Genomic DNA, 57,671 nt, shown 5'->3' with positions numbered 1-57,671 from the left:
TTTCATCTAATTTCCCTGAATACCAATCTCCCGAAGTTGTTCCAACATTATAATGATGGTGAGAATTATCCTGTTGCCACCCCTCTTCCTTTCCGAAAAAACCCTGGCGCTGGATATGTGTATGTGCAGAAAGCGAAAGCGTATTTGGGAAATCCTCTAAAAGTTGAAAAAGCCTATCTCTGTCTTCATCACGAAAAGTATCCCTTCCATCTGGTTCGCTAAGCGGAATATGGAGTGCGATTACTATTAAGTGATCTTTTGGTACGTGTTTTAGGTCATTTTCTATAAACTGAAGTTGATCTTCCCTAAAACCGCCTAAATATCCTTTTCCATCGCGGGGATCTGGATATAAAACATCATCCAAAACCAGGAAATGTACTTTACCATAATTAAATGCATAATTAGCAGGGCCAAAATGTGCTTCATAAGTTTCATCAGAAAGCGTATCATTTTCCACATCAAAATTGATATCGTGATTACCCAGTAAATTATACCAGGAGATGCCGACATTCTTCACCGCTTTTATATACGGATTAAAAAGATCAAGATCATTCCCCACCAAATCACCGAGGCTTAACCCAAAGGGAACATTTTCTATGCCTTCTACTTCGGCTACAATCCCATCAGCAAAATAATCTACCTCTTCTTGGGTATATGGCTGCGGATCTCCAAAAATAAGGGCGGTAAAATCTTCTTTTTCTTCAGAAGGAATAAGGGCAAAATCAACAGATTTGGGTATTTCCCCGGTGGATTTAACACCGGGAAACTTAAGCTTTGGAGAACCTTCAGGTTTGTGGATATAGAAAAATTGCGGCAAATTATCGGTATTTGTTGCTACACGATATCCAGAAGGTTTGATTACCGAAATTATCATATCCTTACTAAGCGGTAATTCATATTTCCCTTTACTGTTAGTTAGTACAACTTCTTTCCCGTTGGTAACGGCTACTTTCTCTATACCTTTTTCCCCTGAATCCATTTCCCCGTTTTGATTGCTATCTTCAAACACGGTACCGACAGCAAGATTTTGTGCTGAAACGGAAAATATTCCCAAAAGGCAAACACCTGAAATTATATGTTTTATCATTTTATTTTTTTATTTTAAAATTTTACTCGATAATCGAGATTTATCCCGATTACTATCGGGAGCTCCGTCCCGAAGCATCGGGATGCCTCGAACGAAAGGATAATTTTTCCACTCATATCTCGTGGGCTTGCCCCGAGGTTCTTGATTACCAACCAGGGTTTTGCTCTAAATTGTTATTTAGCTCCAGATCTTCCATCGGTATTGGGTAATAATAATCTCTAGTTTCATCAAAGCTTCCTCCCTCGAATAAGAGCAAATTTCCTGAAGTACCTTCTGTAAGTTGCCTTTCATTAATATTTATGGTGGTAGTTACTTCATCTGGCGCCCCGGAAGTATCTCCATCATGAACATACACATCAAAATTGCCATCATTATTAAAATCGTGGGCACCTAATTCTGAAAAATATATACCCTTTATTGGTTCTTCAACTTTTTGGCCTTCTTTCCATCTCATAAGATCATCCCAACGCAGTCCTTCATTTACCATCTCGACCCTTCGTTCACGACGAATTTCCAGGATTACCCCTTTGTTTGGTCCTTCAACATTCTCATAAAGGCTTTCCTGATAAGGGTCGGGATCAGCATTCGCTTCGGCCATATTCAAATGTGGCAAACCTACACGATCTCTTAATTTATTAATAGAAATGTCCAGGTCACCCTGAGTTAATGTTCCTAATTCTGCTTTAGCTTCAGCATAAATCAATAAGGCCTCTGCAAAACGGAAAAGTATAACATCGTTAATTGAACCACCCGAACCCCATTGCGGACCTTTGGGAGGTAATCCTTTGATGACTCTGTAGCCTGTTCTGGTTATATCCAAATCTACCGGCTCAGGATCCTGCGAACCATAGGTTGCAAAATCAGGTCCTGCTGTAGTTTGTGTCAGCCTGGGATCCCGATTTTGCATCTCTTCGTAAAACCCCATGGTTTCATACCCAGATTGATCGGTAAACGGTGTTCCGTCAGTCATTAAATAACTATTGACCAATTCTTTTGTAAGCCCCCATCTTCCCTGGGTTGGTGCTGTCATCCTATAAGCCAGATCGTGTGTTCTTAATCCAAATTCATAATCCACAGCTAAAATAGTTTCAGTGGTATTCTGATTTTCCATTGCAAACAGGTCTAAATATGCCTGCTCTTCACCGCCACTGGTATAAAGGGTGTAAGCGCCAGAATCCATCAGTTCCTTTGCTGCAGATGAAGATTCTTCTATAAATCTTTCATGATCATCCAGGCCATGATATTTTCTAAATGTTCCTTCGTGAAGAGCAATCCGGGCTTTTAAAATAAGTGCCGTATATTTTGTTATACGATTTAATTCCTTGTTTGCTGGAATATTTTCAATTGCATAATCAATATCAGCCATAATGGAATCCATTACTAGTTCTCGTGAATCCCTTGCTTTAGTCAATAATTCTTCATCGTTCTGATTGATCACTTCACTATACCAGGGCACAGCTCCAAACCGCTTTACTTTTTCGAAATAAAAATAAGCCCTAAAAAATCGCGCTATTCCGGAGTATTGGGCTGTAGCCGCAGCATCATCTACCCTGTCATAATTCTCAAGAAAATAGTTGATCCTTCGTAGATAGCCCCAGGACCATCCCCCGCTACCCCTGTCTGTAGGCACAATACGTGCCCCTCTTAGTCTTTCGCCAGCACTTACCCCTAAAATATTGTCTGAGTCTGAATCATCTATATATACAGATTTGGTTGGCAAAACATCATATAAGTCATTTGTATAAGCTTCTAAATCAGCACCTGTGTTGAAAAATTCATCTGCAGTTACTGCATCGCCAGGTGGTTGTTCGAGTATATCGGCCTCACAACCTGCAATTATAAAAGGCGTGATCAGTAATACCAATACTTGAATTATCCTTCGTATTTTTTTCATTTTTTTATATTTAGCACTATTAATGGATCTGTTTTTACAATCTTCTAAAATTTATAAAACAAATTATAGGTTGATTTGAATACCTGCAGAATAAGTTTTCCCCATTGGGTATAATTGTGTATTTGTAGCAGACCTTCCACTCACACCATTGGGGTTAGAGTAACTAACATGTGCTCCTACCTCTTCGGGGTCCAGATATTTAGTTAATCCTCCAAAAGTCCAGGTAAATATATTCTCGCCGCTCACAAAAAACCTTAGTCTTTTAATATTGATTCTTTTAGTAAGGGTGGGTGGAATGGTATAACCCAACGTAAGATTTTTAATCCTGAGGTAGCCGATATTGGTTAAAAAATGGTCATTATAGTTATATGACATACGGCCATTACTTAAAGCACTGTACGCTCTTTGTCTCTGAGGAAATATTCTATTAGGATCGTTAGGTTGAGCGGGATCCCATACCTGATTTAAAAGATCTTTTCTTATAAAAGATGTATATGGCCTATGAAATGTAGCCCAATATAAAGGACCGTTTGGATACCAATCCTGTTTGGCGACTCCCTGTCCAATAACATTCAGGTCAAAGTTTTTCCACGAGGCATTTATATTGAACCCGAATGGAAACTGGGGCATTGCATTTCCAATTGGCACTAGATCTCCTGGATCTTCAAGGGTGTTATTCCCATTATCAATACTACCATCCCCATTAGTATCTACATATCTAAGATCTCCACCTCTTAAGCGGTTCCAATCACTATTTGATCCGTAATCAAGTATCCCTCTATAAACTCTGAAGAGATTATCTCTTCCATATTCATTTTGAAAGGCAGCGGCTTCTTCGTCTGATTGAAATTGGCTATCGACACGATAACCCCATATTTCACCTATTTGCTGACCTTCCCAAAAGGTGCTTAATAAACCGTTTGGATTATCAAATTTTGTAATTATAGCTCGGTTGTTTGAAACATTGGCTTGTGCACTAAGGGCTAGTTTAGAACCAAAGACATTGAATTCATCATTATAGCCAAGGGTCACCTCAAATCCCCTGTTCCGCATTGCGGCGTAATTCCTACGAGGTTCTGAGGCTCCAAAAACTGCGGGAAGCGGTTGACCAGGTAGATACATATCACGCGTATTTCGCTCATACAATTCCACAGAGGCAGTTAGTTTATCCTCTAAAAACCCCATATCAACACCTACATTTGTTGATGTGATTTTTTCCCAGCCAATATTAGCCGGTAATGGAGAAGGCACCCGGGCATAATTACCCTGTTCTCCATCAAATAGCCAGGAGGTTCTACCCATTCCTATTAATTGTCTAAAGGAATTTACCCCTACATTCTGATTTCCTAATTTACCATAGGATGCTTTTAGCTTTAATGAGGATATTGCGCTTTCCAGAGGTGTCCAGAAGTTTTCTTTATCAATAATCCAACCAGCCGCTACAGATGGAAAAAGCCCCCATCGATTTTCTTCTGGGAAGCGCGATGAACCATCGTAACGCGCATTAACTTCCAATATATATTTCCCATCATAGTCATAGTTGAAACGCCCAAAATAGCCTTGAATAGCCCATTCTAAAGTAGAACCTTCCATATCCAGCATCCTCGTTCCAAAAGCAATATTAGCCTTATCTTGGGTAAGCAGGTCTTCAATTCTCATTCCCACTCTATCACGATCAAACTCCTCCTGGTTAAAACCGAGCATTAGCTTAAAATTATGCTTGTCTGCAATACTCCTGGTATAGGTTCCATAAATGTTTATAGCGGTATAATTATCCTTCCAGCGATACTCATTATGTCTATTTAGTCCTTGCCCTTCTAACAACTCCAGCTTTTCACCCGATAGATAACTAAATGGTTTATAAGAAAATGTTCGATCTGTCCGATCAATACTATAGTTATAATTCATATTAAGCACTAAGCCTTCTATTGGCTTAAGCTCAGCGCCAAGGGTATTGGTTAGGTTTTCATATTGCCATTGCCGGTGTGCCGCCCCTTCTTTTAGGGCCCCTAAACGACCAACATATCCGTTTCTGGTTCGACCCACACTTACCCCATAGTCGTCTACGAAGGCAGGATGATTAGGAAAAAGATCACGCCATTTACTAACCCCAAATTCATCACCCCAACCATTTTTAGTTCCTGCATATTGTTCATCAAAAATCTACCCTTTCCCTTGCTTGTTATTTGAAAAGAAGAAAAATCTTTTTGTAATCAAAGAAGCCAATGCCCTATATTGTAAGGTTACCAACAAAACCAACATAGAACTAAAGGGAAAAGTTGTGGAAGACGTTTTCCCCGAAAACCCTTCTTTACCAGGTTTAAAAAAAAATTCAGGATTCTTTAAATAGCGCCTATAACCATAAAAATACTCCTATGACAACTCATTAATTTATTTTTATAATTTTTTCTAAAAGGATTGAAATATAGCAAAATTTTACAGGATATAGATATAATTATTCAAAGGAATCGTACTTTAAACTTGGTTATTTCCAACTTATCGATGTCCTTAGATTTAATATGTAGCTAATTTCTTACAGCATAAACATGGTAGAGTGGAATACCTAAAGAGCGACTACTATAAGGTTGAAGAATATACTGGATTTTTTTTCCTGGCGAGGCTAAGATTAATATTAAAATATGCCAGAAATTCGTCGCTGGTGGAATTAATTTGGGATTCGGATCCATTTAGGCTGGGTTGTTGATCTAAAAACCTAACCTTTCCCTAGTGTTTCTTTAATATTCTGCAGAAATAAAAAGCACAAACGGTGGCATGAAGATGAGAATTTTGATTAATTTATTCATAGAAAAGTATATTTAATACCATAGAAGAGAGAAAATAATTAGGATTGGTTAAATCTTATTTTATATTTAATCCATAAAATTTAGTAATCCTATTTTTTAAAAGTTAGTTATTAGAAAAATTTAAAAATAGTAAGCTTCATTTTATTAACTTAATATGATTTTATCATTTCTTGGTAAGATTCTTTCTACCACAAGTCCTATTCCTATGCATAAAGATATACACCGGGAAATCACACCTTTATCACCTGAGGATAGTTTTCTGGTTTTTGACCGAATTAAGAACGATTTTGATTTTCCTATCCATTTTCATCCGGAGTTTGAGCTCAACCTTGTAATTAACGGAAAAGGGATAAGACGAGTAGTGGGAGATAGTATGGAAGAGATAAATAGTAATGAACTAGTGCTGGTAGGACCAAATATACCACACGGATGGCAACTGTACAAGTGTACCAGTAACCAAATACACGAGGTTACCGTTCAGTTTCACGAGGATCTGTTTGATTCAAAGTTACTCAGCAGACGTATTATGAAACCTATCAAAGATATGTTCGAACGATCTGCCCACGGTATTCTATTTTCAGAAAAGATTGCTGCTGAAATAAAACCCAAGTTAATTAGATTATCTAAAATTGATGGTATAGATTATCTTCTGGAGCTTATCTCCATACTACACGATTTGGCAAACTCAAGAAACCAAAGGCTGTTATCTTCTTATACTTCCACCTACAAGGATTTCGAAAACAGTGACAAGATCAAAATAATCTATGATTACGTTCAGGAGAATTACCATAATAAGATCTTACTTTCAGAAATTTCAGAACTCGTAAATATGAGCCAGGTATCTTTTAACCGCTTTATAAAAAAGAGAACCGGAAAAACTTTTATAGAATATATCAATGATACCAGAATTGGGTATGCCTCACGATGGTTAATAGAAAAAGACCTGAGCATCGCTGAGATCGCTTTTAAATGTGGGTTCAATAATATTGCTAATTTTAACCGTGTTTTTAAAAAGTGTAAAAACTGTACCCCAAGCCAATACCGTGAGGAATTTAGTGGAATAAAAAGAGTGCTTTAGATATGATACTTTTAAAAGACATTTCCAGATTAAGAAGATAAAAAAACGCCTGTTTCCAAAGAAACAGACGCTAACTAACAAATCAACTGTAAAACTGCTAACTAATAAAAACTTTACTCTAATTTTTTAATTTTTATATTTCTCCAAAATACTTTAATGCCACCACCATCGTGTATTTGCACGGCTATTTTCCCATTGGCATCACCGATTTTCTCATCAGAAAAATCAACCATTTCCTTCCCGTTGAGCCAGGTTTGCACCTTATCACCCTCAACTCTTATTTTCATCTTATTCCAATCTCCATAATTGAGAACATCTTCCTTACCCTCGGGTTTAATAAGCCATCCTCTCCCGTAGGATTCATAGACACCGCCTGTATGTAATTCCGGTGGTGCAACCTCAACTTGCCAGCCTGAAATCTTTGTGCCTTCAATATCGGAGCGAAAAAACACTCCGCTGTTTCCGTCCGCTTCCTGCAGGAACTCCACTTCCAGTTCAAAGTCCTTATACTCCTTTTCGGTCGCAAGATATCCGTATTGTGCATCCGGGCCGCTTTCGGCAACCAGTAAACCATCTTCCACATACCATTTTTCGGTGCCATATACTTGCCATCCATCAAGGTCTTTTCCATTAAAAAGATCCGATTCCGATTTACAGCCCACTAAAGTCACCAACAAAAGCGTTAATAAAATTCCTATATTCTTCATCTTTTAAAGTTATTTGATTTTTATATTTCTAAACCAGGTAAAGCTGCCATGATCCTGTAGACCAATTAGTCCGGATTTTGCTTTTCCGTAATCCGGGAAATCTTTCCACTTCCCTTCTTCTTTTCTTTTTTGCCAAGCCTCAGACCAGGGTTCAAATTCCAGTGTTTTCTCGCCATTCAACCAGTAGGTGACTTTCTCATTAGTGAATCTAATTCTACTGGAATTCCACTCGCCTATCTCTTTCAGGTCTTCCTCATTATATTCAGGATCATACATTCCATAATCTCCTCCAATAGATTGCCATGACTCCAGTTCCTGCGGAAAACCAAGTTGGTCAATGATCTGGTATTCGGGAGCGGCAAAGTAAGGGGCGTCATATTTTTCATCTTCTATCACGTGGTAAAAGACACCGCTATTTCCTTCTGGAGAAATCTTCCATTCAAGATAAAGTTCAAACTCATCAAATTCTTTCTCTTCGTACACAATATCTCCACCAATATCACCACCTTTTCCGAGAGATTTTAAGGTTTGGTCTTCTATTACCCATCCATCAGGCAAACCTTCTCCTTCTTCACCATTGTATGCCCGCCAGCCATCGGCATTTTTGCCGTCAAAGAGATATTGAAAATCTTCATCCTGACTTGAGAGTTCATTTTTTTCTTCTGCTTTCACTTCCGATTCGCTTTCGGAATTTTCAGAAGAATTTTTACAGGCCATCATTGCCGTGACCGTAAAAACGCTTAGAATAATTTTTTTCATAATTTATTATTTATGGTTTTAATTGCACGCGGTATTAGTGACAAAAGCTATATGCTTACTGTCGCTCGACCAGCTAGGGACATTAATGCTGCCCTGCCCACCGTATATGTAAGCTATAACTTTAGGTTCACCCCCATCTACCGGCATAAGCCTTAATAGGCAACGTTGATAAAACGGGTGGTCTCCTGAATCAATTTCGGGAGGAAAAGAGATGAACGCGATCCACTTGCCATCGGGTGAGACATGTGGGAACCAATCATTATGCTTGGGGTCAAAGGTTAATTGCTCTTGCTCACTTCCATCTGGTTTCATCCTCCAGAGATGCATCTTGCCGTTACGGTTAGAGTTAAAATAAATATATTTCCCGTCTGGGGAATATTCTGAGCCATCGTCAAGATACTCGGTATCTGTTAACTGGGTTTCTTTCTTAGTATCAATATCAATGCTGTAAATATCCATTTTACCCTTTCGATCCCCGGTGAAAATAAGGCGTTTATTATCTGGAGAGATCCCGTGCAAATAAGACGCTCCTACGCCATCTCTTGTTATTTTCTGCGGAAGCGTATCCCCTGCAGGGTCCATAATATAAAGGGATGATGCCCCGTCATCTTCATGGTTATGATGACTTATTCCCAAAATACTTTCATCAAAAGAAAAAACGTGATCATTGTTATTATTGGTTGCAAATCCAGTTTCAATTTGCTCCACTTTTTCAGATTTTAAATCATACCGGTATAAGTAACCATTTGAATTATATATCAGGTCTTTATCCTTGTTTACCCAGTTAGGAGCCTGAATGGAATGAGCGGAGTTATACAAAATTTTCCGTTTCCCGGTTTCCACATTAAGAATTTCCAGGTTGCTGCCAAGATATTCCTGATACTGTTCAAAATCCGGCCCGGCAGGCTTTATGATTCTAACATTACTTACAATAACTTTTCCACTCGCTTCTTTACTTCCAGGCTTAAAGAAAAGACCTGCAAAGACCTCGCTCCGTAAGTTTTCATTTTCAATTTTTACCGTTGTAAAAGGATCTCCCCATTCTGCTGAAGAAAAGTAATAGACATTTCCTCTTCGTTCAAGCTGGAGCACGCTAACCTGCGAAATGGGAACTTCCTCTGATTTTAACCCCTCTATTGTATTGGATCTTAAGGAAGCTGTACCTGAATTTTTTACCTGAGCAATGACCTCAGCGGATTTGGGACCCAGATTATCTCTAATTATCCATCCGGCATTTGATTCGGAACCGGCATCATCTTCAAAGCTTAATTGAGTTCTAAGAATAAAGTTCCCTTGTATGGATTTATACAGATAATGAAAGGGGTTAGATCCCCCTGGTTCTGCATCTTGCGAAAATACAAACGAATATTCCTGCAGATCTGAGTTGTAATCCAGCTCTCCAATAGGATTAGTACCCCCGATAGTGACCTCATTCTCAAAGACACCCAGATCCCATTGGGCAGAATCGAACCCTTTATGAATTTGAGTTTCATAAGGAATACCAGAAATTAAAAAGACCAGCAAAAAGCTTCCAAAGATTAGTTTTTTCATCTGCAGGATTTTAATGAGTTATATCACCTTCATCTTCACCGGGTCCCAACCCATAAATTTGTTCTGCCTGTAGCTTTCATTACAAAGCAAGGCCGGAGCAGCAGCCCTGAATCCAAATACCGGATCTTCTACTACCTGCCCATTAATCCTTATGGCCTGGAAGAAATTAGCGAAATGATCGTAATGAGCTCCTTTATAACCTTTTTCAACCTGGTAAAAGGTTTCTGAAGGCGGAAGGATCTTTTTACGGTCACTCCGTGTTTGACTCTGCTCCCTACCCTTTTCCTCCATGAAAGGATCATCTGAAGCTGCAACGTCATTTTGTTTTAGTGTTACATCATCCCAGGTAACATCCATAGAACCTTTACTGCCTACAATTTTAAGGTAGGTGCTTCCGCTGGTACCATCAACGAAATTGCAACGCAAAGAAAGATTGAAAGCAGGATGACTATCCGTTTTGGGATAATCAAACATTCCGAGTAGTACATCGGGTACTTCCCTGCCATCATGCCAGTACCTAAGTCCCCCGGTAGCTGCAATTTGATTAGGCCCCATGGATCCCGTTATAAAATGAAGGCTGGAAAAAAGATGAACAAATAAATCCCCAGCCATTCCGGTACCATAATCAAGATAATTCCTCCATCGAAAGAACCTTTTTGCATCGAAGGGTCGTTCTTCGGTATTAGCAATAAATTTCTGCCAATCTACGGTTTGAGGGGAAGCATCCGGCGGAATTGGATATTGCCAGGCTCCGAAAGGGGAATTTCTTGCCCAGAAACCTTCGGCATAATTCATATCTCCAATTGCACCCTGGGCGAGTAATTGTTTAGCTTTTTCATTCCCCAGGGAAGATAAGCCCTGGCTCCCTACCATATGAACTTTACCCGACTTTTTCCAGGCATTGATCAGTTCGTGCCCCTCTTCCACAGAGTGTACCATAGGTTTTTCGCAGTAAACGTGTTTGCCTGCTTTTAATGCATCAATGCTTATTTGTTTATGCCAGTGATCTGGTGTCGCGACTATTAACGCATCGATATCCTCTCTTTTCAGGATATCTTTATAATCTTTGGTCAGAAATATATCCTCACCCCATCGGGTTTTAGATTCTTCCAGTCTTCCGTCATACAGATCACAAACCGCAAGCATCTTAATATTATCGTGTTCAAGTGCTGTTTTGGCATCGGCTACGCCCATTCCTCCAGCTCCGATTAAAGCCAGCCCCAGGGGTTTCGAACCGAAGAAATCAGCAGCATTTCTTTCCAAGAGCTTTATTTTTTGGGGTTCATAGGCAAAAGCAGAAGGCATAATGGCTGCGGTAGCTCCCGCAAGCCCAAGATTCTTTAAAAAAGAACGTCTTTGTTTTTTCATTACTATTAAGTTATCCGGGGATAGGTTAATTCCCGGTTATGATTAGGCAAATTTTAAAATTACAGAGAGTGTAAAAAAACACTCTCTGTAAGATAATTATTGGCTATTACAAAGTTTAATATCCGGGATTTTGTTGCAGAACAGGTCCTTCTGCGGTAGTACTTAAATCTATTTGTCTTTGTGGAATCGGGAAATACCCATCATTGCTATTAAAATCTCCACCTCTAACGTCAGTCGTAATCTGACCTTCATATTCAATATAATTGTTAAGAACTTCCTCAGCTACTCCCCATCGCACAAGATCAAAAAATCTATGACCTTCCATTGCTAATTCAATACGTCTTTCATACATGATTACCTCCATGGCCTGTTCTTCGGAAGTAAAGTAACCATCTGGAAATCTTTCAATATTATAATTTGCAGCGTATTGGTCAGAAAAACCATCTAACGGGTTTTCCGGATCAATATAATCTTTAAGCCAATTTCCCGGATTGTCCACCATTCTACCTCTCACCAGATTAACATACTCTAAGGCGGTATTTAAATTTCCTGTTCTTGCTTCTGCTTCTGCTGCCATTAATAGTACATCGGCAAATCTTATCACATTTACGTTAATTGCATTCCCAGGAGCCCAGGCACTTTGATCTGAATACGTATCTGCATGATACTGCCAGTAAATATGTTTTTTAGGAGCATAAGGCCCACCAGAAGACTGCTCTCTAATCCAATCATATCCCGGATGATAACCCCAATCGTGATAAGGTACTTCCCTTCTTCCTACGGTCCAGTCTAAACGAGGATCCAGCGATTGTGTGTCTGGAGAGAATGGTTCATCTGAAAGAATTCCCATATCATTTTTAACCGGATTATTGTTATAATTATCAATATATGGTAGGCCATTTGCCTCATCGGTACGATAAGAATTAACAAGGTCCTGTGTAGGTTGATAAAATCCGCAACATCTAAAAGGACTATTATAGGGATATGCCAACATAAGGGCCTGATTAGAATTACCAATAGTATTGGTCCCGTCATTGGCTACCATTTGAATGGCAAAAACCGATTCTTCATTATTTTCGAATTCGGCATTAAAATTATGGTTAAAATTATCTACCAGGCCATAGCTTAAACCATTAGAGGTAACTCCAGAATTAATAACTTCTGTGAATATATTTTTAGCTTCATTAGATTTTCCTTGGTATAAATAGGTTTTCCCGAGATACGCGCCAGCAGCCCAACTGTTAGCACGACCTACTTCATCTTGTGTAGCTGGTAAATTTTCATATGCAAACTTAAAGTCTGCTTCTATATTTGGCCATATATCTGTATCATTAGGAATATTGGTATTTTCAGTATTTTCATCGATCCAAGGCACCATATTGAACATTTTCTTAAGTTCAAAATAATAATGTCCCCTAAGAAAACGAGCCTGACCGGCAAGATTAGCCCGGGATTCCTCTGTTATGTCTTCGGCTTCACTAAGTAGCCTAAGTACAGCATTTGTACGGGTAACACCTTCATATAAAGCCTTCCATTTGGTATTAAAAAACCCATTACTTGCATCTACACTATAAGTAGCAATTGCATTAATAGGCGGTTGATCTCCCCCGTCACTACCTTTATGAGCATCACCTCCGGTTATATCCCCATAAATCCAGTTAGATGGGGTAGCTTCCCAGCCATTGCCTCCCCCTAAAGCCACTGTACCTCCATTGACTACATCCTGACCATCAAGAGCAGCATAAGCCCCTATTAAAAGTGCTTCAATTCCTTTTTCATCAGCTAAAACCTCATCACTTAAAGCTCCATAGGCAGGTTTATCTAAAAAATCTTCCGAGCAGCTATGGAAGATTCCTACTCCCATCATTAAGCAACCTATTACATATATTATTTTTTTCATATCTAAAATTTTTAATTTATTCTCTTACAATGAAAGATTTATACCTAAGATGATTTGTTTAGGGGTTGGATAAGCTCCTTCATCAATTCCGAAGGCTGTAGCCGAACCTGTTAATTCTGGATCTACTCCTGAGTAATTTGTTATTGTAAATAAATTAGCTCCCTGAACATATAATCTTAACCTATCTAATCCTACCTTATCTAAAATAGTATTAGGCAAACTATATCCTAACTGAATATTTCTAACTCTAAGGTACGACCCATCTTCAACAAAATAGGAATTGGGCACATTCGCTGTACTAAAGCTTCCGCCAGTTTCTTGTATGGGAGCTGTGGCATTTTGATTAGTTGGAGTCCAGGAATCGTATAAAGCGGTGTTACTTTTAGCTCCATTAAAAGAACTATAGAAATCGTGCCACCATTTGACTTGATTCCAAATATCATTTCCATAAACTCCATATAAAAATGTACTAAAATCCCAATTTTTATAGGTGAATTCTATATTTAAACCTCCACTAAAATCGGGGTTAGGATTTCCCAGGAAAGTTCTATCATCACTTGTAATCACACCATCCCCGTTAATATCTTCATAACGAAAACGTCCCACTCCTATATCAGATTGATATTCAGCTTCGGGGTTGTTTAGTGCATTTTGAGCTTCCTGGTTTGCTGCATCAACTTCTTCCTGGCTATCCCAAAATCCAACTATATTATAGCCGTGAAATTGACCTACAGAATGTCCAACAGCGTTTCTAACTATACTACTTCCGTTAAACCGACGTGCTTCCTGATCAAAATAAGAAACCCCGTCTGCTATATTTACAATTTCATTTTCAAAAGTTGTGAGTGTTAGGGTAGTATTCATTTGCAATTCAGATGTAAAATCAAAATAAGCAGTTGCAGAAAGATCTAAACCACTATTCTTCATCTCAGCAATATTAACATAAGGTGCTGTTGACACCCCTGCTGTACCAGTTAGTTCGGGATTATATAAAAGATCAACTACATCCTTGCGATAGTAATCGGCCGAAACCTGAAGTTTACTGTTGAATAAATTCACATCTATTCCAATATTCGCATTAATATTTTTTTCCCAGCTAGCGTTTGGATTTCCTATTCTTGAACGCAGAAATCCTTCTAAAATAGAATTATTAGAGCCGTTTATATCATAATAAGACGAAACCCTACTGGCACCATAAGTAGTAAATGCATTGGCAGGATCAACATTGTTTTGATTACCCATTACACCATAACCTCCTCGAAGTTTTAATTCATCGATCCATGATACATCGTCCATAAAAGCTTCTTCGCTTATTCTCCATCCTGCACTAACTGCGGGGAACCACCCATCCCGAGGATTGGTAAATCTTGAAGTCGCATCCCTCCTAAGAGTCGCTCCTAATAAATATCTTTCGTTAAAGGTATAATCTAACCTTCCAAAGACAGAAAAAAGTGCATCTTCGGTGTAAAACCCAGAGTTTGTTTGTGTTCCGGCACCAGTACTTAAGTTAACGTAATCTGGATCAAAGGAATAATATCCTTGTGTTAAGGCACTAACTTCTTCGTATTGATTATGAAAAGCTTCAGTTCCTACTAAAACTGTCACATCATGTAATTCATTAAAATTATTTTGATACTGAAGAGTATTAGACCATGTCCAATTATATCCAGTAAATGCATTTTCAGTTAACTGATTGTAAGTGGTATTTTCTGCATTTTCGTAAGTAGGATAATTAAACACCTGGCCGTTTGTATTAGAATAGCTCCCTCCAAAACTTGTTCTCGCAGTAAAATTTTCCAGAAAATCTAATTCTGCAAAAATATTACCGAAAACTCGGCTGGTTTTACTAAAATTATTTCTGTTACGCTCTAAAATAGCTGCAGCATTTTGAGAATTACCTAAAGATGGAGCTTGAGTTCCTGCAAAATTCCCGGCAATATCGTATACGGGAATTATAGGTTGAGACCGATATGCGTGGTTAATTGGATTTTCTCCGGTAACCGCTACCCTATTTCCATTTGAAAGAGCGAATGCAATATTCTCACCTACTCTAAAATTATCTGAAATATTAAATTGACTATTGACCCTTGCGGTATACCTTTCAAAAAAAGTATTTTTTAAGGTTCCGTCCTGATCCATATAATTCAGTGAAAAAAGAAAATTTCCTTTTTCTCCTCCCTGGCTTACGGATATATCATGATTCATAATCGGAGCATCATTAAAAATTTCCTGGAACCAGTTAGTTCCCTGCTGATTTGCTCTGATAATCTGGTTAAATCCATTTACAGCACCAGATTCCGTATAATTTGGATCTACAAAATAATTAGACTCATCAACTTCCCCCTGACTTGCCCCTCCTGGCAATATATAGTAAGGAAGCGTTGGTTGGGCACCAGAACCATATTGCCTGTCGGTGATTGGCTCCCCCGGATTTGTATTTTCCATAGCAGCCCATCTTATATCAGCATGTCCTTGAGGCGATAAAATGTCATAAACATTTCCTTTTGGAACCATTTGAGTTCCATAATATCCGTTATAATTAACTTTTAAATCTCCAGATCCTTTTTTAGTAGTAATAATGATAACACCATTTGCGGCACGAGCTCCATATATCGAAGCTGAACCAGCATCTTTAAGCACTTGCATATTGGCAATATCATTTGGATTTAAATAGTTTATGTCTTGAGTAGGAACGCCATCTACAACATAGAGAGGACTACTATCCCCAAAAGTATTTATTCCTCGTATGCGAACTTGAGGAGGTTCTCCCGGTTGACCAGAACTAGTTACGGTAACACCGGAAGCCTGGCCTTGAAGTTGTTCTGAAACTTGAGGGCTTGGTTGTCGGTTCATACTTTCCATATCAACAACCGATACAGCCCCGGTAAGGTCAGCCTTTCTTTGAGTTCCATAACCTACCACAATTACTTCTTGCAATGCAGCAGCTTCAGGTTCAAAAGAAACTTCAATTTCAGTTCGTCCATTTACCTGAACTTCTTTTGTGGCATATCCAATGTAACTAAATACTAATATAGATTCCGCGGGTACTTGAATAGAGAACTCTCCATCAAAGTTCGTTAGTACCCCATTTGAAGTTCCCTTTTCAATAACGTTCGCACTTGGAACCGGCATACCGTTTTCGGCATCTAAAACCACACCCGTAACAAGAATTTCATCCTGGGCGACAATGGTTATTGGAAACATCAACACAATAACAATAAACAATGGTATCTTCATATCAATCTATTTTGGTTAGTAAAATAATTCTATAGTTAAACACTTTCTTTCTTGTATTCATTAATAGCATAGTTTGCAGCTCTGGCCGTAAGAGCCATATAAGTTAGTGATGGGTTTTGAGATGCAGACGAAGACATACAAGCGCCATCCGTAACAAATACATTTGGCACACTATGAATTTGATTATTCTTATTTAAGACAGAAGTTTTGGGGTCCCTCCCCATTCTAGCCGTTCCCATTTCGTGAATTCCATTACCTGGAAAACAATCATCCTCATAGCCTCTCACGTCTTCAAACCCAGCTGCCTCTAACATGGCTATTGCCTGCTCTTTAGCATCCTTCCTCATTTTTTTCTCGTTCTCTTTATATTCACAATCAAAGGTGATTGTTGGTAAACCCCATTCATCCAGCTTTTTATAATTCAGGGTCATCTTATTTTCATGATAAGGTAGACATTCACCAAAACAATTAATTCCTATTTGCCATTTACCAGGTTTAACTATGGCCTCTTTTAACTCTTTACCGTATGTCATTTCACCAATGGCCTGGGTCCAGTCTGTTCTACTGGCACCTCCCTGCATTCCATAACCCCTAACAAAGTCTTTCATGGTAGTATCTTTACTCACATTCCTGAATCTAGGCACAAAAAACCCTGAAGGCTTCCGTCCCTTATAGTAGTCTTCCTGATGATTATTTGAAACACCGGAAGCACCTACCTTAAAATGGTGATCCATTAAATTATGACCTAATTCCCCACTATCGTTTCCTAAGCCCGAGGGAAATCTATCTGATTTTGACTGCATTAAAATTGAAGTGGTGGGTATGGCACCTGCACAACAAAAAATAATATTTGCCTGAAACTCTATTTTTTCCCCAGTTTCAGCATCAATTACCTTAACTCCCGTTGCTTTAGATTGTTGATTATCATAAATAATTTCATGTACAATAGAATTTGGTCTTAAAGTCATATTTCCCGTACGTCCTGCAGCGGGTAATGTCGAAGAATTACTGCTAAAGTAAGCACCATAAGGGCAACCCCTAATACAACGGTTTCTAAACTGACAGTTTGATCTCCCCTCCCGTCCTTCAGGATCAGTTAAGTTTGCTACTCTTGAATTAATAATTTTCCTATCAGAAAAATTATTAGAAACTCCAGTCTTCAATTCCTCTTCAACACAATTCAGAGGCATTTCAGGGGTGAAAATACTATCGGGTAATTGGGGCAAGCCTTCAGCTTTACCGCTAATCCCTACAAATTTTTCTACTTTTTCATACCAGGGCTTAAGATCGCTATATCTTACAGGCCAGTCTACACCATGCCCATCATTCTTATTTGCCTCGAAATCTAAATCGCTCCAGCGGAACGACATCCTGGCCCACATCAGAGATTTGCCACCTACATGATATCCCCTGATCCAGTCGAATCTTTTCTCCTCATTATAGGGATGTTTCAAATCGTTTACAAACCAGTGTTTACTGGCATCATTAATTGTATAACCTGTTCTGGCCTGCTTTTCTTGCTTTTTAAGCTCCTCTCTTGTAACCTGACCTTTAAATTCATAATCCCAGGGATCATCATTCATTGTAGGATAATCCTTCACATGCTCAACCATTCTGCCTCTTTCCAGCACAAGGGTTTTAAGACCTCCTTCTGTCAGTTCCTTTGCAGCCCAGCCACCCGTTATTCCAGTACCTATAACGATTGCATCAAATTTTTCTGAAAAGGTTTTATAGGTGTGTTTTTTATTCATTCATTTTTTAATTATGGAAATTTGGGATTTATTTTTAAGAGAGTAAAAACCAAACCTCAAAAAATTAACATTAATTAAATCTAAAGGTAGTTTTTTTAGCAAATTCTTAAGAACTAAATTATACTATGAGGGATACTCCTAATAATACTATTTATTCACTTTATTGTATTATTCTATCATTCTTGAATTTTTTTGATTTATTATTGGTTCTTTAGTAATAAATTATATTTAGATTAGATAATTGAGTGATTAAAATCCTAATTTTCTAAGCTTTGTAAAAAATTAGTAATCTAAAGATTATAAATATGGTACATAGAAGGAATTTTATCAAACAAACCGGACTGGCATTAGTAGCCTGCTCAATTGCTCCAAGTTTCAGTTTTTCGACTAAGGAAAAGTTGGCTATAGGTATTCAGCTTTATTCATTAAGAGAAACAATTGCCGATAACCCCATGGAGATCTTGAAGAAGTTGGCTAATGTCGGTTTTAATGAAATAGAAACCTATGGATACAACGATGGTAAATTTTGGGGGATAAGCATTGCAGAACTTAAAGAAGAACTCACAAAAAATAACCTGATATCACCTAGCGGCCATTACGACGGTAATTCCCTTATTAAAGGGGACTTTGAAAACTTCAAAGAAATAATTTCAGTAGCAAATCAACTCGGTCAGGAGTATATTATTATTCCCAGTATTGAAGAGAACCTTCGTGAATCCAAATCAGACTATCAAAATATTGCTGAAAAATTTAATCAAGCTGGTGAAATGTGCAAGTCGGCAGGAATCACCCTAGCCTATCATAATCATGCATTTGAATTTGAAAAAATGGATGATACTACCGGGTATGATATTTTATTAAATAATACAGATGAAGACCTGGTTACATTCGAAATGGATATTTACTGGGTTGTTAGAGCAGGAATAAACCCTATTTCATTATTTGAAAAATATCCAGGAAGATTTAAATTATGGCATGTAAAGGATATGCATAAAGAAGATCCAGAGCTGAATACCGAAATTGGCAATGGAAGTATTGATTATAAAGAAATATTCAAAAGTGCAGAAATATCTGGTGTAGAACATTATATCCTGGAACAGGAGAATTTTGAAATGCCAGATTTTAAAAGTTTAAACGAAAGTTATAATTATATAACTCGTCTTCTATAATTTTTTTTTATAAATGGGTTTTTCTAAAAAAGGATTTTCGATTTTTATTATTTTGGTTTTACAAAACTAAATCACTTTGAATAAAAAAAATAAACTTTAGCAAATAACCATTGCTTTAAATTAAACTCTCCGTTGCAAGAAATCACTTCCTCTTGACTAGTGTCGAGGTTATCCACAGATATTGGAAGAACCTGTAAAGCAAACTCAGTGCAGGTGGTCTATTCAAAACTCGCCCACTAGTACAAAGATGTAGAGGATACAGAATTTAAGGCCTTCAAATCTATTGCCAAAACCACAACCTTTAATTACAGGTCCATACTCAATTACTTCATCAGCAGAAGTACAAATGCGTCCCTAGAATCTTTCAGCGCAAAAAATAAAAGCGCATAGCGCTCAGTTAGAAGAGGGAAAAATGAAGAATTCTTCTTACATAGATTAACTACAATTTTTGCTTAAACACAACAATTAGGATTGATCCATAAAAAAATGTTGTCCCTATGTTGTCCCCACTAAAAAAACAAAGCCATTCAATTTCTTGAATGGCTTGTCTTTACTAAGCTCCCCCTCTTGGGCTCGAACCAAGGACCCTCTGATTAACAGTCAGATGCTCTAACCAACTGAGCTAAGGAGGAGTGTTTCGCTCTTTTGCGGTTGCAAATATAAACCAAATTTTAAATCACCGCAAAACAAAAATTGAATTTTTTTCAGGTTTTTTTCGGTGAATAATTGTTTCTAATTCTATCATTCAAATAACCAACGGTATACATCGTTTCCATTGGCATAAAGCACCAACGCGATTAAGATAAAAAAGCCAACCATTTGGGCAACTTCCATAAATTTATCGTTGGGTTTTCTACCGGTTATCATTTCATATAAGAGAAACATCACATGTCCGCCATCCAAAGCAGGGATAGGCAAAATGTTCATAAAGGCAAGGATTATAGAAATCAATGCTGTAGTATGCCAGAATCCTTTCCAATTCCAGGTATCGGGGAACAACCCGCCAATGGCTCCAAACCCACCTAATTGTGTGGCTCCTTTTTGAGTAAAAACATATTTAAACTGGGCTACATAATCGTGTAATGTCCAGTAACCATAATCAAAACCTTGCTTAACACTTTCAACAAACCCATACTTTTGTTGTTTAACTTCAAAATTACGTTTAACAGAAAAACCAAGAATACCTTCTTCATCTGGTGCTACCATAACACTCTTAATCTCCTCGCCTCGTTTAAACACGAGCTCCATGTCTTTTTCCTTATTTTCTGAGCTTATTCTCTTTATTTCGTGCCAGTAACCAATCTCCTGGTTATTTAATGCTATTAGGCTATCACCTTTTTGAAGTCCGGCAATACCGGCGGCTTGATCTGGCACAACACTATCCAGTACTGCATTTTGGATAGGAATAAAAGGTATCATAATCCCTTGTTCCCACATTTGTTCCCCTATATCTTCAGGAACCTCAATAACTTCTTCTTCTCCATTTTGATGTATTACAGTAATACTATTTACATCCCGCATAAAAAGGTAGCGATTTACATCATCACTATTTTGAAGATCCTCTCCGTTTATATGCAAAACGCGATCACCATCTTCAAAACCGTATTGCTTAAATTCTTCGGCAATGGCAAAACCTTCTGGCATTTCATCGGGGCCAACATAATTCTTACCCCAAACAAACATGATCATCATATAGATAAGAAAACCAAGTACCAGGTTTACAGTAACTCCTCCAAGCATAATAATAAGTCGTTGCCAGGCGGGTTTACTTCTAAATTCCCAGGGCTCCGGCGGTTTCGCCATTTGCTCCTTATCCATACTTTCGTCTATCATTCCAGAAATTTTCACATAACCTCCCAAAGGCAACCATCCAATACCATAAACGGTTCCACCAATTTTCTTCTTGAAAAGTGCGAATTTCACATCAAAAAAGAGAAAGAATTTTTCTACTCTGGTTTTAAATATTTTAGCGGGAATAAAATGCCCAAGTTCGTGTAAGACTATAAGTAAAGACAAGCTTAACAGTAACTGTATGGCTTTAACTATAAATGGATCCATGCGTAATGCTTCAAATTTTAAATCGCACAAAAGTAAACTTTTATAATCTCCTAAAAAAGTTTAAAAGCCTTCCTGTTATAGTCATCTGAAATTTTAAGTTTTAAACTGCGACTAATTGATTGTTAGCACTTAATTTTGCAGTAAACAATTGTCTGATTTTCGAGACAAACCTCGGAGCATTAAAATCTCGATTATCGAGTAAATTTTCCTGAAAATCTAAAAGTATGCGTGATCTTTTTGCCTGGCTCAAGAAATTTGCCATTGTCCTGTTTATACTTTCGGTAATAATAATTTATAGTATTTATACGCTCTTAACCCCAAAAGAACGTTTACCCGTTTTTCAACCAGATATGGTAAATGCCGAATTGGTAGATTCTACCGTTCAATACGTTCGTAAATACCACACCATAAAAGATTTTGAGCTTATCAACCAAAATGGCGATACTATTACTCAAGATTTTTACGAGAATAAAATTTACGTGGCCGATTTCTTCTTTACCACCTGCCTTACCATTTGCCCCATAATGACCGATCATATGCTGGAAATTCAGCAGAAAATTAAAGATGACCCTGAAGTTTTATTACTCTCCCATACGGTTTTCCCAAAAACCGATTCTGTACCGGTTTTAAAGAAATATGCCGAAGAAAAAGGTGTAATTGATGAAAAATGGAACCTGGTTACGGGCGATAAGAAACACATTTATGAACTGGCTAGGAAATCTTATCTCGCTTCAAAAAGCAATGGCGATGGCGGGCCTTACGATATGATTCATACCGAAAATTTTGTACTTGTAGATAAAGAAAAACGCATTCGCGGATTTTATGACGGTACCGATGCCGAAGCCATAAAAAACCTAATGCACGATATCAAGGTGTTAAAACGTGAATATCGTTAAAAAGGAGTTTTTGTATTGAAATTTTTTCCTGCTGAAATTTTACCTTACTTTTGTCTTGTTTAAAATCAATCTAAATAAAAAGTGAAACGAACCCTGGCCGATTTAAAACGTGGTGAACGCGGAATTATCAAAGATTTTTCTGCAGAAAATATTCCGCTAAAATTGCTCGAAATGGGTTGTTTGCCGGGTAATGAAGTGCAAATGTTACAAATGGCTCCTTTTAGGGATCCCATGTATCTTAACATAAACGGAAGCCACCTGGCTATTAGAAAAGAAATCGCTTTACTTATAGAAATTGACCTGATAAGCTAACATGGCTAAACAAATAAACGTCGCCTTAATAGGAAATCCAAATACCGGTAAAACCTCTGTTTTTAATCAGCTCACAGGGCTAAATCAAAAAGTAGGAAATTACCCCGGAATTACGGTGGAAAAAAAAGAAGGAATCTGCAAACTTCCGCGCGGACTTAAAGCCCATATCCTGGACCTTCCGGGAACTTACAGCCTTAATGCTTCGTCTTTAGATGAAAACGTGGTGATAGAATTATTGCTAAACAAAAGCGATAAAGATTATCCCGATGTTGCTGTTGTAGTTAGCGATGTAGAGAATTTAAAACGAAATCTACTTCTTTTTACCCAAATTAAAGACCTTGGAATTCCAACAATCCTGGTAATTAATATGGCCGACAGGATGGAACGCAAAGGAATTTCCCTTGATGTAGATTTACTTGAAGAACGTTTAAAAACAAAAGTCACCTTAGTTAGTGCCCGAAAAAACACGGGGATTGACGAGCTTAAAGAAGCTATAATCAATTATCGGCATATTTCAAATGAACCTTGTGTTAATGCTTCTATTATTGCTCCCGAATATTTTGAAAGGCTGCGGAAAGCATTCCCAAACCAATCGCTTTATAAACTTTGGCTGGTAATTACTCAAGATGTAAACTTTGGGAATATTAACAGAAACGAGATTAGTAGTTCTGATCTTTTTGACACCAAATCACATACCGAATTAAAGAAACTTCAGCACAAAGAAACTATTTTAAGGTATCAGTTTATAAATGGAGTTTTAAAAGAAGCAATGAAGGTAGATGCCAGTTCTGCCAAAGATCTTCGTTCGCGTTTAGACCGTGTCCTCACTCACAAAGTTTGGGGTTACGCCATATTTTTCGGTATTCTTTTATTGATTTTCCAGGCAATTTATAGTTGGTCCAGTTACCCAATGGATCTTATAGACGAAACTTTTGCTTTTCTAAGTGAATGGACAAAGACAAGCCTCCCGGCGGGTGCCTTCACCAATCTTATTGCCGAAGGTATTATTCCCGGCCTTGGCGGGATTGTTATTTTTATTCCACAAATCGCTTTCCTGTTTTTCTTTATTTCTATTCTGGAAGAAACCGGGTATATGAGTCGTGTGGTCTTTTTAATGGACCGTATTATGCGAAAATTCGGCCTTAGCGGAAAAAGCGTTGTACCATTGGTTTCAGGAACTGCCTGCGCCATTCCCGCAGTAATGGCTACCCGGAATATTGAAAGTTGGAAAGAACGCTTAATCACCATTTTAGTCGTGCCATTTACTACCTGTTCTGCGCGTCTACCGGTATATTTAATTATAATCGCCCTGGTAATTCCAGATCGGGCTGTTTGGGGTTTTAACCTGCAAGGTTTAACTCTAATGTTACTTTATCTTTTAGGATTTGCAGTGGCCATTGGGTCTGCCTGGATTTTGAATTTAATTCTGAATATAAAAACCCGCAGTCAGTTTGTGATTGAAATGCCCAATTATAAACTCCCAATGGGGAAAAATATCACCATTAACGTGATAGAAAAAACCAAATCTTTTGTTTTTGGTGCCGGAAAAATAATCCTGGCCATTTCTATTATTTTATGGGTTTTGGCCAGTTACGGGCCCGGCGATAATTTTAACCAGGCTGAAGAAATCGTTACTTCAGAATATTCACAAAACACTGAGATTTCAGAAGGGGAATTAGAAGAAAAAATCGCTTCATTTAAACTTAGAAATTCCTATATCGGGATTATGGGAAGAGGTATTGAGCCCGTGGTCGCGCCTTTAGGGTACGATTGGAAAATTGGGATCGCCATAATCAGTTCTTTTGCTGCGCGAGAAGTTTTTGTAGGCACTTTGGCAACCATTTATAGTGTTGGCAGCGATGAAGAAGAAACTATTAAAAACAGGATGGCGGCAGAGATTAATCCTATTTTAGGTGGGCCTTTATTTACATTTGCCAGCGGAGTAAGCCTATTACTATTTTATGCCTTTGCAATGCAATGTATGAGTACATTGGCAATTGTTAAAAGGGAAACCAACACCTGGAAATGGCCGGTGTTGCAATTAGTGGTAATGACCCTTTTTGCCTATTTAGTTGCATTGGCGGCTTTTCAATTATTAAAATAAGTGTAAGTTAAAACTTTAAAAACGACTTAATAATTATGGAACTATTACAGGAAATACTTGTTTTTATCACTTTCGCGATCGCACTGGGATACATCTTGACAAAATTTATCTGGAAACCTGCTTTTTTAAAGAAGAAATCTGAAAAAACCAAAGCCTGCGGCGTTTCGGGCTGTGGTTGTGGTTAATTCTCTAGCATTTCCGTTACTTTAAACTTAAGCCGGTAATCTGAAGTTTTTATTTTTCTGGAAGTTTTGGGATATGGCGTAAGCGCAATTGCATTAAGTGAAAAATTACCCTGAAAGAATTTCGCAAGTGATAATTCTTGAGATAGGCTGCTAATAATTTCTTCTCCTACCAACTTTTCATTTTTAAATATTTCAATCAGGATTTTTGCCTCGCCGGCCCAAACACAAGTTACATCGCTCGGACAACGAGAATCTGACAACACCTCTTTAAACCGAATGGTTTTTCCATCAAAATGAAAAGCTTCTCCTACATAGGTTTGAGCATAATGTTCTATCTCTTCAATTTCCTCCTGCGCTGATGCAGGAATTACGAAAAGAAAAAATACAGCGATTAATAATGTTAATTTCAATAAAAAATAACTTCTGTTAATTGGTGATACTTCTTGCATATCTCTTTACTAGTAAAGACTGTGCCACAAGCTAAATGTTGCAAAATTTTATGCCAAACCAACGTCAAGTGTCATCATTACCATAAAACCTAAAATAAAACCCATGGTTGCAATATCGGTGAAATTTCCTTTTTGAGATTCCGGCACTACCTCTTCTACTACCACAAAGATCATCGCGCCGGCAGCAAAAGAAAGTGCATAGGGCAAAATAGGCTCAAATGTCATCACTGCCCAGGCACCAAGTACCGCAGCAAAAGGCTCTACAATAGCCGAAAGTTGACCAAAATTAAAACTTTTCCAACGGCTCATTCCCTGTCCGCGCAGTGGCATGGCAACCGCAAAACCTTCAGGAAAGTTTTGTAAACCAATTCCTATAGCAAGAGCCACCGCACCACCAATACTGGCACCTTCCAGTCCGGCGCCAGCAGCACCAAAAAGCACGCCTACCGCTAAACCTTCGGGAATATTATGCAAAGTAATTGCCAGGGTAAGGAGTATAGATTTATGCCAGGGTGTTTTAATTCCTTCTTTTTCACTCATCTTAAAATTCACGTGCAGGTGAGGCAATATTTTATCGAGACCAAACAGAAAAAGTGCACCCAATCCAAACCCCACAAGTGGTGGCACTGTTTTTTCAAAACCTTCTCCGGGGCTCATTTCTATTCCAGGTGCCAATAAACTCCAAAAACTGGCAGCTACCATAACGCCACCGGTAAATCCAAGCATTCCGTCAAACAATTTTCTGTCCATATTTTTGAAAAGAAAAACCAGGGAAGCTCCGGCTGCGGTAAGTAACCAGGTGAAAATTGTAGCCTGTAATGCTGCCATTACCGGGTCTAATTGCTCAAAATAAGCGATTAAATCTTCCATTTATTACTGTGTTTTTATGTAAAGATTATTTGATATTAATTGCGAAATTCTTAATTGTCTTTCTTCTATTATAATTAGCATAGACCCATCAAAAGCTTCCTTTTCCAGGACTTTGATCTCCTTCCCAAGTGAGATATTATTCTTATCTAAAAACCTAAGAAAATCTGATGATGAATCTTTTACTCCCACGCAAATACCTTTTTCTGCTTTTCCTAATTCAGAAAGTAGCATTTTATTAGCTACACTAAAGTTTCCTTCAGCATCAGGGATTGGATCGCCATGAGGGTCACGTTTAGGAAACCCCAGAAATTTATCTAATTCCTGGGTAAGTTTTTCAGATTTAATATGTTCCAGCTGCTCGGCTATATCGTGTACTTCATCCCAATTAAAATTAAGCTTTTCTACCAAAAAATATTCCCATAGCCTATGCTTTCTAATTACTTCTATGGCGGTTTTCTTTCCCAATTCACTGAGTTTTACTCCCTGGTACTTTTTGTAAATCACCAGTTCTTTTTCCGATAATTTTTTAATCATATCAGTAACCGATGAAGCTTTGGTTTCCATTTCTTCGGCCAGGGCATTGGTACTAACACCAGCCTGGTATTTTCGTTCTAAATGAAAAATTGCTTTTAAATAATTTTCTTCTGAAAAACTAAACATACTTCTAATTTACTTGATAATCGAGATTTAAATGCTCCAAGGCTTATCTCGAAATAAAAATTGTCCCCTGTTTATACCTCGTGAGCTAGCTCCAACATAATTTACGTTTTCCAAAAATACATTTTTAAAATTAAAAACCTATTTTTAGACTTATCTAAATTTATTTTATAGTTTTGACAAAAATAAGAAAATGAAAACATTAGCGATGGTAATTTCTATATTCTACACATTCCTGGGTTTTGCCCAAACAGGCAAACTTTCAGGAAAAATCACTTCTGAAGAAAACCCTGTTGCATTTGCAAATATTTATGTAGAAAATTTAAACCTTGGCACCACGGCTAAGGGAAATGGAGTTTTTCTATTGAAGAATATTCCCTCAGGAAATCACATAATTCAGGTTAGCGCAATTGGGTATAAAAAATTTACACAGGAAGTTTTTATTGCTGAAGCGCAAAGTACCACCCAGAATTTCGAGCTCGAAAAATCTTCTTCAGAACTTGATGAAGTGCTTATTGTAGACACCCAAACCGGACTTACACGGCGCACTCCTTATAATGTTTCGAGCATTAGTATGCAGGGTATAGAAAACAAAGGAAACCCTAACGGGATGATGGGTAGTTTACGGCAAGTTCCGGGGGTTTATGGAGCAGAATTCGGCCAGGGCATTGTAAAACCTTTTATTCGCGGACTTGGTTTCTCCAGGGTAGTTACTATTTACCAGGGCAATAAACTTGAAAATCATCAATGGGGTGCAGATCACGGCCTGGGAATTAATGACCTTGGTATTAAAAAAGTAGAAGTTATTAAAGGGCCGGCTTCAGTTTTATATGGTTCCGGTGCTTTGGGCGGAGTTCTACTTACCCAGGATGATGAATTTTATAAAAAATCCACCAAAATATCGGGAAATATTGGTACTACTTTTAATAGCGTTTCCAACGGAATTCGAACTTATGCTTCCGCAGGAAAATCTTTTGAAAATGGGATTTTTATCGCTACCGATCTTGCTTTTGAAAATCACGCCGATTATAAAAACGGGAATGGAAGAGTAATTGGAAACAGCCGGTTTAATACAAATACACTAAGATTACACACCGGAATTGAAAAGGAAAACTTTCAGAATAAATTATCATTTTCTTTTAATGACCAGAATTTAGGAATTATTCTGGATGAAGAAATGCAGGATTCCCAAAGTCTCGCCACCACAAGGAACGACAGGGAAATGCAATTGCCCTTTCAAGAGGTAAAAGACTATTTACTTTCCTATAATCAAACTACCAAACACGAGAAATTTGAAACTTCTTTACACCTTTCGCACCACTCCAATAATCGAAAGGAAGTGGAGGAAAATTTTGACCTCGTAGACCTTGGTTTACAACAAAACCATAGTTTTTATAATGCCCGAATAAGTTTTCCTAACGGAAAAATAAAGCACAGCTTAGGAACCCAGGGAAGTTTTGTAAAAACCCAGAACATTAAAAATTCGCAGGAATTTTTAATTCCCGATGCCGACGTTATTGAAAACGGATTTTATTATTTGGCAAGCTTAGATATTGAATCCTGGTATTTGCAAGGTGCCCTGCGCTACGATTATAGAAATGTTACCGCAGACGCCAGTTCGGAAGAACTAATTGCCGACGAATTTATACTCCCCGGAAATCCTGAAAATCGAAAACTTATGAGAACCTTTAACGGGTTTACCGGCTCTATTGGAGCCACTAAAAAATTTAACACCAGAAATCAATTAAAACTGAATTTCTCTACCGGTTTTAGGGCTCCAGATCTGGCTGAATTATTTTCTAACGGCCCACATCCTGGTACCAGCCGCTTTGAAAAAGGAAACGACCAGTTTGGCAGGGAACAAAGTTTACAGGTTGATGCCAGCTATACTTACCGAAATAAAAGATTTGAAGGCACTTTTTCAGCATTTGGTAGTCGGGTAAACAATTATATTTACTTCACCGCTACCGATGAAACATTGCCAGATGGAAACCTGGAAGTTTGGTCTTACCTGCAAACCGATGCCGATCTATATGGTTTTGAATTTGAGCTGAAACATAGCTGGTTAAACCAGCAAAGATTGGAAACCAAACTTTCCGGAGCCATTGTTAGAGCCTGGGATATAAAAAACGAGCGGAATTTGAGTTTTATCCCGCCAGATAATTTTAACCTGCAAGTTGGATATTTCGGTTTAAATGATAGGTCACTTTATACTTTTTCAAAATTAAGATTGATAAGTAACCAAAATAGGGCTGGTCTTAACGAAGAAACTACTGCGGGTTATAAATTGCTTAATTTGGGGTTGAGTAAGAAATTCAATTTAGGAAACAATCAGCTGGAATCGGGGATCACAGTTTATAACGCCTTAAATAAAAACTATGTAGACCATATGTCAATTTTAAGAGCGTTTAATGTAAATAGTCCCGGCAGAAATTTCATGCTGAATTTGAAATATAATTTCTAAAGTCCACGTTCCTTTTGAATTTGGTCGTAAGCTTCCTGCACCTTGTTGAATTTTTCTCGAGCGCCTTTTCTATAAGCTTCGTCCATATGGCCTAATTTATCGGGGTGATATTTTTTCACCATATTTCTATAAGCCTTTTTCACCTCAGCATCTGTAGCCGTTTTTTCGATTTCAAGGATTTTATACGCATTATCGGCAGATTTAAAGAACATTGCCTTTAGGCTTTCAAAATCCATTCGGCCAATTCTAAGATAACCGGCAATTTCCTGGATAACGCGAGCTTCAGCTTCACTTACGCGCCCATCGGCTTGTGCAATTCCGAAGAGAAAGTGAATAATTTGCAAACGTGCAGGATACTTTGTTCTGGCAGCCAAATATTGTGAAATTCTTGAAGCCGAAATTTCACGGTTTTTAATTAATTCATTGAAAGTTCTAAAAGTAGCATTGGCGCGTTCTTTTCCGTAGGCTTGCACAAAATAAGAGCGCACATAATCCATTTCAGACTGCGAAACCTGCCCATCGGCTTTAATCACCAGGGAACACAACGAAAGTAAATTTAGTTCAAAATCACCGGGCGAAACCTTTTGTTCCTCCTGCCCGAACATTTGCTTAAATGCTGCACCACTACCTTTGGTCCAGTTATCTATTAATGTTCCTATTATAAAACCTAAAATGGCTCCGGGAAACCGGAAATACATATAGCCAATCACGGCTGCAATCCATTTAAACATGAAGAAAATTTTAAATAAGCCGCAAAGATACCATTTTACTCATTAAATGAGATTTATTTGCTTAAAGCCTTATCTAAAATCTAAGTGAGCTGCAACAACGAACTACCTTAGCTTAATCAATTTAACTTATTAGCACATAATTAATTGAAATATGGGCAGCTGAAGTTAATTTGGTATCTTTGTCACTTACTCAAGTTTAATACAAAAAACAAAATATATGTATCCAGCAGATTTAGTAAAACCTATGCGCGAAGACCTTACCAGCATTGGTTTTGAAGAATTACACAGTGTAGAAGATGTAGAGAACGCAATGAAGAAAGAAGGAACTACCCTTGTAGTGGTAAATTCGGTTTGTGGATGTGCTGCCGCCAATGCAAGACCAGGCGCCAGAATCTCTTTACAGAATGCAAAAAAACCAGATAACTTAGTGACTGTTTTCGCAGGTGTAGATAAAGAAGCTACAGATAAAGCACGTAGTTTAATGGTTCCTTTTCCTCCATCTTCGCCTTCTATGGCACTTTTTAAAGATGGTGAGTTAGTACACATGTTAGAGCGTCACCACATTGAAGGTCGCCCAGCAGAAATGATTGCTGAAAACCTTACCGGCGCTTATAACGAGTTCTGCTAAGCAGCAACAGCTAGTATAATTTATTAAATGGCTGGTTGAAGGTTTTTGTAATTGTCATCCTGAACTTGTTTCAGGATCTAGTTTCAAATCAACTTAGAAGCTAAAACAAGTTCAGCTTGACGAAACAAGACTTTTCAACCAGCCATTTTTATTTCCAATTCCCAAAGTTGTATTTGTAGGTTTACGGCTTAAATACTTAATTTAGCCGCATAATCTAAGTGATGAAAAAAATACTTTCATACCCCTTATCGGTTTTATTCTATTTTTTCTTTTTTTTAAATCTACTGGTTTTTCATCCAATTCAATGGCTGTGTCTAAAACTTGGTGGCTACCAGCCGCATAAAAAAAGTGTAGATATTTTTAATTTATTTTTAATGCGCTGTCTAAATATTTTAGGCACCCGTTTTCATATTGAGAATCCTCACACGATTCCCATAGAAAAACCCTGTATTTTTGTAGCCAACCACCAGGGAATGTATGACATCCCACCAATAATCTGGTATTTAAGAAAACACCACCCAAAATTTGTAAGTAAGAAAGAATTAGGAAAAGGAATTCCGAGTATTTCTTTTAATTTACGCCATGGTGGTTCGGTTTTAATAGACCGAAAAAATCCAAGGGAATCGCTTATTAAAATGGTGAAATTTGCCAAATACCTCAACAAAACGAACCGTTCTGCCGTAATTTTTCCTGAGGGAACCCGCAGCCGAACCGGTGCGCCAAAAAAGTTTGCCGTAAGCGGAATGCAAATGCTTTTTAAACAAATGCCAGAAGCTTTAATAGTGCCAATAACCATTAATAATTCCTGGAAACTCTTTAAACACGGTAATTTCCCAATGGAACCCGGCGTTCATATTAAAGTGAAAGTGCACGAACCCATTGCTGTGGCTTCAGATGATCCTGAAGGTTTGGTCGCAAAAGTAGAACGAACTATAATTACTAATATTAAATAATAAATATGAAACCTCACAGGTTTTGAAAACCTGTGAGGTTTATTTTCACTATATGAATAAACCCCAGATTTTAAAAAACACAAAAACCTTTGTAAAAAAAACCCTTAAAAATGCTGAAGGCGGTCACGACTGGTTTCATATTCAACGAGTTTGGAATAATGCAAAACTTATTGCCAAAAATGAAGATGCCGATCTTTTTATAGTTGAACTCGGGGCGCTTTTACACGACATTGCCGATTCTAAATTCCATAATGGCGACGAAAGCCTGGGACCTAAAGTTGCTTTAGAATTTCTTCACGAACAACGTGCTTCCCCTGAAATTATTAATCACGTGGTGAAAATTATTGAAAACGTATCTTTTAAAGGCGGAAATATTCAGCAGGAATTTAATTCTCCAGAGCTGGAAATTATACAGGATGCCGACAGATTAGATGCACTGGGCGCCATAGGAATTGCCCGCACTTTTAATTACGGCGGATTTAAAGGCCGGGCCCTTTATAATCCCGAAATTTCACCCGATCTTAATATGAGCAAAGAAGAATATAAAGCTTCTACTGCGCCAACCATTAATCATTTTTACGAAAAACTGCTTTTATTAAAAGACCGAATGAATACTAAGACAGGACGTGAAATTGCCCAAAAGCGACACGAATTTATGGAGCTTTACCTGGAGCAGTTTTATGCAGAGTGGGAAGGCTCAAAATAATAAAGGCCAGTGCAAATTGCACCGGCCTTTTAATTTAATTGTACGAATAGCTAGCCTTTAACCGGCTCTGCTTGTTCTACTTTAAGATGTTCTGCAAAAAAGCCCATCATAACTTTATAAAGGTCCAATCGGTTCTCTTCTTTACCGAAGCCATGCCCTTCATCATATTTTACCATATAGGGAACCTCCACACCTTTTTCTCTAAGAGTTTCCACAATTTGATCAGCCTCGTTTATATTTACGCGAGGATCGTTGGCTCCCTGTACCACTAACAACGGATTCTTTATTTTATCTACGTGCAATGCCGGAGAAATTTCGTCCATAATTTCTTTTTCTTCCGGATTACCTGGATTGTACCATATTTTATACAATAACTCGCGGTATTTTTCCCAGTAGGGTGGAATAGTTTCCATAAAGGTGTGTAAGTTACTTACACCCACATAGTCCACCCCACAAGCATATTTATCGGGTGTTTTTGTCATTCCACGTAATACGGCATAACCACCGTGACTACCGCCATAAATCGCCACCCGGTCTTTGTCTACCCAACCTTGTTCTACCACATAATCTATCCCGTCTTCTACATCGTCCATTGCTTTACGGCCTATTTGTCCAAATCCGGCTTTTAAAAACTTCTTGCCATAACCCCCAGAAATCCTGAAATTAACGTGTAAAGTTGCATATCCACGACTTGCAAATAATTGTGCTTCTGGGTTAAAACCCCAGCTATCACGAATTCCTTGCGGACCGCCGTGCGGATTTACAATCAAAGGTACACGTGTACCTTTTTTGTAGTTATCTGGTAGTGTAATATATCCATGAAGCGTTAACCCATCCCGACTTGTAAAGCTAATAGGCTTCATGCTTGCCATATCTTCAGCTTTTAACTGTGGCAACAATTTATATAATAAGGTCACGCTATCTTTCTCTACATCGTATAGATAATATTCGCCAACAATTTTATCGCTGGTGACCGCAACCATATATTGCGATTCATCATCGGTTTTTCCAACAGTGAAAAACTGCTTATCGCCAAATTCTTTTTGTAAGCGTTTATAGATTTTCTTATAAGTGTCACTTACCGGAACAACCACTGTTTTTTCTCCTGTATAGCTAAAATAATCTATTTCATAATTTCGTTTTCTGGAAAGCGAGATACCCGAAACATCAAAAGTATCATTACTGAAAACAGTTTTTATCTTTTTGTCCTTCTTTAAATCGTAAAGTTGGATCTCTATTTTATCGTCTTCCAGATTAGAAACCACATAAGCATCGTCAGGATTTTCGGAATTCGGGTTAAAAGAAGAAATCCCAAAAGTATCACCAAACTCGGTAAGTTTTACCCGCTTGAATTCGCCGTCAATCTCATAGAGCAGTTCTGTATTTACACCATCTACAATTCTTGTAATAGCTCGCAAGTTGCCTTTACGATCAAAATTGTACCCAGCAACCGGTGGGTCACCTGCTTGTACCGTGTACAATTTGGTAACCTCGCCCGTATTTATATTAAGACGATACGGCTCTTCCTGTTGTACATTGTCCTTATTCATCTGCACAATCACGTGGTCTTCGTCTTCTTTTAAAGATTCTATTATATTAACCCTTACGCCCTCAAAAGGTGTAAGTTCCTTGTCGTTTTCGCCAGTAACATCTACCCCAAACACGTGATAGTTTTCATTACCGCCTTTATCCTGAAGGTATACAATACGTTCATTGTTTGCCCATGAAAAGCCACGAATTAAATCTTCCTCTTGTTTTTTCAGAAGGGTTTCTTTTTGGGTTGCAGTTTCCTTTAAATACAGGTCCCGCTCTCCGGTTTTTCTTCGCTTCATATACGCTATATATTTCCCATCTGGAGATAGCTGAAACGAAAAGGCTTCGGGGGTTGTAAAATAATCTTCTACTGAGTATTTGTAATCTCCAGTTTCTTTTGCAGCGAGTTTATCTAATTCGGCATCAGTTGATGGCAATGCAATGTTTCCTGGTTTTTTCTTCACAGTTTTCTTCAATATTAGCGGGTATTCTTTGCCCATTTGTTTGTAAGTTCCTTCAATACCATCTTCGGTTAATGTGCCTGTATAGGCCATTTGCATTTTAGCCGATTTAATGGTTACGGTATCGTTTTGCAAAACTACCGAATCCAGTTCGATTCCTGAAACTCCCTGGGCAGGAACATCCAGGCTTGCTTTATAACCATCTTCTACTGGTGAAATGTTAAAAATTAACTCCATTTGTGTTCCCTGTAAATCTAGATTGCCACTATAGGAGCCATCTAGTTTTTGAGCTTGTACCGATGCCACTAAGAACAGCACTGCTAATATAAATGAGTGTTTTACAAGTGTTTTCATGTTATTTGGTTTAGAATATTAGTTGTACGATTAGATAAATTGTTACACCTATTAAGATGCCAATAGCAAGTTTTATAAGTTTAATGCGTTTTGTAGTGTGATTTTTCACGATTAATGATTTTGTAAATGAATATATTGGGTTACAAATATGTAGGCTATAAATGCAAAGGAAATGAGCCATAAAATTGATTGCTTTTTTGAAGTATTCATTGTAGTAGTTTTTAGTTTATCTTGAGTGTTTGTAGATTACAAGATGTTTCCATCCTTGATTTTCACGGTTTCTGTGCTATCATCTGATTTGAAGTAAAAGGTGACAAAATCTATCGAATTATAATTTTCAACATCTTTTTTTAGAATACGGTTTAATCGGTTTGCTTCCTTTTCTGCAGAAGAAGAATAAGAGGGATTTATTAATGTGATGTCTAATTTTGAATTACTGAAACCATCCTGTTTATTAAATTGAATTCCAATGGCGCGATCTTCTACTATTACACTTTCACAATTACAGTTTTGCTGAAGACTCCTTTCAATAGAATTCACTAAACTCTTATTGGATTTTACCATTTTGCCAATTCCAAAACCAAAGGAAATACCTATAATAAACCCTAAAATTATTTTTAAGACCAGTCTTTTCTTCCCTTTTTTTCATTTTTCATTTTCATAATATTTTTTTACGTGGTTAACTTCTGAAATCAAATTTGCAACACAAAAACTCATTAAAAAAGAAAAGGCAACCCAGTTTCAGAAAATTAGGGAACATGAAAAATTACGTTAAACACTGTAAACAAAAGGATTAAAAATAAAATAGATTACTTTAAAAAGTAGAAATTATGCTAAACCTATATTTATAAATTTAGGGTGCGAACGGGTATTTTAAGTGATATTCTTAATTTCCTTAATGTAAAAAGAGAGGGTGTAATCTCAAGTCTGTCTAGACTTTGAAAATTAAATTAAAATTTTTAGACTAGATTATGACACAAGAAGAGATTAAGGAATTAAAGGAAAAAGCATTAAAACAATTTTTATCAGGAGAATCCCTAACCGGCAAAAACGGCGCTTTTGCTCCAATGCTTAGGGAGTTTATGGAAGAGGCCCTGGAAGCAGAAATGTCTTCGCACCTTTCCGATGAAGAAAAAGGCTCAAAAGCAGGTAATAAGCGTAATGGCAAAGGCAAAAAGACCCTAAAGAGCAGCCAAGGGGACGTCACCATTAACACGCCCCAGGATCGTAACAGTACCTTTGAGCCGGAGATCGTAGCGAAACGCCAGCGTATCCTGGCCGATAATTTAGAAAAGCAGATTATAGGCATGTACGGGATGGGCAATAGCCTGCGGGATATCTCAGCTCATATAGAGGAAATGTATGATTCCAAGATATCCACACACGTTCTAAGTGATATTACGGACCGGGTGATTCCCAAGGTTAAGGAATGGCAGGATCGCCCCTTGGAGCCGGTATATTGCATCCTATGGCTCGACGCGATGCACTTCAAGGTACGCGAAGAAGGCAAAGTAAAGCACAAGGCCTTGTATAATATTTTAGGAATAAATAAAGCTGGAAGAAAGGAAGTGCTGGGTATGTATATCTCGGAAAGTGAAGGGGCCAATTTTTGGCTTCAGGTGCTGACCCAATTAAACAACCGTGGCTTAAAAGATATTCTGATTGCCTGTACGGATAATCTTACGGGCTTTAGTGAAGCCATTCATTCTGTTTATCCCAAGACTGATATTCAGCTATGTATTGTCCACCAGATCCGCAATAGTATGAAGTATGTGGCCAGTAAGGATCAAAAAGATTTTATGAAAGACCTTAAACTGGTGTACAAGGCTGACACCAAAGACCAGGCTGAATCGGCTTTACTGGATCTGGAAGAAAAATGGGGCAAAAGATATCCCATAGTGATCCGTTCCTGGAATGATAACTGGGACCGATTGAGTGCTTATTTTGAATATACCGCACCCATTAGAAAACTCATATACACCACAAATGCCGTAGAGGCTTTTCACCGGCAGGTAAGAAAAGTAACCAAGACCAAAGGCGCTTTTACCAATGATATGGCACTATTGAAGCTGGTTTACCTAGCTACCAGAAGAATTGAAAAGAAATGGAACGCCCCACTGCAGAACTGGGGTTTGGTAGTTCAACAATTAGCTATTAAATTTGAAGGTCGGCTAGAGTTGGACTTAGCCACCAATGAAACGAAAAACTAAAATTTTCTTCTCCCGGGGGTACCCCCGGGAGAAGAAGCAGACAGAGTTGAGCTAACACTCCCTAAAAAGAAGGGTTAAGACCCGTGTCTTTTTTGAAATATTTAGTGAAAGAATCTGCCGATTTATAACCCACCTCCTCTGCGATGGATTGAATAGAATACGATCTAAAAATCGCATCGTTCTTTAACCTTGTAATCGCATAATTTATACGAAGGTCGTTAATGTAAGTATTAAAATTCTTTCCATAATGGTTATTGATCACTTTAGAAAGGTAAGAGGTGTTGGTTCCAATTTTCCTGGCTACATTATAAGAATTACAATCTTGTCTTAAAAAATATTCCTTTTCTTCTAGTTTTTTGAGACCCTCAAGTATTTGTTGCTTTGTTTCTTCCGGCACTTCGGAAATATTTTTTTCTTCCAGCTCTTCGTCTTTGGTATCAATAATACCTCCAGGAGATTGGGCTGCCTCAATTTTTGCCAGTAATGTTTCAAATTTTAATTCGTCTGCTTTCTTATTTCGGTAAAATTTCAGCAATAGAAAGAGGAGCCCTAAAATAATAATAGAACCTCCCAATAATAAATAGTTTAGGTTTGATTGATTTTCTTCTTTTTCAGAAACCAAAGCATCAAAATCTTTTTTAAATGTGGCTCTTTCTTTTTTAATAAAGCTTTCCCTGGCGTCTTCTTTAAGTTTGTTAAATTCAGCTTGCGTGCTAAGGTATTTTTCAAAATAATAACTTGCTCTTTCAAAATTGCCCGTGTATTTATAAGCTTCTGCTAACTTTTCGTAATAATCCTGCATAAAGCCTTCTTCTACGGCAGTTACCCGATAATCGTCCAGACCTTTCTGTAATATTCTAATAGCCTCGTGATAGTTTTTTGCGCCAACTTCTATTTTACCCAAAGCATACGCTTTGTTTAGTTGCATTAAATCATATTCGCTGGGACAAACAGCGTATGCTTTTTCATAGTTTTGTCGAGCGTCTTTAAACCTTTTTTCTTCGTATGCTATCTCAGCATTTATAGTATCTCTATAAACTGCATAGCAAGTATCCAGTTCTTTTTCTTTAAATTTCTTAATGTAAGCACTATATAATTTTGCAGAGTCCAGTTGTTTTAATTTTAAGTGCGAAATAGCCAAACTGTTATATATTGAAACAATACTGCTATTCTTTTCTATTTGATTAAAATTAGAATCAAGAGGTTTGTTTTGGTAGTGTACTAATGACTTTTTGTAAGTGTCTATAGCTTTTCCTGTATTGCCACTTAAATCTTGAACAGCAGCTATTTTATTAAGTGCAGTTTCTCTATATGCCTCATCATTATGGGCTTCGGCAAGTTGTAATAATTTATTATAATAGAAAAGTTGCTTATCAACTGTAGTTACAGCTTGTTGCAAGTCTCCAAGTAAAGAAAGCGACCTCATCTCCAGCTTTGGAAGGTTGTTATTTTTGGCAAATTCTAAGGTTTTTTCAGCATGCTCATTGGCTTCCTTATACATCCGGAACCTAACATAAATTAGAGCAATAGATTCCATCCCTAACCATTCTTCGGTTTTGTCCTTCTCCCTCTTTCCTCTTAAAATATATGCTTCAGCAGCGTCGATTGCTTTCGACCTCTCAGAAAATTTATATTTATTAATGGAGTCTCTAATAGCATCAAAAGGTAATTGAGATAGCCTCTCTTCGGTTTGTGAAAATGAAGAAAACACAAATGTGACCGTAAAAAAAAGCAAAAGGTAATATCTCATAAATAGTGAGTAGCCAGAAAGCTATTTTTGTAACACTATGCTAAACATACCAAATAAATCTTTTAGGAAAGTTAAATGCAAGACTTATTTCTCCTTTTGGCAAGTAGGGCAAAAATAAGTAGTTCTCCCAGAAACCTTAATTTGTTCAATTTTGCCATTATTCTGAGGGTGTAATCTCAAGTCTGTCTAGACTTTGAAAATTAAATTAAAATTTTTAGACTAGATTATGACACAAGAAGAGATTAAGGAATTAAAGGAAAAAGCATTAAAACAATTTTTATCAGGAGAATCCCTAACCGGCAAAAACGGCGCTTTTGCTCCAATGCTTAGGGAGTTTATGGAAGAGGCCCTGGAAGCAGAAATGTCTTCGCACCTTTCCGATGAAGAAAAAGGCTCAAAAGCAGGTAATAAGCGTAATGGCAAAGGCAAAAAGACCCTAAAGAGCAGCCAAGGGGACGTCACCATTAACACGCCCCAGGATCGTAACAGTACCTTTGAGCCGGAGATCGTAGCGAAACGCCAGCGTATCCTGGCCGATAATTTAGAAAAGCAGATTATAGGCATGTACGGGATGGGCAATAGCCTGCGGGATATCTCAGCTCATATAGAGGAAATGTATGATTCCAAGATATCCACACACGTTCTAAGTGATATTACGGACCGGGTGATTCCCAAGGTTAAGGAATGGCAGGATCGCCCCTTGGAGCCGGTATATTGCATCCTATGGCTCGACGCGATGCACTTCAAGGTACGCGAAGAAGGCAAAGTAAAGCACAAGGCCTTGTATAATATTTTAGGAATAAATAAAGCTGGAAGAAAGGAAGTGCTGGGTATGTATATCTCGGAAAGTGAAGGGGCCAATTTTTGGCTTCAGGTGCTGACCCAATTAAACAACCGTGGCTTAAAAGATATTCTGATTGCCTGTACGGATAATCTTACGGGCTTTAGTGAAGCCATTCATTCTGTTTATCCCAAGACTGATATTCAGCTATGTATTGTCCACCAGATCCGCAATAGTATGAAGTATGTGGCCAGTAAGGATCAAAAAGATTTTATGAAAGACCTTAAACTGGTGTACAAGGCTGACACCAAAGACCAGGCTGAATCGGCTTTACTGGATCTGGAAGAAAAATGGGGCAAAAGATATCCCATAGTGATCCGTTCCTGGAATGATAACTGGGACCGATTGAGTGCTTATTTTGAATATACCGCACCCATTAGAAAACTCATATACACCACAAATGCCGTAGAGGCTTTTCACCGGCAGGTAAGAAAAGTAACCAAGACCAAAGGCGCTTTTACCAATGATATGGCACTATTGAAGCTGGTTTACCTAGCTACCAGAAGAATTGAAAAGAAATGGAACGCCCCACTGCAGAACTGGGGTTTGGTAGTTCAACAATTAGCTATTAAATTTGAAGGTCGGCTAGAGTTGGACTTAGCCACCAATGAAACGAAAAACTAAAATTTTCTTCTCCCGGGGGTACCCCCGGGAGAAGAAGCAGACAGAGTTGAGCTAACACTCCCATTATTCTTGGGACAATCTGCATATTTTTTACGCACCGAAGTTAGATAAGACTTCGGAAGTTTACTTCCCTCTATGCGGGCTTCTTTTACTACTTCCAGAACTTCTTCGATCTCTTTAAAAATTTCTGTTTTTTCTTTTTCTGAAAGTTGATCTACTTTTGTAGTTGGATGAATTTTAACCTGAAATAATATTTCATCGGCATATAAATTCCCAATTCCGGCGATGAGTTTTTGGTTCATCAGCAAAGCCTTAATCGTTCCCGTTCTAGTTTTTAATATTTTAAAAAATTCCTCCTCTTTTAGCGCAAGAGCATCAACTCCCAAATTATTCTCTTTTTGAAACTCAGCTAAACTTTTGGTTAAATAAAGTTTTCCAAATTTACGCGGACAGGTAAAGGAAACCCGGGAATGGTCTTCGAAAGTAAGCGTAAGCTGCGCATATTTAGGTGTTTCTTCGTGTTGGTAATATTCCAGTTTCCCTGTCATTCCAAAATGCACAACCAAAACCCCTTGCTTTTCTAACTTCAGAAACAAATATTTTCCCAAACGCTCACTGCCGGTAAATTGATTGTCTTTCAGCGTTTCTTCAAATATACTTTTAGCCGATTGGTATATTTTTTTATCGCCGGTTTCTATTTTTACGATCTTTTTATGCAGAATAGTAGCATCGGCATATTTTTTCTGGTAAGCAACTTCTGGCAATTCAGGCATATTTCGGTTTTCGGTTATGAGTTCTGGATCATCAGTTCTTCTCTTGTCTCTAAAATATTAATGATTTCAGCTTTAAGCTTATAAATTCATCATAAAATTTAAAATCAAATGGGCTAAAGGTTGAAGGTAGCTTCTTTTCATGTGAGATTCCCTAAGAAAATTCGGGATAAAGTCTGAACCGAATTCAGAATGACGGCAGTCTTTTAAAATAACTTCATTTGTCCGTCTTTGAATTGTTCGTGGAGATCGCAGTTTAAAACTGGTCTTTCCCTTCTCTTTAGATACTTTGCTTTAGCAATTTTAAACTGCTGCGCAACCTGGCTTGCAAATTCGCCTTCGCCTTTCATTCTTGTACCAAACCTACTATCGTTTAAACTTCCGCCGTGAACGCTTTCTATTTGATGCAAAACTTTATCGGCCCTATCTGGCATCGCTTTCTTAATCCAGTCGGTAAAAATTCCCCCAATAGCTCCGTTTAACCTAACAATGGTATAGCCTACGCCCAGGGCGCCCCTTTCAGCTACTGCTTTAACCAGCGGCATAATTTCGTGGGAATTTATAGACGGGATTATAGGCGCCATCATGACACTCACCGGAATTCCAGCTACAGAAAGCTTTTCTATAGTTTCCAGTCGTTTTTTAATACTGGCCGTTCTGGGTTCAAGAATTCTTCGGGTTTCTTCTTCAAGAGAAGTGACCGATAAGCTAACGTTTACCAAATTATCTACTGCCAGGTCTTTTAAAATATCTATATCCCGTTGAACAAGTGCATTTTTGGTGATAATACCAACCGGATGTTTATACTTTAAAAAAGTTTGGAGCAACTGTCGCGTAATTTTTAATTTTTTCTCGACAGGCTGATAGCAATCGGTGTTTCCCGATAGCACAATTGGCATAGCTTCCCATTTTTTACTACTGATTTTCTTTTCCAGCAGTTCAACTGCATTTCTTTTTACGAGAATTTTCTGCTCAAAATCAAGTCCCGCACTATAACCCCAATATTCATGCGAATTCCGAGCATAACAGTAAATACAACCGTGTTCACAGCCCTGATAAGGATTTAGCGAAAATCCCATCCCTACATCTGGACTGTTGACTTTATTTACAATCGTTTTTGGAAAAGTGTCTATTAAAACTGTTTTCGAGTTTTGCACCTCGTCACCTTCATTCGCACAGTGATTTAGAAAGTCATTGCGAAATTCGTGATTGTGCGCATCAAAGCGATTAGACACATTTAACTGCGCACCCCTTCCGTAGATAAAATCTTTATTATTGGACATATTACAAATTTATGGAATATATCCAATTAAGGAAATAAAAACTAAGCTTTAACATTCAGAGAATAAATTCTTAAATGCTAAAGCTTTTTAATTTAATTTCCGGGAAAATCGGCTTTGCGTTTATTTAGAAAAGCAGAGGTTCCTTCTTCAAAGTCTTCGGTCCCAAAAGAATTTCCAAATTCACTAATTTCCACTTCAAATCCGTTTACACCATCTTCGTAATTAGAATTTATAGCTCGAATTGCGGCGCTTATAGCCACTAACGAATTCTTCATAATTTTTTCGGCAATTTTTTCGGTAAATTCTATCAATTCTTCAGGTTCACAAACGTGATTCACCAGGTTATACTGAAGCGCCTGGTTGGCATCTATCATTCCGGCGGTCATGATCATTTCCATCGCGCGGCCTTTTCCTACCAATTGCGGAAGCCGCTGCGTACCACCATAACCAGGAACAACGCCAAGAGAAGTTTCGGGAAGTCCCATTTTTGCGTTATCGCTAGCAATCCTGAAATGAGCAGCCATTGCCAATTCGAGTCCGCCGCCAAGGGCAAAACCGTTTACTGCGGCGATAACCGGTTTTGGAAAATTCGCTACAAGATCGAATAATTTCGCCTGGCCTTCAGCTGCAAGTTCGCGGCCTTCTTCGGGGGAGAAATCGGCGAATTCACTAATATCGGCACCGGCAACAAAAGCTTTTTCGCCGGTTCCAGTTAAGATGATCACTTTTACTTCGCGATCTTCTTTTGCTTCAGTAAAAGCCTGGTGCAATTCTTCAATTGTATCGCGGTTTAAAGCGTTTAATTTTTTAGGACGGTTAATGATAATTTGTAAAATACCGTCGTTATTTTCGGTTAAAATATTTTCGAATTCCATATTTAAAATTTTGGTTCGTTACTTATTATTTAGGAAAACGCAACTTAAAAGTAGTGCCTTTTCCAGACCTGGAAGTAAAGGTAATACTTCCGTTATAGGTTTCCACAATATTCTTTACCATCGCCAGGCCAAGGCCCATTCCGCTAGATTTAGTGGTGAATTTAGGTTCAAAAACCTTCTCTATATTTTCTTCGGAAATCCCCGCTCCATTATCTGAAATTATCACAAAAACATCTGATGCTTCTTCGTGTATACTTACCATTATACGCGGATTTTTCTGCCCATCCATTGCCTGAATAGCGTTTTTTACCAAATTCGTAATCACTCTAATTAGCTGTGTACGATCAAATTTGGCTAGAATTTCTTCTTTTTCACTGGAAAATTGAATATAATCTTCATTAAAAATATCAAGCGCCAGTTTAACAATTTTCGGAACATTTAGCATTTCGTTTTGCTGAGCAGGCATTTTTGCAAAATTTGAAAAAGCTTCAGCAATAGAGCTCATGGTGTCTATTTGGTTAATAAGCGTTTTAGCATATTCACCAACTTTTGCTTCAATTTCAGGATCATTTCTGTCAAAATTTCGTTCAAAACTTTGTACGCTTAATCGCATTGGAGTTAGTGGGTTTTTGATCTCGTGTGCCACCTGTTTGGCCATTTCGCGCCAGGCTTGCTCTCTTTCTCCGGCTGCCAGTTTTACGGCACTTTCTTCCAGCTCGTCTATCATACTGTTATAAGCGGCCACGAGGGTATAAATTTCTTCGGAAGCGTTGGTGATATCTATCTTCTGGTTTCGCTTATCCAAACGAGTTTCGGTAATTTTATCAGAAATAATCTTAAGGGATTTAGTGATATATTTCGACAGGAAATAAGACATAATAATTGCCAAAGCAAGCATGAACAAATACACCTCGAGCATTCTCAAAAGAAAATTATTCAAATCCCGATTTAAAACCGTATCATCTTGAACATAGGGAAGATACAGTATAGCAAGGGGTTTAAATTTTTTATCTACTATATAAGAATATGAAGATTGAAATTTTTGGCCGTTAATTTCGGTTTTTTCGATATACCGCTTGCTCTCTGAACGTTCCAGTTTTCGTAGAATATCTTTATCCAGTTGATTATCTGTAGTATCTCTAAAAAAAGACTGGTCTGATTTTATTGAAAGCTGGCCCTTAAAATCATAAATGTTAATTTGCATCTCGTGCACCTGGGCCATTTCGTGAATCTTATTCCGCTCCCCAAAGATCATATCAATATTTTCGGTATTAATAAGATACGTAGTACTTGCGAGAATAAACTTTATATTTTCCCTAATAGCCTGTTCCTTTCTTTCCAGTCGCTCACGGTGATAGTTTTCGGCTTCCAGTTTGTATTGATAAACCGTGATACCCACAATTAAAATTGAAGCTCCCAACACCAATAAAATCATGGAGATAAATATGCGGGTACTTAAGGAAAGTTTTGAAAGCTTCATAAACGATTATTAGCGCAAATTAATCAATTATCACACCAATTAGGCATCGGGGTTTTTAGTTCTAATTCGCTTATAAATTTTAATGCCCAACATTAGCATTCCTGCCAATAGAAAAATCCCTAAAACTCCATAGATCCAGTTGATAGCATCCTTTACAATCACTAAAAAAATAACGGCAAAAAGGATTAAAGTAGAACCCTCATTCCATAATCTCATCTGGTTGGAAGTCCATTTCACCACATCGTTTTGAAGTTCTTTAAAAATGAGGTGACATTTAATATGATAGGCATACAGTAGCACAACGAAGCCCAGTTTTACCAACATCCAATCTTGCGAAAGCCATCCCGGCGCTAAATGAAGTAAAAGAAAAGCAAACACACTCGCCAAAATAGCCGAGGGCCAGGTAATAATATACCAAAGCCTTTTAGTCATTACCTTAAACTGTGAAGTGAGAATACTTTTATCGGGTTCAGGTTTTTGAATCGCTTCTATATGGTAAATAAATAAACGCGGAATATAAAAAAGACCGGCAAACCAGGTGATTACAAAAATAAGGTGCAAAGCTTTTATATACTGGTAATATTCTATCACAAATTATGGTTTTTTGGTTGGGTTTTGGTGGGTGTGGAAGACAGATTGAATTAAAACTTCATCTTTAAAAATTCTGTAAATAATGAGAAAAGGAAATTTTCTTAATGGCACCTCCCTGTAGTTTTGCTCATTTTTTTTGAATAAAAAAGGATCAAAAAGCAAAAGATCATATATTAAGTTGATTTCTTTTAAAAGTTCTTTCCCTGGTTTAAGATTCCTGGATGAATACCATTTAAAAGCATCATTTATTTCTAACTTCGCCCTGGGTAAAATCCTTATCTTATAATCCATATTTTTCTTTCAGCTCACGCTCAACTTTTTCCCAGGATTCTGATTGTATTTCTTCACTCTGATAAGCTTTAAAATCTTTTTCCAGTTCCGAATAAATTCGATCTGGGACCACCGAGTTAGAACGTTCTACTTCATAATCTCCTCCAGGTTCATTTGCATTTACTTCTTGCAATAGTTCCTCAATTTCCCTAAGCAAAGTCTCATCATTACAATCAATAATTTTTTGAATCAGTGTTATTTTTAAAGCATTTCTATCCATGGTATTTTCAGCTTTCTAACAAAGATAGCGATTTATGATTTTTTCTCAGGAAGAAATATCAGGAGGTTTTCGGTTTCAATTTTAATCTCATTTCCCGGTTTAAAAAATAGGCAGTAACCACTGTGGAAAGTAAATCGGCTATAGGAAATGAGATCCACACGCCAATTTCTCCAAAATAATTTGGGAGAATTAAAATTAGCGGAATAAAAAAGAAGCCCTGTCTTGATAAAGTAAGCAGTAAGGCCGGCACTGCTTTTCCTACGGCTTGAAAATAAGCAGCACCAATAAGTTGAATTGCAACAATGGGAGTCGCTGCAAAAACCCAGCGCATGGCACCTGGAGTTTCCGCAATAATTGTTGGATTTTTAGTGAAAATGCGAACAATTTCTTCAGAAAAAAACATAATTCCCGCGAAGACAAGTAAGCCTAATCCGCAGGCATATAGAATTGCGGTATTAATACTTTTCTTTACCCTTTGATATTTTTCGGCGCCATAATTAAACCCCGCAATTGGCAAAAATCCTTGCGTAACACCCAGTACCGGAAACAAGGCAAACATTAACATTCGTGCGATAATCGCATAGATTGCCACAGCATCTTCCCCGCCAAGATCAAATAAAATATTATTCATAAGCAGGTAAATTACACTTACTACGGCCTGCCTGGATAGTGTAACAAAACCAAGAGACCCAATTTCCCTTAGTATAGATTTATTAAGTCCAAAATCTGGCAAACTGATTCTTAACTCAGAATTTTTGGAAAGAAAAAACCAGAAAATATACGCGAAACAAAAGAGATAAGAAACCGTGGTAGCCCAGGCCGCTCCCCACATGCCAAGTTCCATTTGGTTAATGAAAATATAATCTAAAAGTAAATTTGCCACCGAAGGGATAATCATCGCGATCATCGCGAATTTTGGTTTCCCCTCGGCACGAATCACCGTATTCCCCATCATACAAAGCGCGAGGAAGGGCACTCCATAAAGAACAATGGTATAATAAACTTTTGCAGGTTCAAAAATAGCACCCTTTCCGCCAAAAGCCGGAATAAGAGAATTCACGAAAATAAGTCCGATAATTACTAAACCAATGGTAAGAATTAACGTGAGGCTTATCTGGTTTCCGAAGGTTTTAAGTGCTTTTTTACGATCATCGGCCCCCAGAGCTCTTGATATTATTGAAGAACCGCCAATTCCAATAGCCATACCCAGGGCGGCGATAAAAAACGAAACCGGGAGCACTACATTTATCGCTGCAATAGCGGTAGAGCCAATCCAGTTTCCTACAAAAATAGTATCGATTAAAATATTGAGCGACATTACCAGAATTCCTACCGAAGCCGGTGCCGCTTGCTGTACAAGTAATTTACCTATTGGTTTTTCTCCAAGATTTCGAGAATTTACCGAAGCCATTACGCTTCAACGGGCTTTTGGTGTGCCCATTCGTCTACCCAACGGGAAAGTACATTTACCCAATCGTCACGATCATTTAGGCAGGGAACCACGGTAAATTCCTCACCACCAACTTCGTGAAAAATTTCTTCTCCTTCCATCGCGATTTCTTCTAAAGTTTCAAGGCAATCTGAAACAAAAGCAGGAGTTACAACGGCCAGTTTTTTCATTCCTTGTTTTCCAAAACGCTCTATCGTTCTATCGGTATAAGGCTGTAACCACGGATCGAATCCTAAACGGGACTGAAAGGAAACACTATAAGAATTTTCTTTAAGTTCTAAATATTCTGCTACCTGCCTGGTAGTTTCAAAACACTGGTGACGATAACAGAACTGGTGCGCTGCTGAAGCCGTTTGGCAACAACTACCATCAATTTTACAATGGGATTTTGTGACATCGCTTTTTCTAATATGCCGCTCGGGAACACCGTGATATGAAAATAGTAAATGCTGAAAATCTTTTCCTTTTAATTTTTCTGAAATACTTTCAGCTAAAACGCGAATATAATCGGAGTGATTATAAAAAGGCGGCATTGTAGTAAACTGCATTTCAGGGAAATGTTCTTTTCGAAGCTCTTCGGCTAAAACCAGAATAGTTTCTGTAGTGGCCATCGCGAATTGAGGATACAATGGGAAAAGCAATACTTCATCTACCCCTTTATCGTGTAATTCCTGAAGTCCCGATTTTATACTTGGTTCTCCATAACGCATCGCCAAGGAGATTGGTACAGATGTATTTTTATCCATTTTACCCTGAAGGCGTTCTGATAAAACAATTAGCGGCGAGCCCTCGTCCCACCAGATCTTCTGGTAAGCTGCAGCCGATTTTTTTGGTCTTGTATTTAAAACAATTCCTCTTACCAAAAGTACTCTGGCCCAGTAAGGAACGTCAATTACACGTTCGTCCATTAAAAATTCGTCCAGGTATTCTTTTACATCTTTAGGGTCGGTGCTTTTTGGAGAGCCCAAATTAACCAATAGTACGCCTTTACTCATAATTTTTCTTTTTCATCTGTTTAAAATTCACCCGTGCATTGGGAATTCTTTACAGGCTAATAATTATCTCCCTCTATAATGCTAATTTTTCGTCCAGCACTATATTCTGGTTTCAATTCAAAAATAAGATTAATTATTCCGGGGAATTTCAATTACTTATTACTGTTTTTTATACCTTAATAGAGCGGCTATTTTTCTTCTCCCAAAGCAAATAAAATAGATCTTAAAATATGTTCCTGAAATAATGGCTCAATATAAGACTGAATGGTGTGTCCCAAACCAGTATAAATTGAAACTCCGCCGTGGTCGGTTTCCCTAAACCAGGCAATAGGGTGTTCCTCCCCGTTAGTGCCGCCCTGGTAAGAATTCTCGTCCAGATACAACAGCACCTGCGTTTCAGGGTTTAGGTTCTTGTAGTTATACCATTCATCGGTTCTGCTCCAAACTTTGGGTAAATAAGAGACCGCGGGATGCCCAGGCATATTTAATTTAATATCAGCCTTTTGAACTTCTGGATGCCCATCAAAAAAGCCACCTACCAGTTCTACAAACCAGGACCAATCGCCTTCGGTATCTGCAGCAGCGTGAATTCCGAAGAAATTACCACCATTTTCTATATAATTTTTAAAACCTTCCTGTTCTTTTTTATCAAAAACATTTCCTGTGGTATTTAAAAAAACTACTAAATCATAATTTTTAAGGTCATCACTTTGAAAATCGCTGGCATCTTTAGTGGAGGTGACTTTAAAATCGTGCGCTCCCCCCAGCTCTTCAATAAAATTTCTACCTGTAGGAATAGAATTATGCCAGAAACCCTCAGTTTTATAAAAAACAAGGACTTCCTTTTTATCTTTTTCATCTTTATTTTCCGGCTCCTGGGTATATCCTGAATTTAGACCCAGGAATATGAAAATATAAACAGCAAAAAAATTTCTAAACATAATTCTAAGAATTTGAAGTTAAAGACATAATATATTTCTTGGGCGTAGTCCCGAATTTTTTCTTGAAAGCAGCAATAAAATGACTCGCTGTACTGTAACCCACTTTTAAACCAACTTCGTTCACATTATAATCGCCACTATCTAAAAGTTTTCGGGCATATTCCATTTTATAATCGAAAAGAAAACTGTACACCGAATCGCCATAAATTTGTTTAAAACCTTCTTTAAGCTTTTTAAGGCTCAGCCCAATTTCATCTGATAATTCCTGAAGCGAAGGCGGCTCGGCCATCCTGGAAATTACAATATCCTTGGCTTTTCTAATTTTAATGATATTTTCTTCGTCACTAAGAAATGGACATTGTTCTACGTTAGGATCTTCGGTTCTATTAAAATACAAACTCAACAATTCGTATGCTTTTCCTTTAAAATAGAGATTTTTAATACTTGGGGTAAGATTAAAATTCATAACCTGGTTGAGCACAATGGCCATAGATGGAGAAATTGGCGCATCTTTATAATATTTTTTATCCTTGTTATCGGCACTTAAAAACGTAATATAACCGGCTTCCTGTGAAAAAAGGGAGTGGAATTTTTTAATAGAAATTACCAGCGAAATTAACCAGGAATTTGGTTCTAATATAAGGTTAAGCGGTAGGTCTTGCTGCGGATTGTATAGCAACAACGAACTTTCTCCCTGAAGCGGAAGTTCATAATTGTTGTTATTAAACAGAAACTTGCTGGCTCCTTTTAGATTAAAATGAAACTGGATAAAACTACTATCTATGTTCCTAATAATTTTCTGATTTTCAGTAGTTTCATTTTGAAACTTTAAAAGATAAAAACCATCCTCAATCTTCAACTCCTCAATAAATCCTACAGCGTTATTTTTATCTTCTAAGATCATATTTTTATATTTTAGACTATTTAGAATAATTCTAAACTAATTGCTCCAAACCGACTATCACTACTGCAAAAGTAAGTATTTACCGCTTTTTAAAGTTATAAAAAACCTAAAATAACTGAAAGCGATACAAAAAGTACTTTGAGCGTTACTTTTTGGATTAGGATTAGTTTAATTTTGCCACGAATACCCTAAATAGGTTCATGGAAGATTATCAAATTGCAAGCGGAAAACATTTTTACACCATAGGTCTTAGTTACAAAAAGGCTGATGCAGAGATAAGAGGACATTTTAGTTTAAACGAAGAGACTAAAAATGGCTTGCTTAAGCAAGCTAAAGAAGAAGGTATTGAAGCCATTCTGGTAACTTCCACCTGTAACCGTACCGAAATTTACGGTTTTGCACAACATCCTTTTCAACTTATTAAATTACTTTGTGAACATACCCATGGTACTGTAGAAGAGTTTGAAAAAGTGGCTTATGTGCATAAAAATAAGCAGGCAATCTCTCATATGTTTAGGGTAGGAACCGGTTTAGATAGCCAGATTCTTGGCGATTTTGAAATTATTAGTCAGTTAAAAATTGCTTTTTCCCGTTCTAAAAAACGTGGGTTGGTAAATGCTTTTTTAGAAAGACTGGTTAATGCGGTAATCCAGGCAAGTAAGCGTATTAAAAATGAAACCGAAATTTCTACAGGCGCAACTTCAGTATCCTTTGCTTCGGTTCAATATATTTTGAATAATGTGCCTAATGTTTCTGAAAAAAATATTTTGCTTTTTGGAACCGGTAAAATTGGGAGAAACACCTGCGAAAATCTTATAAAGCATACGCAAAACACTCATATTACCCTTATTAACCGCACCAAAGATAAAGCGGAACGTATTGCAGGGAAATTCAATCTTATTGTAAAAGATTACGCCGATTTACAGGCCGAAATTAGAAATACCGATATTTTAATTGTCGCTACCGGAGCACAAAACCCCACTATTTCTAAGGAATTAATCTACTCTAACAAAGATTTATTGGTTTTAGACCTTTCTATACCTAAGAATGTTTCAGAAGATGTAGCGCATTTGCTTAACGTAAAATTGGTTCACCTGGATCAGCTTTCTAAAATCACCGATCAGAATTTAGAACGCAGAAAGCAATTTATTCCTGACGCAGAAGCGATAATTAAAGAAGTAGAAACCGATTTTAATAAATGGTTGGAAACGCGAAAATTCGCGCCTACCATAAAAGCTTTAAAGAAAAAGCTTAGAAGTATGAAAGATGCTGAACTTGATTTTCAGCGTAGAAAAATTTCAGATTTCAACGATGAGCAGGCCGAAATTGTGAGCGACAGGATTATTCAAAAAATAATGAAACACTTTGCCAATCATTTAAAAGGAGATTCAACAACTACCGATGAAAGCCTGGAATTGATCCAGAAAGTATTTCAGCTTGAAGAACAGGCAAAATGAACAAAGTAATTCGTATTGGCACCAGGGATAGCGAACTTGCACTTTGGCAGGCGAAAACAGTGCAAAATGCATTGGAAAAGGCCGGCCATAAAACTGAACTTGTTCCCGTAAAATCCACAGGAGACCTCAATTTAGATCAGCCACTTTACGAAATGGGCATTACCGGTATTTTTACCAAAACCCTGGATGTGGCGATGATAAAAGGCGAGATTGATATCGCCGTACATTCTATGAAAGATGTGCCCACGGCACTTCCAAAAGGAATTGTAGAGGCAGCTGTTTTAAAACGTGCCAACACCAAAGATATTCTTATACATAAAGGCCTTGATTTCCTCGAAAGCAATGGAACTATTGCTACAGGGAGTTTGCGCCGTAAAGCGCAATGGCTTAACAAACATCCTACTCACACCGTTGTAGATTTACGTGGAAACGTAAATACCCGAATGAAAAAATTAGACGATAACAACTGGAACGGAGCAATTTTCGCAGCTGCAGGCCTGGAACGTATCGCTTTAAAACCCGATAATTTTATAGATCTTAACTGGATGATTCCAGCCCCGGCACAGGGAGCCATGCTTGTAGTGGCGATGGAAGAAGACGAGTTTACCCGCAAAGCACTTGCATTATTAAACCATAGAGAATCTGAGATCACCGTGCATATTGAGCGCGAATTCTTAAAGGTTTTAGAAGGCGGTTGTACCGCGCCAATTGGAGCTTTAGCTACTGTAGATAAAGATCTTGTATACTTTAAAGGCGCACTTTTTAGTTTGGACGGAAAAGAGAAATTAGGCGTAGAAAAAACAGTTTCTTTAAACGAAATTCAGAATTTTGGAAGGCGTTGTGCTGAAGAAATTCTTAGCAATGGCGGTGCAAAATTGATGCAGCAAATTAAAGCCGAAATAAATACCGAAGGCTGATTCTCATTTAAATAATTCGGAATGAAGAGCATTCTCTCTACCAAAAAACTCACTAATTCCCAGAAACAATTGTTTCTAAATTCGGGGTTGAGCCTGGTTGAATATAATGCGATTATTACTGAAACTACCAACTTTAAACTTCCTTCAGAAAAAATTGAAAACGCCATTTTTACCAGTAAAAATGCAGTAAATGCCGTTTTAGAAGAAATTGAACTTAAAAATTGTTTTTGTGTTGGAGAAAAAACCGCGGAACTTTTAAGTGATAACGGATTCCATATTCAGGAAATCGCAGATTATGGTAAGGATTTAGCCGAAATTATTACTAAAAAATATGCGGCTGAAGAATTTACTTTTTTCTGCGGAAATAAAAGAAGGGACGAACTTCCTGAGATTTTGCTAAAAGAAAACATTCAGTTTGAAGAAATTGAAGTTTACAAAACAAGCTTGAATCCGCAGCCCTTTCCGCAGGAATTTGAAGGGATTTTATTTTTTAGCCCGAGTGCGGTGCAGAGTTTTACGGCTAAAAATCAGTTGCAAGACACTACGGCTTTTTGCATAGGAAATACCACGGCTGCAGAAGCCCAAAAACATACAAATAACATAATAATTGCTACCAAACCAACCATTGAAAATGTGATTGTGCAGGTAGTAAAATACTTCGGAGCAAGCTCACGAAGCATTTAATATTGAAAATATAATTTGATTTCGAGGCAAGCCTCGGAACATTTAATCTCGATTATCGAGTAAAATATTCTAAAAAATGATAAAAAACGATCTATTTCTAAAAGCTTTAAAAGGAGAAACGGTAGAACGTCCACCGGTTTGGATGATGAGACAGGCAGGCCGTTACCTTCCTGATTTTATGAAGCTAAAAGAAAAATACGACTTTTTCACACGCTGTAGAACTCCAGAATTAGCTACAGAAATCACCGTAATGCCTATTAATCAAATAGGGACCGATGCCGCTATTCTATTTAGCGACATTTTGGTGATTCCGCAGGCGATGAATATCGAGGTAGAAATGAAACCCGGTGTTGGTCCATGGTTGCCAAATCCTATTCGCACATCCAAAGATGTAGACAATGTAATTGTTCCCGATATCGAGGAAACTTTAGGCTACGTAATGGACGCCATTAAAATGACCAAACAGGAATTGAATAACGAAGTTCCGCTAATTGGTTTTGCCGGTTCCCCGTGGACAATTCTATGCTATGCAGTGCAGGGACAGGGTTCTAAAAACTTTGATAAAGCAAAGAAATTCTGTTTTACGAATCCCGTGGCTGCACATCAATTACTTCAAAAAATCACCGATACCACCATCGCCTACTTAAAAGCCAAAGTTGCAGCAGGCGTAGATGCCGTGCAAATTTTTGATTCCTGGGGCGGAATGTTAAGTCCGGTAGATTATCAGGAATTTTCCTGGAAATATAATCAGCAGATCATTGACGCTTTAAAAGATGAAATTCCGGTTATCGCCTTCGGAAAAGGATGCTGGTTTGCCCTTCACGAAATGGCAAATTCAGGAGCTTCAGCTTTAGGTGTAGACTGGACGCTTAGCGCCAGGAACGCGCGCTATTTAAGTGGTGGTAAGATCACCTTACAAGGTAATTTTGATCCTTCACGATTATATTCACCACCGGCCGAAATCAAAAGAATGGTAACCCAAATGATTAATGAATTTGGAAAGGATAGCTATATCGTAAACCTGGGACACGGTATTTTACCCGATATTCCGGTAGAAAACGCAAAAGCTTTTGTAGATGCGGTAAAAGAATATAAAGCCAGATAATGGCAGTCTGGGCGCGGATTAAAAATATGAACTTTAAGGAACTGTTCGCGGTCTCCAAAGTTTTTATAAGTAAACCGCGCTATATTTTACCAACCTACCGGGCAACTATTGAGACCATAAAAATTTGTGACGATTTTTATAAAAAGGAACATCACAAAAATGGAAAAGAAAATGCCTTTAGACACGCCCTTTGGAATTATTTAATTTGCCAGAAATGTTTTAAAATTTCAGGATCGGTTGAAGCTGCCAGAATTTGGAGCGATCATTTTACAGGTTTACACGAAAAACTTTCTCCAAACCAAAAACTGGCCAAAGCGATGGATTTACACAATAACCGGTTTGGGCAGGATTTATTTAAAGGAAATGAAATTCCATCTGAAGAAATTATTCATCTATTTCAGGAAAAAATGAAAGTGGCCATTAAGGTTTCCAAGGTAGAAGAAATAGAAAAAACGAAAGATAAACTGGTTTATATTGACGATTGAAAATGAGAGCGGAATTTTATAAATATATTGAAGATTTACAGGATCGCATTTGTGAAAAACTGGAAGAGATAGACGGCACAGTCAAATTTCAACAGGACCTTTGGGAACGTGAAGAAGGTGGAGGTGGCAGAACCCGGGTTATAGAAAATGGGGCTGTTTTTGAAAAAGGCGGCGTAAATATTTCGGCAGTACACGGCCCTTTAGCTCCTGCAATGCAACAATATTTCAAAGTTGGCGATGTAGATTTTTTTGCCTGCGGACTCAGTTTGGTGATCCATCCAAAAAATCCAATGGTGCCAACAGTTCACGCTAATTGGCGTTATTTTGAAATGTACGATAAGAATGGAAATGTTTTAGACCAGTGGTTTGGTGGTGGGCAGGACCTTACGCCCTATTATCTTTTTGAAGAAGATGCGGAACATTTTCATCAGGTTTCAAAGGAAGCCTGTGATAAACATTCCCCGGAATTTTACCCGGAATACAAGAAGAAATGTGATGAGTATTTCTGGAATTCACATAGAAATGAAGCCCGCGGAATTGGAGGATTGTTCTTTGATTATTTAAAAGCTTCCGAAGAAAAGAGTATTGAAGACTGGTATAGTTTTGTAACCGAAGTTGGTGACAGTTTCCTGGAAGCTTATGTTCCCATTGTTGAAAAACGTAAAAATCTGCAATATTCTAAAATCAACCGAAACTGGCAGGAAATAAGGCGCGGTCGTTATGTTGAATTCAATTTGGTACACGATAAAGGCACGCTCTTCGGTCTAAAAACCAACGGAAGAATAGAAAGTATTTTAATGAGTTTACCTCCACATGTGCAATGGGTTTACGACCATCATCCCGAACCAGGCAGCGAAGAGGATAAATTATTAAAGGTTTTAGAAGTGCCGAGGGAATGGGTTTAAGAGCTATCAGTCTTTAGTTTTTAGCTTTTAGCTTTTAGCTTTTAGCTTTTAGCTTTTAGTAGCGAAATATGAGAAACTACAAAAACTATTCAGTTTGGAAAAAAGGTCATAAACTCACACTTGATGTTTATCAAATAGTCGCGAATTACCCTAAAGAAGAGCTTTATAGTTTGGTTAGTCAAATGAAACGTTCTTCCAGTTCTATTCCCACAAATATCGCTGAGGGTTGCGGAAGGAAAAGCGAAAAGGATTTTGCAAGATTTCTCTACATTGCATTTGGCTCAGCCAATGAATTAGAATACCAGATTTTATTAAGTACTGATCTTAATTTTATTACAGAAGAACAAGGTAAACCATTAATGTTTCAAGTAGAAGAAATCAAAAAAATGCTAAACTCTTTAATTCAAAAATTAAACTAAACGCCAACAGCTAATTGCTTATAGCTATTGGCTTAAAGCCATAAAAATGTATCCATTAAACAGAAATAGAAGATTAAGAACCAGCGAGGCAATAAGAAGCTTAGTTAGGGAAAACGCAATTACGCCAAACGATTTTATCGCTCCACTTTTTGTGGTGGAAGGAAAAAATAAGAAGCAGGAAATCGCTTCTATGCCTAATTATTTTCGGTTTAGCCTGGATTTACTGGAACAGGAAGTTAAAGAACTTTGGAGCCTGGGCATAAAATCGGTTTTGCTTTTTGTAAAAGTTCCGGATAACCTAAAAGACAATGCAGGGACGGAAGCTTTAAATGCTGACGGACTTATGCAACGCGCTATAAATACAGTGAAAAATGCCGTTCCGGAAATGCTGGTTATGACCGATGTTGCTCTAGATCCTTATTCTGCTTATGGCCATGATGGCGTAATTGCCAACGGCAAAGTAATTAACGATGATACCACCGCTATTTTAGCTGAAATGGGTCTTTCCCACGCAAAAGCCGGCGCCGATATTCTCGCTCCCAGCGATATGATGGACGGCCGAATTTTTGAAATGCGCAGTTTACTGGAAGACGAAGGTTTTCACGAAACCGGTATTATGAGTTACAGCGCCAAATATGCTTCGGCTTTTTATGGGCCATTCCGCGATGCTTTGGATTCTGCACCGGTAGATGCTGAAAATATTCCGAAGGATAAAAAAACCTACCAGATGGATCCTGCAAACCGCGAAGAAGCGGTTAAAGAAACCCTTATGGATATTGAAGAAGGCGCCGATATTGTGATGGTAAAACCGGGATTGTGCTATTTAGATATTGTTCGCGATATTAGAAATGCAGTAGATGTTCCGGTGGCAGTTTACCAGGTAAGTGGTGAATATGCAATGATTAAAGCTGCAGCCGAAAAAGGCTGGTTAGATCATGATGCGGTAGTTTTAGAACAACTAACCGCTATAAAACGAGCCGGGGCTTCTATGATTGCCAGTTATTTTGCTAAAGATGCGGTTAAATTGATTTCCTAATTTTATAACTAAAATTTAGCGATAACCAATTAGGTTTTTATATACATTTACACGATGAAAAACCAGAAAAATTTCAAAGCTTTATATGCGCTTTTTGCCATATTGTTTATGTCCTTTTCAGGGCAGGGCTTCGCTTTTTCTGGTTTTCCTGCTCATAATCTCGACTCCAGAAACTATGATTATCTGCAGGCTGAGCAAAATCAGCAAGCGGTACTATTTTCTGAAATTATTTCTGCTGAACATATTGCTTCAGAAGAAAATTTCGGCGGTTTTTCGGGTTATTTAGCTTCTGCGTATTCTTCAAAAAGAGAATTCCTGATTCCGACTGATAAAAATTCATTTTTCAGCTATTTAGATCAGCGACAATTAATACTTCAACATATTTATCCTTTCCATTTTTTCTGGTGAAATAGTGTTTTTTAAGGAAAAACTATAAGGTTTTTCATACTTACAAAGCTTTTAAAAAAAGCAAACAACTATAATTTTATCTAAATAATTTAAAAAATGGATACCGCATCTACGCTAATAGGCCTTGGGCTTTTAGCTGTGTTTGTGCTGCCAATATTATTCTTAATCTGGCAACAAAACACCAAAGAAAAAAGCAGGCTTAGAAACCTTAAAGAACTAAGTATTAAAAACAATTTAACCACCGATACCGTTGAGATCTCGGCCACTTTATTATTGGGATTAGACAGTAAAGCAAAAAAATTGTTGGTTATAGAGCCTACCAACA

General features: G+C 37.8%; 52 protein-coding genes, 1 tRNA gene and 1 pseudogene (2 of these 54 only partly in view). 23 read left to right on the top strand and 31 right to left on the bottom strand.

The window, feature by feature from the left end:
* From B5488_RS12625 to B5488_RS12615, 3 genes are all read right to left on the bottom strand, one after another.
* A protein-coding gene (locus B5488_RS12625; protein WP_079735584.1) for a calcineurin-like phosphoesterase C-terminal domain-containing protein crosses the window boundary here: on the bottom strand, positions 1-1,087 show its 5' portion. 503 nt of this gene lie to the left of the window's left edge; only the first 1,087 of its 1,590 coding nucleotides appear in the window; the start codon lies at positions 1,085-1,087; its stop codon lies off the left edge, out of view.
* Between the two features lie 145 nt (positions 1,088-1,232).
* Positions 1,233-2,981: a RagB/SusD family nutrient uptake outer membrane protein gene (locus B5488_RS12620; protein WP_079735583.1), complete on the bottom strand. Its 1,749-nt coding sequence runs from the start codon at positions 2,979-2,981 to the stop codon at positions 1,233-1,235.
* Between the two features lie 63 nt (positions 2,982-3,044).
* Positions 3,045-5,144, bottom strand: a complete 2,100-nt coding sequence (locus B5488_RS12615; protein WP_079735582.1) for a SusC/RagA family TonB-linked outer membrane protein — start codon at positions 5,142-5,144, stop codon at positions 3,045-3,047.
* Positions 5,145-5,939: 795 nt separating this feature from the next.
* On the opposite strand from B5488_RS12615, the gene B5488_RS12610 reads away from it, so the two are divergent.
* Positions 5,940-6,863: an AraC family transcriptional regulator gene (locus B5488_RS12610; RefSeq protein ID WP_231919733.1), complete on the top strand. Its 924-nt coding sequence runs from the start codon at positions 5,940-5,942 to the stop codon at positions 6,861-6,863.
* Between the two features lie 113 nt (positions 6,864-6,976).
* Here B5488_RS12610 and B5488_RS12605 read toward each other — a convergent pair whose 3' ends face one another.
* The 7 genes from B5488_RS12605 to B5488_RS12575 form a co-directional block, all read right to left on the bottom strand.
* The gene (locus B5488_RS12605; protein ID WP_079735581.1) at positions 6,977-7,570 is read right to left on the bottom strand and encodes a 3-keto-disaccharide hydrolase; all 594 of its coding nucleotides are present in this window, start codon (positions 7,568-7,570) and stop codon (positions 6,977-6,979) included.
* 9 nt (positions 7,571-7,579) lie between these two features.
* Positions 7,580-8,329 carry a 3-keto-disaccharide hydrolase gene (locus B5488_RS12600; RefSeq protein WP_079735580.1) on the bottom strand — a complete coding sequence of 250 codons (750 nt, stop codon included), beginning with the start codon at positions 8,327-8,329 and terminating at the stop codon, positions 7,580-7,582.
* Between the two features lie 18 nt (positions 8,330-8,347).
* Positions 8,348-9,880 (bottom strand): TolB family protein, encoded by a 1,533-nt coding sequence (locus B5488_RS12595; RefSeq protein WP_079735579.1) that lies wholly within the window; start codon positions 9,878-9,880, stop codon positions 8,348-8,350.
* A gap of 18 nt (positions 9,881-9,898) precedes the next feature.
* Positions 9,899-11,248 (bottom strand): Gfo/Idh/MocA family oxidoreductase, encoded by a 1,350-nt coding sequence (locus tag B5488_RS12590; protein ID WP_079735578.1) that lies wholly within the window; start codon positions 11,246-11,248, stop codon positions 9,899-9,901.
* A 115-nt stretch (positions 11,249-11,363) separates the two neighbouring features.
* Positions 11,364-13,148, bottom strand: coding sequence for a RagB/SusD family nutrient uptake outer membrane protein (locus tag B5488_RS12585; RefSeq protein WP_079735577.1), 1,785 nt, complete (start codon positions 13,146-13,148; stop codon positions 11,364-11,366).
* A gap of 24 nt (positions 13,149-13,172) precedes the next feature.
* Positions 13,173-16,385, bottom strand: a complete 3,213-nt coding sequence (locus tag B5488_RS12580) for a SusC/RagA family TonB-linked outer membrane protein (RefSeq protein ID WP_079735576.1) — start codon at positions 16,383-16,385, stop codon at positions 13,173-13,175.
* 35 nt (positions 16,386-16,420) lie between these two features.
* Complete coding sequence (locus tag B5488_RS12575; protein ID WP_079735575.1) at positions 16,421-18,136, bottom strand: GMC oxidoreductase; 1,716 nt, start codon at positions 18,134-18,136, stop codon at positions 16,421-16,423.
* 305 nt (positions 18,137-18,441) lie between these two features.
* Between B5488_RS12575 and B5488_RS12570 the strand changes: the two genes are divergently transcribed.
* On the top strand, positions 18,442-19,305 hold the full coding sequence (locus B5488_RS12570; RefSeq protein WP_079735574.1) for a sugar phosphate isomerase/epimerase family protein: 864 nt from the start codon (positions 18,442-18,444) through the stop codon (positions 19,303-19,305).
* A gap of 252 nt (positions 19,306-19,557) precedes the next feature.
* A pseudogene (locus B5488_RS18200) lies at positions 19,558-19,695 on the top strand (transposase); the annotation flags it as partial.
* Positions 19,696-19,863: 168 nt separating this feature from the next.
* On the opposite strand, the gene B5488_RS12560 reads toward B5488_RS18200, so the two are convergent.
* A tRNA-Asn gene (locus B5488_RS12560) sits at positions 19,864-19,937 on the bottom strand.
* Between the two features lie 109 nt (positions 19,938-20,046).
* The gene (gene rseP / locus B5488_RS12555; RefSeq protein ID WP_079735573.1) at positions 20,047-21,363 is read right to left on the bottom strand and encodes an RIP metalloprotease RseP; all 1,317 of its coding nucleotides are present in this window, start codon (positions 21,361-21,363) and stop codon (positions 20,047-20,049) included.
* 224 nt (positions 21,364-21,587) lie between these two features.
* Here rseP and B5488_RS12550 point away from each other — a divergent pair, with 224 nt between their 5' ends.
* From B5488_RS12550 to B5488_RS17990, 4 genes are all read left to right on the top strand, one after another.
* Positions 21,588-22,259, top strand: a complete 672-nt coding sequence (locus B5488_RS12550; protein ID WP_079735572.1) for an SCO family protein — start codon at positions 21,588-21,590, stop codon at positions 22,257-22,259.
* Positions 22,260-22,340: 81 nt separating this feature from the next.
* Positions 22,341-22,571 (top strand): FeoA family protein, encoded by a 231-nt coding sequence (locus B5488_RS12545; protein WP_079711333.1) that lies wholly within the window; start codon positions 22,341-22,343, stop codon positions 22,569-22,571.
* Between the two features lies 1 nt (position 22,572).
* A complete protein-coding gene (gene feoB, locus B5488_RS12540) occupies positions 22,573-24,675 on the top strand; it encodes a ferrous iron transport protein B (protein WP_079735571.1) in 2,103 nt (700 codons plus the stop codon).
* A 35-nt stretch (positions 24,676-24,710) separates the two neighbouring features.
* On the top strand, positions 24,711-24,860 hold the full coding sequence (locus B5488_RS17990; RefSeq protein WP_170065306.1) for a hypothetical protein: 150 nt from the start codon (positions 24,711-24,713) through the stop codon (positions 24,858-24,860).
* Here B5488_RS17990 and B5488_RS12535 read toward each other — a convergent pair.
* The 3 genes from B5488_RS12535 to B5488_RS12525 form a co-directional block, all read right to left on the bottom strand.
* On the bottom strand, positions 24,857-25,270 hold the full coding sequence (locus B5488_RS12535; RefSeq protein ID WP_146128767.1) for a hypothetical protein: 414 nt from the start codon (positions 25,268-25,270) through the stop codon (positions 24,857-24,859). The two genes, B5488_RS17990 and B5488_RS12535, sit on opposite strands and share 4 nt — an antisense overlap.
* A gap of 87 nt (positions 25,271-25,357) precedes the next feature.
* On the bottom strand, positions 25,358-26,179 hold the full coding sequence (locus tag B5488_RS12530) for a ZIP family metal transporter (RefSeq protein ID WP_079735569.1): 822 nt from the start codon (positions 26,177-26,179) through the stop codon (positions 25,358-25,360).
* 3 nt (positions 26,180-26,182) lie between these two features.
* Complete coding sequence (locus B5488_RS12525; protein ID WP_079735568.1) at positions 26,183-26,839, bottom strand: metal-dependent transcriptional regulator; 657 nt, start codon at positions 26,837-26,839, stop codon at positions 26,183-26,185.
* Positions 26,840-27,029: 190 nt separating this feature from the next.
* Here B5488_RS12525 and B5488_RS12520 point away from each other — a divergent pair, with 190 nt between their 5' ends.
* Entirely contained in the window at positions 27,030-29,300 is a 2,271-nt protein-coding gene (locus tag B5488_RS12520; RefSeq protein WP_079735567.1) for a TonB-dependent receptor, read from the top strand.
* Here B5488_RS12520 and B5488_RS12515 read toward each other — a convergent pair.
* Entirely contained in the window at positions 29,297-30,031 is a 735-nt protein-coding gene (locus B5488_RS12515) for a TerB family tellurite resistance protein (RefSeq protein WP_079735566.1), read from the bottom strand. The genes B5488_RS12520 and B5488_RS12515 overlap by 4 nt on opposite strands.
* 217 nt (positions 30,032-30,248) lie before the next feature.
* Between B5488_RS12515 and B5488_RS12510 the strand changes: the two genes are divergently transcribed.
* From B5488_RS12510 to B5488_RS12500, 3 genes are all read left to right on the top strand, one after another.
* A complete protein-coding gene (locus B5488_RS12510; RefSeq protein ID WP_079720463.1) occupies positions 30,249-30,659 on the top strand; it encodes a BrxA/BrxB family bacilliredoxin in 411 nt (136 codons plus the stop codon).
* A gap of 221 nt (positions 30,660-30,880) precedes the next feature.
* Positions 30,881-31,612 (top strand): lysophospholipid acyltransferase family protein, encoded by a 732-nt coding sequence (locus B5488_RS12505; RefSeq protein ID WP_079735565.1) that lies wholly within the window; start codon positions 30,881-30,883, stop codon positions 31,610-31,612.
* Between the two features lie 52 nt (positions 31,613-31,664).
* Entirely contained in the window at positions 31,665-32,318 is a 654-nt protein-coding gene (locus tag B5488_RS12500; protein WP_079735564.1) for an HD domain-containing protein, read from the top strand.
* Positions 32,319-32,368: 50 nt separating this feature from the next.
* Here B5488_RS12500 and B5488_RS12495 read toward each other — a convergent pair whose 3' ends face one another.
* Positions 32,369-34,666, bottom strand: a complete 2,298-nt coding sequence (locus tag B5488_RS12495; protein WP_079735563.1) for a S9 family peptidase — start codon at positions 34,664-34,666, stop codon at positions 32,369-32,371.
* 246 nt (positions 34,667-34,912) lie between these two features.
* Complete coding sequence (locus tag B5488_RS12490) at positions 34,913-35,206, bottom strand: hypothetical protein (RefSeq protein ID WP_146128766.1); 294 nt, start codon at positions 35,204-35,206, stop codon at positions 34,913-34,915.
* Positions 35,207-35,637: 431 nt separating this feature from the next.
* Here B5488_RS12490 and B5488_RS12485 point away from each other — a divergent pair, with 431 nt between their 5' ends.
* Complete coding sequence (locus B5488_RS12485; protein WP_079733433.1) at positions 35,638-36,876, top strand: IS256 family transposase; 1,239 nt, start codon at positions 35,638-35,640, stop codon at positions 36,874-36,876.
* A 61-nt stretch (positions 36,877-36,937) separates the two neighbouring features.
* Here the strand turns inward: B5488_RS12485 and B5488_RS12480 are convergent, their stop codons facing one another.
* Entirely contained in the window at positions 36,938-38,626 is a 1,689-nt protein-coding gene (locus B5488_RS12480) for a helix-turn-helix domain-containing protein (RefSeq protein ID WP_079735561.1), read from the bottom strand.
* An 84-nt stretch (positions 38,627-38,710) separates the two neighbouring features.
* Positions 38,711-38,806 (bottom strand): zinc finger domain-containing protein, encoded by a 96-nt coding sequence (locus tag B5488_RS18415; RefSeq protein ID WP_079735560.1) that lies wholly within the window; start codon positions 38,804-38,806, stop codon positions 38,711-38,713.
* 46 nt (positions 38,807-38,852) lie between these two features.
* Here B5488_RS18415 and B5488_RS12470 point away from each other — a divergent pair, with 46 nt between their 5' ends.
* Positions 38,853-40,091, top strand: a complete 1,239-nt coding sequence (locus B5488_RS12470; protein WP_079733433.1) for an IS256 family transposase — start codon at positions 38,853-38,855, stop codon at positions 40,089-40,091.
* Here the strand turns inward: B5488_RS12470 and B5488_RS12465 are convergent.
* The 11 genes from B5488_RS12465 to B5488_RS12415 form a co-directional block, all read right to left on the bottom strand.
* Positions 40,088-40,864 carry a DNA-formamidopyrimidine glycosylase family protein gene (locus B5488_RS12465; protein ID WP_079735559.1) on the bottom strand — a complete coding sequence of 259 codons (777 nt, stop codon included), beginning with the start codon at positions 40,862-40,864 and terminating at the stop codon, positions 40,088-40,090. The two genes, B5488_RS12470 and B5488_RS12465, sit on opposite strands and share 4 nt — an antisense overlap.
* 203 nt (positions 40,865-41,067) lie before the next feature.
* Positions 41,068-42,144: a PA0069 family radical SAM protein gene (locus tag B5488_RS12460; protein ID WP_079735558.1), complete on the bottom strand. Its 1,077-nt coding sequence runs from the start codon at positions 42,142-42,144 to the stop codon at positions 41,068-41,070.
* A gap of 92 nt (positions 42,145-42,236) precedes the next feature.
* The gene (locus B5488_RS12455; RefSeq protein WP_079735557.1) at positions 42,237-43,019 is read right to left on the bottom strand and encodes an enoyl-CoA hydratase/isomerase family protein; all 783 of its coding nucleotides are present in this window, start codon (positions 43,017-43,019) and stop codon (positions 42,237-42,239) included.
* Positions 43,020-43,044: 25 nt separating this feature from the next.
* Complete coding sequence (locus B5488_RS12450; protein WP_079735556.1) at positions 43,045-44,499, bottom strand: sensor histidine kinase; 1,455 nt, start codon at positions 44,497-44,499, stop codon at positions 43,045-43,047.
* Positions 44,500-44,538: 39 nt separating this feature from the next.
* On the bottom strand, positions 44,539-45,087 hold the full coding sequence (locus B5488_RS12445) for a CopD family protein (protein WP_079736615.1): 549 nt from the start codon (positions 45,085-45,087) through the stop codon (positions 44,539-44,541).
* A gap of 6 nt (positions 45,088-45,093) precedes the next feature.
* Positions 45,094-45,381 carry a type II toxin-antitoxin system RelE/ParE family toxin gene (locus B5488_RS12440; RefSeq protein WP_079735555.1) on the bottom strand — a complete coding sequence of 96 codons (288 nt, stop codon included), beginning with the start codon at positions 45,379-45,381 and terminating at the stop codon, positions 45,094-45,096.
* Complete coding sequence (locus B5488_RS12435) at positions 45,371-45,640, bottom strand: hypothetical protein (RefSeq protein ID WP_079735554.1); 270 nt, start codon at positions 45,638-45,640, stop codon at positions 45,371-45,373. The genes B5488_RS12440 and B5488_RS12435 overlap by 11 nt, the downstream gene beginning before the upstream one ends.
* Positions 45,641-45,698: 58 nt before the next feature.
* Positions 45,699-47,051, bottom strand: coding sequence for an MATE family efflux transporter (locus B5488_RS12430; protein ID WP_079735553.1), 1,353 nt, complete (start codon positions 47,049-47,051; stop codon positions 45,699-45,701).
* On the bottom strand, positions 47,051-48,085 hold the full coding sequence (gene hemH, locus B5488_RS12425; RefSeq protein WP_079735552.1) for a ferrochelatase: 1,035 nt from the start codon (positions 48,083-48,085) through the stop codon (positions 47,051-47,053). The genes B5488_RS12430 and hemH overlap by 1 nt, the downstream gene beginning before the upstream one ends.
* Positions 48,086-48,273: 188 nt before the next feature.
* The gene (locus B5488_RS12420; protein ID WP_079735551.1) at positions 48,274-49,026 is read right to left on the bottom strand and encodes a ThuA domain-containing protein; all 753 of its coding nucleotides are present in this window, start codon (positions 49,024-49,026) and stop codon (positions 48,274-48,276) included.
* 4 nt (positions 49,027-49,030) lie between these two features.
* Entirely contained in the window at positions 49,031-49,930 is a 900-nt protein-coding gene (locus tag B5488_RS12415) for an AraC family transcriptional regulator (protein WP_079735550.1), read from the bottom strand.
* Between the two features lie 200 nt (positions 49,931-50,130).
* Here B5488_RS12415 and hemA point away from each other — a divergent pair, with 200 nt between their 5' ends.
* The 10 genes from hemA to B5488_RS12365 form a co-directional block, all read left to right on the top strand.
* A complete protein-coding gene (hemA, locus tag B5488_RS12410; RefSeq protein ID WP_079735549.1) occupies positions 50,131-51,387 on the top strand; it encodes a glutamyl-tRNA reductase in 1,257 nt (418 codons plus the stop codon).
* Positions 51,384-52,304, top strand: coding sequence for a hydroxymethylbilane synthase (hemC, locus tag B5488_RS12405; RefSeq protein ID WP_079735548.1), 921 nt, complete (start codon positions 51,384-51,386; stop codon positions 52,302-52,304). The genes hemA and hemC overlap by 4 nt, the downstream gene beginning before the upstream one ends.
* 21 nt (positions 52,305-52,325) lie before the next feature.
* Complete coding sequence (locus B5488_RS12400; protein WP_079735547.1) at positions 52,326-52,988, top strand: uroporphyrinogen-III synthase; 663 nt, start codon at positions 52,326-52,328, stop codon at positions 52,986-52,988.
* Positions 52,989-53,064: 76 nt separating this feature from the next.
* Positions 53,065-54,093, top strand: a complete 1,029-nt coding sequence (gene hemE, locus B5488_RS12395) for a uroporphyrinogen decarboxylase (protein WP_079735546.1) — start codon at positions 53,065-53,067, stop codon at positions 54,091-54,093.
* Between the two features lie 26 nt (positions 54,094-54,119).
* Positions 54,120-54,578 carry a DUF6973 domain-containing protein gene (locus B5488_RS12390; protein WP_146128744.1) on the top strand — a complete coding sequence of 153 codons (459 nt, stop codon included), beginning with the start codon at positions 54,120-54,122 and terminating at the stop codon, positions 54,576-54,578.
* A gap of 2 nt (positions 54,579-54,580) precedes the next feature.
* Positions 54,581-55,483 (top strand): oxygen-dependent coproporphyrinogen oxidase, encoded by a 903-nt coding sequence (hemF, locus tag B5488_RS12385; RefSeq protein ID WP_079735544.1) that lies wholly within the window; start codon positions 54,581-54,583, stop codon positions 55,481-55,483.
* A gap of 68 nt (positions 55,484-55,551) precedes the next feature.
* Positions 55,552-55,902, top strand: a complete 351-nt coding sequence (locus tag B5488_RS12380) for a four helix bundle protein (RefSeq protein WP_079735543.1) — start codon at positions 55,552-55,554, stop codon at positions 55,900-55,902.
* A 46-nt stretch (positions 55,903-55,948) separates the two neighbouring features.
* Complete coding sequence (hemB, locus tag B5488_RS12375) at positions 55,949-56,938, top strand: porphobilinogen synthase (protein WP_079735542.1); 990 nt, start codon at positions 55,949-55,951, stop codon at positions 56,936-56,938.
* A gap of 54 nt (positions 56,939-56,992) precedes the next feature.
* A complete protein-coding gene (locus tag B5488_RS12370; protein WP_079735541.1) occupies positions 56,993-57,346 on the top strand; it encodes a hypothetical protein in 354 nt (117 codons plus the stop codon).
* Positions 57,347-57,442: 96 nt separating this feature from the next.
* Positions 57,443-57,671 carry the start of a hypothetical protein gene (locus B5488_RS12365; RefSeq protein ID WP_079735540.1) on the top strand. 245 nt of this gene lie beyond the right edge of the window, so the window shows 229 of its 474 coding nt (coding positions 1-229); its start codon is at positions 57,443-57,445; its stop codon lies off the right edge, out of view.

Origin of the sequence: Salegentibacter salegens (assembly GCF_900142975.1) — a bacterium.
Lineage (GTDB): Bacteria > Bacteroidota > Bacteroidia > Flavobacteriales > Flavobacteriaceae > Salegentibacter > Salegentibacter salegens.
The sequence above is the reverse complement of the archived record's forward strand: the minus strand, read 5'-3'. Positions and strand labels throughout refer to the sequence as shown.

What these genes read in the sequence shown, in the direction of transcription:
- B5488_RS12620 (WP_079735583.1), bottom strand. Translation starts at nt 2,981, where the DNA reads ATGAAAAAAATACGAAGGATAATTCAAGTATTGGTATTACTGATCACG.
- B5488_RS12610 (WP_231919733.1), top strand. Translation starts at nt 5,940, where the DNA reads ATGATTTTATCATTTCTTGGTAAGATTCTTTCTACCACAAGTCCTATT.
- B5488_RS12605 (WP_079735581.1), bottom strand. Translation starts at nt 7,570, where the DNA reads ATGAAGAATATAGGAATTTTATTAACGCTTTTGTTGGTGACTTTAGTG.
- B5488_RS12600 (WP_079735580.1), bottom strand. Translation starts at nt 8,329, where the DNA reads ATGAAAAAAATTATTCTAAGCGTTTTTACGGTCACGGCAATGATGGCC.
- B5488_RS12595 (WP_079735579.1), bottom strand. Translation starts at nt 9,880, where the DNA reads ATGAAAAAACTAATCTTTGGAAGCTTTTTGCTGGTCTTTTTAATTTCT.
- B5488_RS12590 (WP_079735578.1), bottom strand. Translation starts at nt 11,248, where the DNA reads ATGAAAAAACAAAGACGTTCTTTTTTAAAGAATCTTGGGCTTGCGGGA.
- B5488_RS12585 (WP_079735577.1), bottom strand. Translation starts at nt 13,148, where the DNA reads ATGAAAAAAATAATATATGTAATAGGTTGCTTAATGATGGGAGTAGGA.
- B5488_RS12580 (WP_079735576.1), bottom strand. Translation starts at nt 16,385, where the DNA reads ATGAAGATACCATTGTTTATTGTTATTGTGTTGATGTTTCCAATAACC.
- B5488_RS12575 (WP_079735575.1), bottom strand. Translation starts at nt 18,136, where the DNA reads ATGAATAAAAAACACACCTATAAAACCTTTTCAGAAAAATTTGATGCA.
- B5488_RS12570 (WP_079735574.1), top strand. Translation starts at nt 18,442, where the DNA reads ATGGTACATAGAAGGAATTTTATCAAACAAACCGGACTGGCATTAGTA.
- rseP (WP_079735573.1), bottom strand. Translation starts at nt 21,363, where the DNA reads ATGGATCCATTTATAGTTAAAGCCATACAGTTACTGTTAAGCTTGTCT.
- B5488_RS12550 (WP_079735572.1), top strand. Translation starts at nt 21,588, where the DNA reads ATGCGTGATCTTTTTGCCTGGCTCAAGAAATTTGCCATTGTCCTGTTT.
- feoB (WP_079735571.1), top strand. Translation starts at nt 22,573, where the DNA reads ATGGCTAAACAAATAAACGTCGCCTTAATAGGAAATCCAAATACCGGT.
- B5488_RS17990 (WP_170065306.1), top strand. Translation starts at nt 24,711, where the DNA reads ATGGAACTATTACAGGAAATACTTGTTTTTATCACTTTCGCGATCGCA.
- B5488_RS12530 (WP_079735569.1), bottom strand. Translation starts at nt 26,179, where the DNA reads ATGGAAGATTTAATCGCTTATTTTGAGCAATTAGACCCGGTAATGGCA.
- B5488_RS12525 (WP_079735568.1), bottom strand. Translation starts at nt 26,839, where the DNA reads ATGTTTAGTTTTTCAGAAGAAAATTATTTAAAAGCAATTTTTCATTTA.
- B5488_RS12520 (WP_079735567.1), top strand. Translation starts at nt 27,030, where the DNA reads ATGAAAACATTAGCGATGGTAATTTCTATATTCTACACATTCCTGGGT.
- B5488_RS12515 (WP_079735566.1), bottom strand. Translation starts at nt 30,031, where the DNA reads ATGTTTAAATGGATTGCAGCCGTGATTGGCTATATGTATTTCCGGTTT.
- B5488_RS12510 (WP_079720463.1), top strand. Translation starts at nt 30,249, where the DNA reads ATGTATCCAGCAGATTTAGTAAAACCTATGCGCGAAGACCTTACCAGC.
- B5488_RS12505 (WP_079735565.1), top strand. Translation starts at nt 30,881, where the DNA reads ATGAAAAAAATACTTTCATACCCCTTATCGGTTTTATTCTATTTTTTC.
- B5488_RS12500 (WP_079735564.1), top strand. Translation starts at nt 31,665, where the DNA reads ATGAATAAACCCCAGATTTTAAAAAACACAAAAACCTTTGTAAAAAAA.
- B5488_RS12495 (WP_079735563.1), bottom strand. Translation starts at nt 34,666, where the DNA reads ATGAAAACACTTGTAAAACACTCATTTATATTAGCAGTGCTGTTCTTA.
- B5488_RS12485 (WP_079733433.1), top strand. Translation starts at nt 35,638, where the DNA reads ATGACACAAGAAGAGATTAAGGAATTAAAGGAAAAAGCATTAAAACAA.
- B5488_RS12480 (WP_079735561.1), bottom strand. Translation starts at nt 38,626, where the DNA reads ATGAGATATTACCTTTTGCTTTTTTTTACGGTCACATTTGTGTTTTCT.
- B5488_RS12470 (WP_079733433.1), top strand. Translation starts at nt 38,853, where the DNA reads ATGACACAAGAAGAGATTAAGGAATTAAAGGAAAAAGCATTAAAACAA.
- B5488_RS12465 (WP_079735559.1), bottom strand. Translation starts at nt 40,864, where the DNA reads ATGCCTGAATTGCCAGAAGTTGCTTACCAGAAAAAATATGCCGATGCT.
- B5488_RS12460 (WP_079735558.1), bottom strand. Translation starts at nt 42,144, where the DNA reads ATGTCCAATAATAAAGATTTTATCTACGGAAGGGGTGCGCAGTTAAAT.
- B5488_RS12455 (WP_079735557.1), bottom strand. Translation starts at nt 43,019, where the DNA reads ATGGAATTCGAAAATATTTTAACCGAAAATAACGACGGTATTTTACAA.
- B5488_RS12450 (WP_079735556.1), bottom strand. Translation starts at nt 44,499, where the DNA reads ATGAAGCTTTCAAAACTTTCCTTAAGTACCCGCATATTTATCTCCATG.
- B5488_RS12440 (WP_079735555.1), bottom strand. Translation starts at nt 45,381, where the DNA reads ATGGATTATAAGATAAGGATTTTACCCAGGGCGAAGTTAGAAATAAAT.
- B5488_RS12435 (WP_079735554.1), bottom strand. Translation starts at nt 45,640, where the DNA reads ATGGATAGAAATGCTTTAAAAATAACACTGATTCAAAAAATTATTGAT.
- B5488_RS12430 (WP_079735553.1), bottom strand. Translation starts at nt 47,051, where the DNA reads ATGGCTTCGGTAAATTCTCGAAATCTTGGAGAAAAACCAATAGGTAAA.
- hemH (WP_079735552.1), bottom strand. Translation starts at nt 48,085, where the DNA reads ATGAGTAAAGGCGTACTATTGGTTAATTTGGGCTCTCCAAAAAGCACC.
- B5488_RS12420 (WP_079735551.1), bottom strand. Translation starts at nt 49,026, where the DNA reads ATGTTTAGAAATTTTTTTGCTGTTTATATTTTCATATTCCTGGGTCTA.
- B5488_RS12415 (WP_079735550.1), bottom strand. Translation starts at nt 49,930, where the DNA reads ATGATCTTAGAAGATAAAAATAACGCTGTAGGATTTATTGAGGAGTTG.
- hemA (WP_079735549.1), top strand. Translation starts at nt 50,131, where the DNA reads ATGGAAGATTATCAAATTGCAAGCGGAAAACATTTTTACACCATAGGT.
- hemC (WP_079735548.1), top strand. Translation starts at nt 51,384, where the DNA reads ATGAACAAAGTAATTCGTATTGGCACCAGGGATAGCGAACTTGCACTT.
- B5488_RS12400 (WP_079735547.1), top strand. Translation starts at nt 52,326, where the DNA reads ATGAAGAGCATTCTCTCTACCAAAAAACTCACTAATTCCCAGAAACAA.
- hemE (WP_079735546.1), top strand. Translation starts at nt 53,065, where the DNA reads ATGATAAAAAACGATCTATTTCTAAAAGCTTTAAAAGGAGAAACGGTA.
- B5488_RS12390 (WP_146128744.1), top strand. Translation starts at nt 54,120, where the DNA reads ATGAACTTTAAGGAACTGTTCGCGGTCTCCAAAGTTTTTATAAGTAAA.
- hemF (WP_079735544.1), top strand. Translation starts at nt 54,581, where the DNA reads ATGAGAGCGGAATTTTATAAATATATTGAAGATTTACAGGATCGCATT.
- B5488_RS12380 (WP_079735543.1), top strand. Translation starts at nt 55,552, where the DNA reads ATGAGAAACTACAAAAACTATTCAGTTTGGAAAAAAGGTCATAAACTC.
- hemB (WP_079735542.1), top strand. Translation starts at nt 55,949, where the DNA reads ATGTATCCATTAAACAGAAATAGAAGATTAAGAACCAGCGAGGCAATA.
- B5488_RS12370 (WP_079735541.1), top strand. Translation starts at nt 56,993, where the DNA reads ATGAAAAACCAGAAAAATTTCAAAGCTTTATATGCGCTTTTTGCCATA.